Annotated in this window: 56 protein-coding genes (1 of these 56 only partly in view); 17 read left to right on the top strand and 39 right to left on the bottom strand. The window is 65.6% G+C overall.

The window, feature by feature from the left end; all coding sequences use genetic code 11:
- Positions 1–2,269: the 3' portion of an aminomethyl-transferring glycine dehydrogenase gene (gene gcvP / locus FKV23_RS05760; RefSeq protein WP_141622993.1), read on the top strand. The gene continues 698 nt to the left of window position 1, outside the view; the window shows 2,269 of its 2,967 coding nt (coding positions 699–2,967); its start codon lies beyond the left edge, outside the window; it ends in the stop codon at positions 2,267–2,269.
- 83 nt (positions 2,270–2,352) lie between these two features.
- On the opposite strand, the gene FKV23_RS05755 is transcribed toward gcvP, so the two are convergent.
- The 3 genes from FKV23_RS05755 to FKV23_RS05745 are packed head-to-tail and all read right to left on the bottom strand — an operon-like array spanning position 2,353 to position 5,604.
- Positions 2,353–3,324, bottom strand: coding sequence for an ABC transporter ATP-binding protein (locus FKV23_RS05755; protein WP_141622992.1), 972 nt, complete (start codon positions 3,322–3,324; stop codon positions 2,353–2,355).
- Between the two features lies 1 nt (position 3,325).
- Positions 3,326–4,405, bottom strand: coding sequence for a FecCD family ABC transporter permease (locus FKV23_RS05750; RefSeq protein ID WP_141622991.1), 1,080 nt, complete (start codon positions 4,403–4,405; stop codon positions 3,326–3,328).
- Positions 4,402–5,604, bottom strand: coding sequence for an ABC transporter substrate-binding protein (locus FKV23_RS05745; protein WP_167284999.1), 1,203 nt, complete (start codon positions 5,602–5,604; stop codon positions 4,402–4,404). The genes FKV23_RS05750 and FKV23_RS05745 overlap by 4 nt, the downstream gene beginning before the upstream one ends.
- Positions 5,605–5,706: 102 nt before the next feature.
- Here FKV23_RS05745 and FKV23_RS05740 point away from each other — a divergent pair, with 102 nt between their 5' ends.
- The gene (locus FKV23_RS05740) at positions 5,707–7,776 is read left to right on the top strand and encodes a TonB-dependent siderophore receptor (RefSeq protein ID WP_167284997.1); all 2,070 of its coding nucleotides are present in this window, start codon (positions 5,707–5,709) and stop codon (positions 7,774–7,776) included.
- 87 nt (positions 7,777–7,863) lie between these two features.
- Here the strand turns inward: FKV23_RS05740 and FKV23_RS05735 are convergent, their stop codons facing one another.
- Complete coding sequence (locus FKV23_RS05735; RefSeq protein WP_141622988.1) at positions 7,864–8,895, bottom strand: saccharopine dehydrogenase family protein; 1,032 nt, start codon at positions 8,893–8,895, stop codon at positions 7,864–7,866.
- Positions 8,896–8,991: 96 nt separating this feature from the next.
- Between FKV23_RS05735 and FKV23_RS05730 the strand changes: the two genes are divergently transcribed.
- From FKV23_RS05730 to FKV23_RS05715, 4 genes are read left to right on the top strand one after another with little or no spacing between them, the layout of a single operon-like run.
- A complete protein-coding gene (locus FKV23_RS05730; protein WP_141622987.1) occupies positions 8,992–9,603 on the top strand; it encodes a TetR/AcrR family transcriptional regulator in 612 nt (203 codons plus the stop codon).
- A complete protein-coding gene (locus FKV23_RS05725) occupies positions 9,497–10,558 on the top strand; it encodes a phage Gp37/Gp68 family protein (protein ID WP_341867574.1) in 1,062 nt (353 codons plus the stop codon). Before FKV23_RS05730 ends, FKV23_RS05725 begins: the two co-directional genes overlap by 107 nt.
- A gap of 25 nt (positions 10,559–10,583) precedes the next feature.
- Positions 10,584–11,849, top strand: a complete 1,266-nt coding sequence (locus tag FKV23_RS05720; RefSeq protein ID WP_167284994.1) for a three-Cys-motif partner protein TcmP — start codon at positions 10,584–10,586, stop codon at positions 11,847–11,849.
- A gap of 9 nt (positions 11,850–11,858) precedes the next feature.
- Positions 11,859–12,950 (top strand): three-Cys-motif partner protein TcmP, encoded by a 1,092-nt coding sequence (locus FKV23_RS05715; protein ID WP_141622984.1) that lies wholly within the window; start codon positions 11,859–11,861, stop codon positions 12,948–12,950.
- Between the two features lie 282 nt (positions 12,951–13,232).
- On the opposite strand, the gene FKV23_RS05710 is transcribed toward FKV23_RS05715, so the two are convergent.
- The 3 genes from FKV23_RS05710 to FKV23_RS05700 form a co-directional block, all read right to left on the bottom strand.
- Positions 13,233–14,039, bottom strand: a complete 807-nt coding sequence (locus tag FKV23_RS05710; RefSeq protein WP_141622983.1) for a sensor histidine kinase — start codon at positions 14,037–14,039, stop codon at positions 13,233–13,235.
- The gene (locus tag FKV23_RS05705) at positions 14,036–14,692 is read right to left on the bottom strand and encodes a DNA-binding transcriptional response regulator (RefSeq protein ID WP_141622982.1); all 657 of its coding nucleotides are present in this window, start codon (positions 14,690–14,692) and stop codon (positions 14,036–14,038) included. Before FKV23_RS05705 ends, FKV23_RS05710 begins: the two co-directional genes overlap by 4 nt.
- Positions 14,693–14,885: 193 nt before the next feature.
- On the bottom strand, positions 14,886–15,794 hold the full coding sequence (locus FKV23_RS05700; RefSeq protein WP_279633044.1) for a LysR family transcriptional regulator: 909 nt from the start codon (positions 15,792–15,794) through the stop codon (positions 14,886–14,888).
- A 115-nt stretch (positions 15,795–15,909) separates the two neighbouring features.
- Between FKV23_RS05700 and FKV23_RS05695 the strand changes: the two genes are divergently transcribed.
- Entirely contained in the window at positions 15,910–16,851 is a 942-nt protein-coding gene (locus tag FKV23_RS05695) for an MBL fold metallo-hydrolase (RefSeq protein WP_141622980.1), read from the top strand.
- A gap of 56 nt (positions 16,852–16,907) precedes the next feature.
- Here the strand turns inward: FKV23_RS05695 and FKV23_RS05690 are convergent, their stop codons facing one another.
- The 12 genes from FKV23_RS05690 to FKV23_RS05635 form a co-directional block, all read right to left on the bottom strand.
- Positions 16,908–17,141, bottom strand: a complete 234-nt coding sequence (locus FKV23_RS05690) for a hypothetical protein (RefSeq protein ID WP_141622979.1) — start codon at positions 17,139–17,141, stop codon at positions 16,908–16,910.
- A 24-nt stretch (positions 17,142–17,165) separates the two neighbouring features.
- Positions 17,166–17,624 carry an azurin gene (azu, locus tag FKV23_RS05685; protein ID WP_141622978.1) on the bottom strand — a complete coding sequence of 153 codons (459 nt, stop codon included), beginning with the start codon at positions 17,622–17,624 and terminating at the stop codon, positions 17,166–17,168.
- Positions 17,625–17,691: 67 nt separating this feature from the next.
- Entirely contained in the window at positions 17,692–18,279 is a 588-nt protein-coding gene (locus FKV23_RS05680) for an SCO family protein (protein ID WP_244244111.1), read from the bottom strand.
- The gene (locus FKV23_RS05675; RefSeq protein WP_141622977.1) at positions 18,276–19,037 is read right to left on the bottom strand and encodes a formylglycine-generating enzyme family protein; all 762 of its coding nucleotides are present in this window, start codon (positions 19,035–19,037) and stop codon (positions 18,276–18,278) included. Before FKV23_RS05675 ends, FKV23_RS05680 begins: the two co-directional genes overlap by 4 nt.
- A 23-nt stretch (positions 19,038–19,060) precedes the next feature.
- Entirely contained in the window at positions 19,061–20,146 is a 1,086-nt protein-coding gene (gene nirK / locus FKV23_RS05670; protein WP_141622976.1) for a copper-containing nitrite reductase, read from the bottom strand.
- A gap of 110 nt (positions 20,147–20,256) precedes the next feature.
- Entirely contained in the window at positions 20,257–20,655 is a 399-nt protein-coding gene (locus FKV23_RS05665; protein WP_141622975.1) for a SirB2 family protein, read from the bottom strand.
- A gap of 35 nt (positions 20,656–20,690) precedes the next feature.
- Entirely contained in the window at positions 20,691–21,920 is a 1,230-nt protein-coding gene (locus FKV23_RS05660) for an NnrS family protein (RefSeq protein WP_141622974.1), read from the bottom strand.
- Positions 21,921–22,057: 137 nt separating this feature from the next.
- The gene (locus tag FKV23_RS05655) at positions 22,058–24,331 is read right to left on the bottom strand and encodes a nitric-oxide reductase large subunit (protein ID WP_141622973.1); all 2,274 of its coding nucleotides are present in this window, start codon (positions 24,329–24,331) and stop codon (positions 22,058–22,060) included.
- Between the two features lie 95 nt (positions 24,332–24,426).
- Positions 24,427–25,182: a helix-turn-helix domain-containing protein gene (locus FKV23_RS05650; protein ID WP_141622972.1), complete on the bottom strand. Its 756-nt coding sequence runs from the start codon at positions 25,180–25,182 to the stop codon at positions 24,427–24,429.
- An 18-nt stretch (positions 25,183–25,200) separates the two neighbouring features.
- The gene (gene hemN / locus FKV23_RS05645) at positions 25,201–26,601 is read right to left on the bottom strand and encodes an oxygen-independent coproporphyrinogen III oxidase (protein ID WP_141622971.1); all 1,401 of its coding nucleotides are present in this window, start codon (positions 26,599–26,601) and stop codon (positions 25,201–25,203) included.
- 333 nt (positions 26,602–26,934) lie between these two features.
- Complete coding sequence (locus tag FKV23_RS05640) at positions 26,935–28,200, bottom strand: phospholipase D-like domain-containing protein (protein ID WP_167285390.1); 1,266 nt, start codon at positions 28,198–28,200, stop codon at positions 26,935–26,937.
- Between the two features lie 45 nt (positions 28,201–28,245).
- Positions 28,246–28,506 (bottom strand): hypothetical protein, encoded by a 261-nt coding sequence (locus tag FKV23_RS05635; RefSeq protein ID WP_141622969.1) that lies wholly within the window; start codon positions 28,504–28,506, stop codon positions 28,246–28,248.
- A gap of 491 nt (positions 28,507–28,997) precedes the next feature.
- On the opposite strand from FKV23_RS05635, the gene chaB reads away from it, so the two are divergent.
- Both chaB and FKV23_RS05625 read left to right on the top strand, forming a co-directional pair.
- Positions 28,998–29,225, top strand: coding sequence for a putative cation transport regulator ChaB (gene chaB, locus FKV23_RS05630; protein ID WP_141622968.1), 228 nt, complete (start codon positions 28,998–29,000; stop codon positions 29,223–29,225).
- 49 nt (positions 29,226–29,274) lie between these two features.
- Positions 29,275–29,691 (top strand): CBS domain-containing protein, encoded by a 417-nt coding sequence (locus FKV23_RS05625; protein WP_141622967.1) that lies wholly within the window; start codon positions 29,275–29,277, stop codon positions 29,689–29,691.
- A gap of 60 nt (positions 29,692–29,751) precedes the next feature.
- Here the strand turns inward: FKV23_RS05625 and FKV23_RS05620 are convergent, their stop codons facing one another.
- Complete coding sequence (locus FKV23_RS05620; protein WP_141625071.1) at positions 29,752–30,825, bottom strand: SDR family oxidoreductase; 1,074 nt, start codon at positions 30,823–30,825, stop codon at positions 29,752–29,754.
- Positions 30,826–30,874: 49 nt separating this feature from the next.
- A complete protein-coding gene (locus FKV23_RS05615; RefSeq protein ID WP_141622966.1) occupies positions 30,875–32,569 on the bottom strand; it encodes an ABC1 kinase family protein in 1,695 nt (564 codons plus the stop codon).
- Positions 32,570–32,859: 290 nt separating this feature from the next.
- Here FKV23_RS05615 and FKV23_RS05610 point away from each other — a divergent pair, with 290 nt between their 5' ends.
- Positions 32,860–33,318, top strand: a complete 459-nt coding sequence (locus tag FKV23_RS05610; protein WP_141622965.1) for a hemerythrin domain-containing protein — start codon at positions 32,860–32,862, stop codon at positions 33,316–33,318.
- Positions 33,319–33,364: 46 nt separating this feature from the next.
- On the opposite strand, the gene FKV23_RS05605 is transcribed toward FKV23_RS05610, so the two are convergent.
- The gene (locus FKV23_RS05605; protein WP_141622964.1) at positions 33,365–34,795 is read right to left on the bottom strand and encodes an MFS transporter; all 1,431 of its coding nucleotides are present in this window, start codon (positions 34,793–34,795) and stop codon (positions 33,365–33,367) included.
- A gap of 179 nt (positions 34,796–34,974) precedes the next feature.
- On the opposite strand from FKV23_RS05605, the gene FKV23_RS17140 reads away from it, so the two are divergent.
- Both FKV23_RS17140 and FKV23_RS17135 read left to right on the top strand, forming a co-directional pair.
- A complete protein-coding gene (locus FKV23_RS17140; RefSeq protein WP_167284990.1) occupies positions 34,975–36,261 on the top strand; it encodes a tetratricopeptide repeat protein in 1,287 nt (428 codons plus the stop codon).
- On the top strand, positions 36,243–36,674 hold the full coding sequence (locus FKV23_RS17135; RefSeq protein WP_167284987.1) for a tetratricopeptide repeat protein: 432 nt from the start codon (positions 36,243–36,245) through the stop codon (positions 36,672–36,674). The genes FKV23_RS17140 and FKV23_RS17135 overlap by 19 nt, the downstream gene beginning before the upstream one ends.
- Positions 36,675–36,719: 45 nt before the next feature.
- On the opposite strand, the gene FKV23_RS05595 is transcribed toward FKV23_RS17135, so the two are convergent.
- Positions 36,720–37,013 (bottom strand): hypothetical protein, encoded by a 294-nt coding sequence (locus FKV23_RS05595; RefSeq protein WP_141622963.1) that lies wholly within the window; start codon positions 37,011–37,013, stop codon positions 36,720–36,722.
- 369 nt (positions 37,014–37,382) lie between these two features.
- Here FKV23_RS05595 and FKV23_RS05590 point away from each other — a divergent pair, with 369 nt between their 5' ends.
- Positions 37,383–37,832: a fasciclin domain-containing protein gene (locus FKV23_RS05590; RefSeq protein WP_141622962.1), complete on the top strand. Its 450-nt coding sequence runs from the start codon at positions 37,383–37,385 to the stop codon at positions 37,830–37,832.
- A 164-nt stretch (positions 37,833–37,996) separates the two neighbouring features.
- Here the strand turns inward: FKV23_RS05590 and FKV23_RS05585 are convergent, their stop codons facing one another.
- From FKV23_RS05585 to miaA, 7 genes are all read right to left on the bottom strand, one after another.
- Positions 37,997–39,289, bottom strand: coding sequence for an adenylosuccinate synthase (locus FKV23_RS05585; protein WP_141622961.1), 1,293 nt, complete (start codon positions 39,287–39,289; stop codon positions 37,997–37,999).
- Between the two features lie 174 nt (positions 39,290–39,463).
- Positions 39,464–39,658 carry a DUF2065 domain-containing protein gene (locus FKV23_RS05580; protein ID WP_141622960.1) on the bottom strand — a complete coding sequence of 65 codons (195 nt, stop codon included), beginning with the start codon at positions 39,656–39,658 and terminating at the stop codon, positions 39,464–39,466.
- 1 nt (position 39,659) lies between these two features.
- Entirely contained in the window at positions 39,660–40,523 is an 864-nt protein-coding gene (gene hflC, locus FKV23_RS05575; RefSeq protein ID WP_141622959.1) for a protease modulator HflC, read from the bottom strand.
- Positions 40,520–41,644 carry an FtsH protease activity modulator HflK gene (hflK, locus tag FKV23_RS05570; protein WP_141622958.1) on the bottom strand — a complete coding sequence of 375 codons (1,125 nt, stop codon included), beginning with the start codon at positions 41,642–41,644 and terminating at the stop codon, positions 40,520–40,522. The genes hflC and hflK overlap by 4 nt, the downstream gene beginning before the upstream one ends.
- Before the next feature lie 115 nt (positions 41,645–41,759).
- Entirely contained in the window at positions 41,760–43,112 is a 1,353-nt protein-coding gene (gene hflX, locus FKV23_RS05565) for a ribosome rescue GTPase HflX (protein WP_141622957.1), read from the bottom strand.
- Between the two features lie 104 nt (positions 43,113–43,216).
- Entirely contained in the window at positions 43,217–43,492 is a 276-nt protein-coding gene (gene hfq / locus FKV23_RS05560; RefSeq protein ID WP_141622956.1) for an RNA chaperone Hfq, read from the bottom strand.
- 173 nt (positions 43,493–43,665) lie between these two features.
- Entirely contained in the window at positions 43,666–44,649 is a 984-nt protein-coding gene (gene miaA / locus FKV23_RS05555) for a tRNA (adenosine(37)-N6)-dimethylallyltransferase MiaA (RefSeq protein WP_141622955.1), read from the bottom strand.
- 93 nt (positions 44,650–44,742) lie between these two features.
- Between miaA and FKV23_RS05550 the strand changes: the two genes are divergently transcribed.
- Positions 44,743–44,979 (top strand): hypothetical protein, encoded by a 237-nt coding sequence (locus tag FKV23_RS05550; RefSeq protein WP_141622954.1) that lies wholly within the window; start codon positions 44,743–44,745, stop codon positions 44,977–44,979.
- 10 nt (positions 44,980–44,989) lie between these two features.
- Here the strand turns inward: FKV23_RS05550 and putP are convergent, their stop codons facing one another.
- The 4 genes from putP to rlmE all read right to left on the bottom strand — a co-directional run bounded on the left by putP (position 44,990) and on the right by rlmE (position 50,916).
- Positions 44,990–46,609, bottom strand: a complete 1,620-nt coding sequence (gene putP / locus FKV23_RS05545) for a sodium/proline symporter PutP (RefSeq protein WP_141622953.1) — start codon at positions 46,607–46,609, stop codon at positions 44,990–44,992.
- Positions 46,610–46,697: 88 nt separating this feature from the next.
- Complete coding sequence (gene folP, locus FKV23_RS05540) at positions 46,698–47,594, bottom strand: dihydropteroate synthase (RefSeq protein WP_141622952.1); 897 nt, start codon at positions 47,592–47,594, stop codon at positions 46,698–46,700.
- A 656-nt stretch (positions 47,595–48,250) separates the two neighbouring features.
- Positions 48,251–50,155, bottom strand: a complete 1,905-nt coding sequence (gene ftsH, locus FKV23_RS05535; protein ID WP_141622951.1) for an ATP-dependent zinc metalloprotease FtsH — start codon at positions 50,153–50,155, stop codon at positions 48,251–48,253.
- A gap of 113 nt (positions 50,156–50,268) precedes the next feature.
- On the bottom strand, positions 50,269–50,916 hold the full coding sequence (gene rlmE, locus FKV23_RS05530) for a 23S rRNA (uridine(2552)-2'-O)-methyltransferase RlmE (protein ID WP_141622950.1): 648 nt from the start codon (positions 50,914–50,916) through the stop codon (positions 50,269–50,271).
- A gap of 202 nt (positions 50,917–51,118) precedes the next feature.
- On the opposite strand from rlmE, the gene yhbY reads away from it, so the two are divergent.
- Together yhbY and FKV23_RS05520 are read left to right on the top strand one after the other, a co-directional pair.
- Positions 51,119–51,412, top strand: coding sequence for a ribosome assembly RNA-binding protein YhbY (yhbY, locus tag FKV23_RS05525; protein ID WP_244244157.1), 294 nt, complete (start codon positions 51,119–51,121; stop codon positions 51,410–51,412).
- A gap of 16 nt (positions 51,413–51,428) precedes the next feature.
- Complete coding sequence (locus tag FKV23_RS05520) at positions 51,429–51,800, top strand: Mth938-like domain-containing protein (protein WP_141622948.1); 372 nt, start codon at positions 51,429–51,431, stop codon at positions 51,798–51,800.
- A 58-nt stretch (positions 51,801–51,858) separates the two neighbouring features.
- On the opposite strand, the gene FKV23_RS05515 is transcribed toward FKV23_RS05520, so the two are convergent.
- The 4 genes from FKV23_RS05515 to surE all read right to left on the bottom strand — a co-directional run bounded on the left by FKV23_RS05515 (position 51,859) and on the right by surE (position 54,850).
- On the bottom strand, positions 51,859–52,653 hold the full coding sequence (locus tag FKV23_RS05515) for a peptidoglycan DD-metalloendopeptidase family protein (RefSeq protein ID WP_141625069.1): 795 nt from the start codon (positions 52,651–52,653) through the stop codon (positions 51,859–51,861).
- An 89-nt stretch (positions 52,654–52,742) separates the two neighbouring features.
- Positions 52,743–53,327: a YqaA family protein gene (locus FKV23_RS05510; RefSeq protein WP_141622947.1), complete on the bottom strand. Its 585-nt coding sequence runs from the start codon at positions 53,325–53,327 to the stop codon at positions 52,743–52,745.
- Positions 53,328–53,384: 57 nt separating this feature from the next.
- Positions 53,385–54,062: a protein-L-isoaspartate(D-aspartate) O-methyltransferase gene (locus FKV23_RS05505; protein WP_141622946.1), complete on the bottom strand. Its 678-nt coding sequence runs from the start codon at positions 54,060–54,062 to the stop codon at positions 53,385–53,387.
- Entirely contained in the window at positions 54,059–54,850 is a 792-nt protein-coding gene (surE, locus tag FKV23_RS05500; RefSeq protein ID WP_141622945.1) for a 5'/3'-nucleotidase SurE, read from the bottom strand. Before surE ends, FKV23_RS05505 begins: the two co-directional genes overlap by 4 nt.
- Before the next feature lie 175 nt (positions 54,851–55,025).
- Between surE and FKV23_RS05495 the strand changes: the two genes are divergently transcribed.
- Positions 55,026–55,595 (top strand): Smr/MutS family protein, encoded by a 570-nt coding sequence (locus tag FKV23_RS05495; RefSeq protein ID WP_141622944.1) that lies wholly within the window; start codon positions 55,026–55,028, stop codon positions 55,593–55,595.
- Positions 55,596–55,637: 42 nt separating this feature from the next.
- Here FKV23_RS05495 and FKV23_RS05490 read toward each other — a convergent pair whose 3' ends face one another.
- Positions 55,638–55,859 carry a hypothetical protein gene (locus tag FKV23_RS05490; RefSeq protein ID WP_141622943.1) on the bottom strand — a complete coding sequence of 74 codons (222 nt, stop codon included), beginning with the start codon at positions 55,857–55,859 and terminating at the stop codon, positions 55,638–55,640.
- Positions 55,860–55,970: the final 111 nt, after the last annotated feature.

The raw sequence follows: 55,970 nt of genomic DNA, 5'->3' as shown, positions 1-55,970 counted from the left end.
CGTGCTGGTCCAGTACCCGGCCTCCAGCGGCTGGATCGCGGACTGGTCGAAGGACGCCGAAGCGATCCACGCCCACAACGCATTGTTCGTCGTCGCCACCGACCTGCTCGCGCTGACCCTGCTCAAGCCGCCGGGCGAGATGGGCGCCGACATCGTGGTCGGCAACACCCAGCGCTTCGGCGTGCCGTTCGGATTCGGCGGTCCGCATGCCGCGTTCATGGCCTGCCGCGACGCCTACAAGCGCTCGATGCCGGGCCGCCTGATCGGCGTGTCGGTCGATGCCGAGGGCAAGCCGGCCTATCGCCTGACCCTGCAGACCCGCGAGCAGCACATCCGCCGCGAGAAGGCCACCTCCAACATCTGCACCGCGCAGGTGCTGCTGGCGGTGATGGCATCGATGTATGCGGTCTACCACGGCCCCGAGGGCCTGGCCCGCATCGCCGGGCGCGTCGCGCGCTACACCGCCATCCTCGCCGCCGGCCTGCGCGAGCTGGGCCATCAGGTGGTGCACGCGACCGCGTTCGATACCCTGTGCATCGAGCCCGGCGATCAGCTCGACCGCATCCTGGCCCGCGCCAAGGAACTGCAGGCCAACCTGCGCGTGCGTGGCAACGGTTCGCTCTGCATCTCGCTGGACGAAACCACCACCCGCGCCGACCTCGAACTGCTGTGGAAGATCTTTGCGAGTGACGGCAGTGCCCTGCCCTCGATCGAAACGCTGGACGCCTCGGCGCCGTCGCTGATCCCCGCGGCCCTGCGCCGCGAGTCGACGTTCCTGACCCACCCGGTGTTCAACACCCACCACAGCGAACACGAGCTGCTGCGCTACATGCGCGCGCTCGCCGACAAGGACCTGGCGATGGACCGCACGATGATCCCGCTGGGCTCGTGCACGATGAAGCTCAACGCCACCGCCGAGATGATCCCGGTGACCTGGCCCGAGTTCGCCAACATCCACCCGCTGGCCCCGACCGAACAGGTGCAGGGCTACCAGGAACTGATCGACGGGCTGGAGCAGATGCTGGTCGAGATCACCGGCTACGACGCGGTGAGCTTCCAGCCGAACTCCGGCGCACAGGGCGAGTTCGCCGGCCTGCTCGCGATCCGTGCCTGGCACCGTTCGCGCGGCGAAGACCAGCGCGACATCTGCCTGATTCCCGAATCCGCGCACGGCACCAACCCGGCATCCGCGCAGATGTGCGGCATGACCGTGGTCGTCACCAAGTGCGATGCCAACGGCAACGTCGATGTCGACGACATCCGCGCCAAGGCCGAGAAATACAGCGATCGCCTGGCCGCGTTGATGATCACCTACCCGTCCACGCACGGCGTGTTCGAGGAAGACATCGTCGAGATCTGCGAGATCGTCCACAAGCACGGCGGCCAGGTGTACACCGATGGCGCCAACCTCAACGCGCTCGTCGGTGTGGCCAAGCCGGGCCAGTGGGGCTCGGACGTTTCCCACCTCAACCTGCACAAGACCTTCTGCATCCCGCACGGCGGCGGCGGCCCCGGCGTCGGTCCATGCGCGGTGAAGTCGCACCTGGCACCGTTCCTCCCCTCCGCCTTTCCCCCTCTCACGCCTGCGGGAGAGGGCCGGGGTAAGGGCAACGCCGTCGGCATGGTCTCCGCCGCCAGCCACGGCAGCGCCAGCATCCTGCCGATCAGCTGGATGTACATCGCGCTGATGGGCAGCGCCGGCCTGCGCAAGGCGACCCAGGTCGCCCTGCTCAACGCCAACTACATCGCCAAGCGCCTCGCGCCGCACTACAAGACGCTCTACACCGGCCGCAACGGCCTGGTCGCGCACGAGTGCATCCTCGACCTGCGCCCGCTCAAGGACGCCACCGGCGTGTCCGCCGAGGACGTGGCCAAGCGCCTGATCGACTTCGGCTTCCATGCCCCGACCCTGAGCTTCCCGGTCGCCGGCACGCTGATGGTCGAGCCGACCGAGAGCGAATCGCAGCACGAGCTGGACCGCTTCATCGACGCGATGATCCAGATCCGCGACGAGATCCGCGCGATCGAGGACGGCCGCCTGGACCGCGACGACAACCCGCTCAAGCACGCGCCGCACACCGCGACCATGGTCGCCGGCAGCGAGTGGACCCACGCCTACCCGCGCGAACTGGCCGCCTTCCCGCTGCCGGTGCTCAAGCAGCAGAAGTACTGGCCGCCGGTCGCACGCGTCGACAACGTGCACGGCGACAAGAACGTGTTCTGCAGCTGCATCCCGGTGGATGCGTTCAAGGAAGAAGTGGAAGCCTGACGCCCTGCCCGTACCGGGTCCCATCAGAAGCCCCGCTCATGCGGGGCTTCCGTTCTATCGGGCTGCGGCTTTCGTTCCGGGTCTCAATGCGTCGCCAGCAGGTCGAGGGCTTTCGCGATGGTCCCGGCCTCCCGCGCGCCATCGATCCGCCATCGTCCTGACGACACCGGGGTGATGCGGTGCGCCGCTTCGGCAGGCTGAGTGGACAAACCGTAGCCACGACGACGCAGCGCACGCGCCAACCAGAGGGTCGCCACGTCGTCGCCTTCCAGATAGACCGACCGGTGGGCGGCCATTGAACTCTCGAAGCGTCCGGAATCCAGCGAGAACATCAGGTTCTCCTGGTCGAAGGCCGTGCCGATGGCGCCGGACAAGGCCACGTCTTCCGGCGTGCCATCGATGAAGCGGCCCTCGCCCGGCAGCAGCCACAGCCGGTCGGCGGTCTGCAGTGACAGCTCCAGGTCGTGGCTGGACAGGATGATCGCGACACCCTGTTCGGCGGCAATGCGGCGCAGGGTGTCGATGATGGTGACCCGGCTCGGCAGGTCGAGGAAGGCGGTGATCTCGTCGAGCAGCATCACGTCCGGTTGCTGCGCCAGCGCGCGCGCGATCATCACCCGCTGCCGTTCGCCATCGCTGAGGCTGTCGACGGTGCGCGCGGCCAGATGCGCACCACCGACCTGCTCCAGCGCCGTGGCCGCGATGCGACGATCCTTCTCCGTCAGCACGCCGGCCCAACCGGTGTAGGGCTGACGGCCCATCTCGACCAGATCCGTCACGCCCAGCGCCCCGACCTGCGGGCGCTCGGTGAGCACCACAGCGATGCGACGCGCACGCTCCACGCCGCGCAGGCTGCGCACCGGGCTGTCGTGCAGCGTGACCTCGCCGGCGATCGGCGCGAGAAAGCCGCCGAGCGTGCGCAACAGGGTCGACTTGCCCTGCCCGTTGCGGCCGAGCAGGCAGACGAACTCGCCCGCCTCGACGCGGACCCTCGGCGGCAGCGTCGCCAGCAGCTTGCGGCCGTAGCCGATCTGCAATTCATCCAGGATCAACATGTCAGCCTCCCGCCGCGCGCAGGCTGCGCGACTTGAGCAGCAGCACGATCACCACCGGCGCACCGAGGATGGCGAGGATCGCGTTCAGATGCAGGAAGTGCTGGCTCCATGGCAGGTGCACGACGAAGTCCGCGGCCAGCGCCAGCAAAGCACCCAGCAGCAAGGTCGCCGGGATCAGCGCGCCGATCCGGGCCGAGCCGATCAGCCCGCGCGCCAGGTGTGGGGTGATCAGGCCGACGAACGCCACCGGTCCGCAGAACGCGGTGACCGGTGCGGCCAGCAGGATGGTCGCGGCCAGCACCAGCCGGCGCAGCCGCGGCACGTTCACGCCCAGGCTTTCGGCATAGGTTTCGCCGAGCAGCAGCGCGGTCAGCGGCTTGGCCAGCCACACCGCCAGCGCCAGTCCGACCAGCAGCAACGGCAGCAGGGTCGCAAAGTCCGGCCACACCATCGAAGCGAAGGTGGCGTCGTTCCACGACGAGAACATGCGCGACTGGGTGCGGTTGGTGAAATGCAGCAGCACGCTGATCAGACCCTGCGCCAGGAAACCGAGCATCAAGCCCAGCACCAGCAAGGTCACGGTGTGCACGCGCCGTGCCATCGCCGCCATCGCCAGCGCGACCGCCAGCGTGCCGAGTATCGATCCGGCGACGATGCCCAGTCCGGCCAGGCCGGTGATCAGCTCCAGCGCCGCCGGGCCGACCACGGCGCCGGCAACCACCACCAGCGCGGCGCCGAACTGTCCGCCCGCCATCAGGCCCAGCGACCATGCATCGGCCAGCGGATTGCGGAACAGCGTCTGCATCAGCAGCCCGGCCAGGCCCAACGCGCCGCCGCCGAGCACCGCCGCGAGCACGCGCGGCAAGCGCAACTCGACGACGATGCGCGACTCGGTCGAACCGCTGCCGAAATCCGCCAGCCCGCGCAGCACCTCGCCCGGCGACAGCACCACCTGGCCGATGGACAGGCTGGTCACCAGCGCAGCGAACAGCGCGAGCAACAGCCCCGCTACGGCCACTATCGGGAATGCCGCGCGCTTGTCCGACAGCGGTGCGGCGACCAGGGTCTCGGCGCGGCTCATTGGTACTGCCCCTGCGGCAGCGGCTTGAGGAACCGGAATGGCTCGTCGACCAGGTCCGGATGCAGCGCCTTGACGAAATCCGACAGCACCCAGTCGGGCCGCACCAGCGCGGTCTGGTACCAGTCGTAGGCGTTCGCGTTCGCCGCGACGCGACCGGTGTTGCCATACAGGCGCCCCTCGCGCCAGGCGCGGAAGCCGCGTTCGATCGCCGGGTTGCGCGGCGGCACCGCATGGATGTCGCCGATCAGCCATACATCGGCTTCGTCGCCCAACGGCAGGATCGCCTCGGTCGAGACAGTCTCGGCGGAATCGCGATCGGGATCCTCCGGCCGCGCCATCAGGTTGATGCCGCCGGCATCGCTGATGTAGCTGGCCTCGGCGCCACGCACGGTGGCGATCCAGCGATCGGCGCCGTTCGGATAGGCCCACAGCACCCTGGGCTTCGGCCGGTCGGCGACCTGCGCCTTCAACTCGGCAACGCGCGCCTCGACTTCAGCGAAGATCCGTTCGGCGCGCTCCTCCGTGCCAGTGAGGATGCCGTACAGGCGGATCCACTCGGCACGGGCCAGGTAGTCCTGCTCTTCTTCCGCCAGCGTCGGCAGCACCGCGATGCCGAGTCCCTGCGCACGCAGCATCACCGGCGTGTGTGCCGGATCGCTCAGGCGCATCAGGAACACATCGGGTCTGGTCGCCAACAGCACGTCCAGATTTGGCGGCGCGTGCCAGTTGTAGCCGACCTGGCCGATCTCGCCGGCCCTGGCCTTGCGACGGATGTCGTCGTCGAACGATCCCAGCCCACCTACCGCCACCAGCCGGTCCTTGATGCCCAGTTGCACCAGGAAGGCCTCGTCGGAGCCGGCATTGCTGGCGATCCGCTGCACCGGCGTGCGGATCACGGTCGCGCCGCGCAGGTCTCCGCGCAGCTCCGGTGTGGGGCCCTCGGCGGGTGCCAGCACCACCGTCATCGAACGCTCCTGCGCAGCGTCCTGCCCGGTGGCCGACGCCGCCTTGAATCTCGCCACCACAAAGCCTTCGTGGCGCTCCAGCGTCATGTTGCGCGCGTGCCGCAATGAAATCGGATCGCCGGCATCGACGACTGCGGCGTCCTCTCCCACCGCAGTTGGATCGGAGCGATCGCAGCCTGCGATCACGAATCCTGTTGCCAGCGCGGCGACGAGAAGAAACAGACGGTGGTTCATCGGGAAATTCCAGAAACAGGGAGGAACCGGCCAGCACATCAGCCAACCAGTCGATCCAAAATGTTATATCGTTTCATTTTTGTATTCGACCCCCGACACGCCATGTCCACCCGCCTGCCCATGCTGCTCCCCCTCGCCCTGCTCATCATGCCCGCAGCTGCCGAGGAAGCACCTGCCGCCTTCGCCACAGCCACCGAACTCGACACGATCACCGTCTACGGCCGCCAGTTGGGCCGGATCCCGGGCGAGACCGCCACCAAGTCCGGCGCGCCGGTGCTGGAGACGCCGTTCACCGTGAACATCGTCCCGCGTGAGCTGCTGGACCTGCGCAACGTGTCCAACATCGGCCAGGCAGTGGAAACCATCAGTGGCGTGGAGCGCACCATCGGCTTCTCCGGCAACCAGCGCTTCCGCATCCGCGGTTTCCAGGCGATCAGCACGCTGCGCGATGGCTTCCGGCAAGGCGTGTCGCAACCGGAAATCGACCTGCAGGGCGTGGAGAGCATCGAGGTGCTGAAGGGACCCGCCTCGGCCCTCTACGGCCGTTTCGAGCCCGGCGGCGTGATCAACTTCGTGTCCAAGCGGCCGGAGGAAGCGTTCGCCGCGCAGGCCTCGCTCACCGGCGGTTCCGACGACTACACGCGTCTGGGCGTGGACCTGACCGGCCCGCTGAACGCGGGCGGCTCCCTGCTCGGCCGGATCAACCTCGCGCACGAGGATGCTGACAGCTACCGCGACGGCATCGACAACAGGCAGACCTTCGTCTCGCCGGTGCTGGAATGGCGACCCGATGCCGACACCAGCCTGATCGCACGGCTGGAATACCTGCACCGCGACGCGGCGTTCGACCGTGGCCTCGGCAACCATCCTTTGTTCCTGCAGGTGCCGATCAGCCGCAACTACGGCGAGGATTTCATGCGCATCCGCAAGGAGCAGTGGACCGGCGGCGTGGAGTTCAATCGCATGCTCGACGCCGACTGGCGCCTGCGCGTGGGTGCGTTCTGGTCCGACGTGCACGTGCCGGAGGAGCAGTTCTTCAACTACGGCTTTCCCGCTCTCGACGGCACCACGGTCAACCGCAATTTCGTCAGCTACCGCGAGCGACAGAAGGACGCCTCGCTGCAGGCCGAACTCTACGGCCGGTTCGCTACCGGTCCGCTGCAACATCGCGTGCTGATCGGCGCCGAACGCAACGTCGACCGGCTGGCCTACCTGGACGGCAGGATCTCGTTCGGCAATCCCATCGCTCTCCACGATCCGGTGCAAACCGGCCGGCCGGACAACTACATCGACACCGGCGACAGCCGCTACGAGTTCGAAACCAATGCGCTCTACCTGCAGGACGAGATCAGCTGGAACCGCTGGCGCCTGCTGCTGGGCGCGCGCCAGGAATGGACCGACACGCTGTCGTTCTACACCGGCGGCGTCGACCCCGCGGTCACCCGTCGCGACTCGCCGTTCTCGCCGCGCGCGGGGTTGACGTTCATGGCCACGCCGGACCTGTCGTTCTACGCCAGCTGGGCGCGCTCGTTCCGCAACGAGGCCGATGTCGGCCTGCTCGAAAGCGGCATCACCCCCAAGCCCACCCGCGGCGACCAGGTCGAAGTGGGCGTCAAGTCGATCCTGCTCGACGGGCGCATGGAAGCCACCCTGGCGTGGTACGACCTGCGCAAGCGCGACGCGGTGGTCGCTGACCCCGTGGACTGGAACCTCGTCATCCAGACCGGCGAACTGCGCTCGCGCGGCGTGGAAGCGGAAGTCTCCGCGCGCCTGCGCGATGCCTGGACCCTGGTCGCGTCCTACGCCTACAACGAAGCCAACATCCTCAAGGACACCAACACCACCATCGTCGGCAACCGCCTCGCCGGCGTGCCGCGCCACCAGGCCAGCCTGTGGACCTCATGGACCTTCGACGGTGCATTGAACGGGCTGACCGTCGGCGGCGGCATATTCCACGGCAGCGAACAGGCGACGACGACCGCGAACACCCTCTTCCTGCCCGCGTACACGCGGCTGGACCTCAACGCACGCTATGCCTTCGGCGACGGCATGGAGTTGCTGCTCAACCTCGACAATGTCACCGACGAGCGCTACTACATCACCGGCGGCTTCTCGCAGATCTACCCGCAGGCGCCGCGGTCGTGGCGGCTGACGTTCTCCAAACGCTGGTAGTCGGCTGGTCGGGATCCGCTCGTACCGGGCCCGTCTCGACGAAGCAAATGGAAAACCCTGCGCGCCTGTGCCCAGGCATGGGCTGGATCAGACGGAATCGAACGCCACCGTCAGATGAGTCCGCGCAAGGGCATGCAGGAAATCGCGGGCATCGAAGGCCTCGCCCAGCGTGAACGCGCCACTGCGCTTGAATGACGGATCGAGAATGCGTGCCGCCGCTTCCGCCACGATCGGTGCCGATACCGCATAGATGTCCTGCCCGCGGGCGCTCGCGCGTCGTGTCCCGGCGGCGTCCACGGCCACGACTTCCATCTCGAACCGCTGGGCCGAGCGGCCCTGTGCATCTACCGCAGTCGGTGCCGGCGTCCCTGCATCGCGGACGTCGCCAAGCGCGGCCGCATTGAGATAGCTGCGGAGACGGCGCACCGGCAGGTGCCGCGAGATGGTGACGACTTCGCTGAAGGGCAGCTCGGCCATCGGCAGCGTCTCGCCCGAGGCCGCGAACGACCAGTCGCGGCTCTCCCCCGGCTGCGCCATCGGCACGAGCCGCCCGTCCTCGACAACCACCCGCGGCACGCGGTTGCGCTCGCCGGTCCTGCGCGTGCCGTCGGTCGGCCACCAGCGATCGAGTGCGACGGCGGTGGTGAGCTCCTCCAGCGCCGCCTCGCCCGCGACCGCGCTGGCGAGCAGATCGGCAAGCCCGCCGTAGAAACCGGCCGCGGGGATCACGACAACACCCGCCTCGCGCGCCGGACGGTCATGGGCCTCGAACGTCGCCTGGGCGCTGGCCTGCTCGGCAGTGACATCCAGGTAGGAACACCCGGCCCGCAGCGCCGCTTCCACGACCGGCGTGGCGGTGTCGAGGAACGGTCCGGCGCAGTTGATGACCACCGCGCACCCGGCGAAGGCGCGCTCCAGCGCCGACGGATCGTCCAGCGCGGCGGCGCGGGCAGGCACATCGGCAGGAAGCCTGGTGGGGTCGCGCCCGACCGCGATGACCGGGATGCCACGGCGGCGCAGCTCGGCGACGACGAACTTGCCTGTGTGCCCGTTCGCGCCATAGACGGCGACAGCGGGGGCGGCGGGAACCGCGACGGGGACTGCGTTCTGCTGGTTCATGCGTACTCCGTTATTGACGATACAGACCTGTCTGTTTTGCGCAAGGTACAGACAGGTCTGTATCATGTCAACCGAACCCGAACCGCCTCCCTGCCCATGGCCACCGCCTCCGCGTCCCAACCCCGCCGCAGCGCCAGATCCCAGGACCTGCGCGAACACATCCTTGCGACCGCCTCGGACCTGTTCTACCGCCGCGGCGTGCGTGCGGTCGGCGTCGACCTGGTCATCCAGGAAGCCGGCGTCGCCAAGACCAGCCTGTATCGCCACTTCCCGACCAAGGACAATCTGATCGTGGCCTTCCTCGAGCGCGAAGACCTCGAGTTCTGGTCGCTGTGGGATGAGGTCGCCGAACAACACGCCGACGACCCGATCGGCGAACTGGAAGCACACATGCGCTGGATCGGCGAGCGGCTGTCGCGCTCCAACTACCGCGGTTGCCCACAGATCAACGTCGCCGCCGAGTTCGCCGAGCCTGACCACCCGGCGCGCGAGGTCGCCCGCAACCACATGCAGGCACTCCGCACGCGCCTGACCCGCCTCGCGCGCCAACTGGACGTACCGCGCCCGGACGAACTGGGCGCCCAGCTGGCCCTGCTGGTCAATGGCGCCTTCGTCAGCTCAGGCCTGCTCGCACCCGAGGAAGCGACCGACGTCCTGCTGGCCTCGGCCCGGGCCCTGTGCCGGGCCGCGGATGAAGCATCGCCCTGAGACCGCACGCGAAAACGTTGGCGGACTCTTCTTTGCGAGGTCGACCATCTATTGCGTCGATAGATTGAATTCACAGCCAAAAGCAGTCATCCGAAAGTGCACTCTGACCCGGGTTTTGCCGGGTTTTCCAAATGTATGGCACCCTACATTGGACAATGCAGGTCCGGATCCGACCTACAGCCGCACACTGGATGGGGAGGTGCACGTGGCAACGCAATCAAAGATCGAGTGGACCGACCGAACTTGGAATCCGACGGTCGGATGCACGAAGATTAGCCAAGGCTGCAAGAATTGTTATGCCCTCGTGATGGCTGAACGTCTCAAGGCCATGGGTGTTGAGGCGTATCGAATGGGCTTTCGCCTGCGCCTTCTGGAGGAGCGGTTGAATGAACCGCTCGAACGCAAGAAACCGACGATCTATTTCGTCAACTCAATGAGCGATTTGTTCCACGAAAAGATTCCGGAAGCCTACCTAGACCGGGTCTTCGAAGTTATCGCCGCGACGCCGCAGCACCAGTACCAGATTCTAACGAAGCGCGCTGAGCGCATGGCCAAGTACTTCGAGAGCCGCAACGCACCGTCCAACGCCTGGCTCGGCGTATCGGTGGAGAACCGCAAGCAAGGAGTGCCACGCATTGATTCCCTGCGCCGGGTGCCGGCGAGCATTCGCTTCCTGTCGTGTGAGCCGCTGCTCGAAGACCTCGGCGAGATCGATCTGACAGACATACACTGGGTGATCGTCGGTGGCGAGTCGGGCGCCAAGGCGCGTCCTATGGATGCCTCCTGGGCGAACTCGATCCGCGAGCAGTGTGAGAATCAGGGCGCAGCGTTCTTCTTTAAGCAGTGGGGCGGTTGGGGAGCCGACGGCAAGAAGCGCTCCAAGTCAGCTAATGGCCGCTTACTGGAAGGCAGGACGTGGGATCAGATGCCGGCGGGGTTTAATCTTACTGCCTAGGCATCGTCCAGACAGGGGGCGTTTCATGGCGCGAGGCTATAATTGGAAGTTCGATATTCCGCCTGAGATCGACGAACACAGCATCGCCAAGCATCGTGTCCTGCGGCGGTACGTCGAGAACTACATTCAGATCCTCTGCCTCAATCCCCGACGTGAATGCCTGCGGCTCGTCGTTGTCGATGGATTTTGCGGGGGTGGACTTTACCAAACATCCAGCGGTGAACCGCATCTCGGGTCGCCCTTGATCCTGCGACAGGCGTTGCAGGCCGGCCGGGCATTCGTGCAAACCCGTCGCGTCGAAATGGGAATGCATCGTCCCTTTGACCTCGAGGCGACGCTGCACCTAAACGATAATGATGCCGACGCCATCAAGAGCCTGCGAGCCCAGCTTGCGACGTGCCCAAAGAATGAATGGGCGCCGACGACACACGTCACGCAGCTCGACTTCAATATGGCAGCCGCGCAGCTGATAACCGCATACAAGCACAGCCGTCGATCACCCCGCATCATTTTCGTTCTCGATCAGTACGGCTTCACGCAGACGACCCTGCCGGTCATGAAGTCGATATTCACGACGTTCCCTAAAGCCGAGATTGTGCTGACATTCGCGGTGGATGCACTGACGAACTTCGCCTCACCGGAAACCCGCGAGCTTTACCGCAGAATTCTTGCGAAAACTGGGTTCGATGAGGTGGTCAGCGCCGAGCGGCTAACCGAGCTCAAGGCTGAGGATCATGGCGCCAAGCACGTGATCCAGACCTTATTACTGCGTGAAGTATTTCCGCAGACAGGCGCCGCTTACGCCACACCGTTCTTCGTAATCCCACGGCAAAGCCGACGCGGATACTGGCTCGTGCATCTGGCCAACAACACACGAGCTAACGACGAGATGAAGCGCCTGCACTGGCAGGAACACAATCATTTCATGCACTTTGGTGCCGAAGGAGTAGGCATTCTCGCTTTCGACCCCGTGCGGCTGGACGAAACGCCTCAGTACACATTCGACTTTGGCGACATTGCGCAGCAGCGGACCTCCTCCGCGCTGCACCACGACCTGCCCAAGCTGGTTCACGACCAGTTTTCCGCGGGCACAAACGTCGGCACCTTACTGGAAAGGATTGCCAACGAAACACCGGCTACCCGGGACATGGTGCAGCAGGTCTTGTTCGAGCTCGGCCGGACCGGTGAAATTGAGATGCGTACCCAGCACGGTCGACAGCGCAAGCACGTGGATCGCCTCCAGTTGCTAGACGAGATCCATCCGCGCCGTCAGTTTTTCCTGTTTCGTTAGGAACTTGCCGTGTTACGACCTTCCAAGACTATCTGGTCACTCGAGCCTCATACCCTCGCCAAACACTTGATCCTCCGGCGCTATCTTCACGCCTGGTTACCCATCATCTCATCGCGCAATCAGAAGGTTCTCTTCCTTGACGGTTTTGCCGGACCAGGCATCTATGCCGGCGGGGAGGAAGGCTCGCCGGTCATCGCGATGAAGGCGCTGATTGAGCATGCGCATCGACACGTGATCAAGGCCAAGGTCATGTTCCTGTTCATCGAGGCCAACAAGAAGCGTTCGGAGACGCTAGCGAGCGTTATTGAACCGTTGAAGGCTCAGCTACCTGAGGGCTCATCCGCCAGCGTCGTCCATGGCGAGTACGCGCCGCTCCTGAGCCAGACGCTCGAAGACTTGGCGACGGCTGGCAAGCAGCTCGCGCCGTCGCTCGTCTTCATTGACCCATTCGGCGTAAAGGGGCTGACCATGGACCTGGTACGCCGGGTGCTGGCTACTCGAAGCTGCGAAGTACTGTTGAACTTCATGGTGGGCTACGCCCATCGATTCATCGCCGCGCCAGAGTTCGAGAAGCCACTGGATGCTATTTTTGGTACGCCACGTTGGCAGGAGGGCCGTGACTTGGCGGGCCACGCGCGCGTCGATTTCCTCCGTCGACTCTATATCGAGGAGCTTTCGCGCACTGATGTCTGCGGGCGCGCCGAGTACGCTCGTGCTTTCTCCATGCTTGATGAATCGCAGCGTCCAATCTACGACCTCGTCTTCGCCACGAATCACCCGCAGGGCATCGACAAGATGAAAGACGCACTATGGAAAGTGGACGGTAGTGGGGGTGAACGATTCTCCGACGCGACCGACCCTGGTCAGGCAACACTTCTCGACGATAGCGTCGAGCACGATCAGGGCTTGCTGGCCTTGCTGCGCGATGCCTTTGCTGGGCAGACTGTCACGTGGCCACAGACCGAGGAGTTCATACGGAGGTCGCCGTATCGAATCCTCAAGCGCCCACTTCTCAAGGCGGCAAAAGATCCCGCGAGCGGCATCCGGATCCAGTCGGACACACGAGGACTGACAGCCCTGTCGCGCATCACCTTCATTTAGAGGCCCCATGGCGAGGGGTAGTAGTGAATATGACGCGACTGTCAGATCTACGTCGATGTGCTTTGTCGCGATCTGCCCTCGCGTGCCAGCCTGCGCCGATCGGCCACATCCCGGACGGACACACCGGGCAAGTGGCTGAGACGAACGGCAGCCTTGAAGGCGTCGCTGTATCGATACGTCGTTCTAAGACCAAGCTTTGGCATCGTGACACTCCTGAAGTTAGATCAGGGTGTCCACTAAACCGCAGGAGTTACCGTGCCGGCTTGAATGAACTGTTAGCGATCACTGCTTGAATGCGATGGTTACGACAAAGGAGGAGTAGCCAACGTCATTGAAGCTGTAAAGACTGGACTGAGAAGATGAAAGAGCGAGGCGACCATTTGCAAGTCGTATGAGCGTATCAGCGAGATAGAGGCCGATGCCTTCCCCAGGGATGTTGCTTTTCAACGCATGGCTACCACGCTGTCCTCTCTTAGTGAGAGTAGGCAGTTCGTGCGTCGGGACCATGGGGCCTACTGATGATATGACCACCTGAACCCTTGTGCCCGGGCTCGGATTGTCCGTAACTTTTACTTGCACGTCTTGGTTGTTAGGGGAGTACTTGATCGCATTATCAATCAGGACAAATGGCACCATTTCAAATGCTGGAACAACTTCAATTTCGTTCCTTGATGGACCTTGAATTACGACATTCACGCCTTTTCTCTTGGCGGCGCGAAACAAAATTCTTCTAGCCTTGTCGAATTTCTTGTAGATCCCTGCACTGTACCTTGGTTGACGTGAAATGGAATCAGGGTTGATCTCAAAGTCAGCGAAGGTAAGCCTTGAGGAAACTAGTCCAGACGAATAGAACGCATCTTCAGCGTCACGCGAGGCTTGGCTGTAATTTTTGCTTGCAATGCTTTTAGAGACCTCCTCGCAAGCAGAAGCAATCTCTGAGTTGAGACGGCGAGTTTCATGCATGATTCCGTCTAGAATTGAGTACAAGCGTGATCGCTCACCCTCCGACCTTTGCAAGACAGCAAGCGCTTCATCTCGCTCACTCTTTAACTTCTCAAAGCGTCGATTCTGCTTGTCATAGTTAGTCATGAGGCAAGCGATTCTATAATCTGAATGAGGGCATACTTTGCGAACGCTGCAACGATCTCTTTAGCCTCTTCCGGGACTCCGGTTGTTGTTAGTTTTGAGGCGTCCTTGGCTTCAATCGCCTTGATGAACCTTTGCTCAAGCGAGAAGACCTCATGAATTTCGACGCCGCGATCAAGAAGCGTTCGTCTGAGGCGGATCCATCTCTCTCTTGGATTCGTTACTTTTTCAAGACCTCGCTCAAGAATGGACACCCACTGCTCAGTTGGCGCGTCCTTTGCAATTGACGCATCTACACCTCTAAGAGATTCATTGTAGGTGATATCAAACTGTGCTCCAGAGTATGTAACTAGGAATTTATCTGGATAGGATTTCTTAATCTCTGAGATAAGGTGTGCGCCTTCCAGATCAGAGCTCAGGGCTTGGCCGACCCCTCGGATATCGCATACTACAATCGGATAAGCAGCGACCTGATCAACAGATTTGATATCGCCAAGTTCAACTACATTGAACTTGTGGTTTCGCAATGCCTCTGCTTTTGGAAAGGCTTGATCGTCAATAACGGCGATTTGCGTGTTTCTCTTGAGATGAGCAGCATCTTGTAGAGCGACACGAAGCGCTGACAGTTTTTTAGGGGTTCCAAGCTGGATGTACATTCGGATTCCTATTGTGAGCGCAAACGACCTATTGGCGTGACCTTGGGGACCGCTTATACAAATTGTCCGAAGCGCCATTTTTGGGGCGCTATTCCCTTGATACGACTCGATCTTATGGCGACTTGATCCGGCTAACAACCAGATCTATAAGCCGGACCGAAAGCGGCGCCACCCCAGCGCCAGTCGGCGTCTGCTATGAGTCGTTAACCTCCTCACCCCACCCCCGATCCCACTCCGGCACGTCCCCAAACCGCTCGGCAAGAAAGTCGATGAACGCACGCACCACCCTGGGCATCTGCCGGCGCGAGAGGTAGACGGCGTGGATGCCCATTTCCTCCGGGCGGTACCCGGGCAACAGGGCGACCAGTTCGCCGGAGCGCAGCATCGGGGCGACGAGGTAGGTCGGCAGGAAGGCGATGCCGGCGCCGGCCTTCGCCGATTGCGCGAGCAGGGTGGCGTCGTTGGCGCTGATGGTGCCTTCGACCACGACCGACACGCTGCGGCCGTCGCGGTCGAACGTCCACGCGCCCTTGCCGACATAGTGGTGGGTCAGGCAGTTGTGACCGGCGAGGTCTTGCGGCTGCCGCGGCGTGCCGTGCGCGGCCAGATAGTCGGGCGAGGCGCATACCGCCGAGCGGCAGGTGGTGATCCGGCGCGCGATCAGCCCGGGCTCCAGTGCGCGGGCGATGCGGATGGCGATGTCGATGCGTTCCTCGGCCAGGTTGGCGGCGCGGTCGGCCAGCACCACGTCCACCGCGGTGCCCGGGTGGCGGCGCACGAAGTCCGCCACCGCCGTCGCCATGTGGCTGACCCCGAACGAGGTGCTGCAGGCGACGCGGACCCGGCCGTGCGGCGCGCCGTCGGCGTCGCCCAGGGCGGCCTGCATCTCCTCGCCGACGGCGAGCATGCGCCGGCAACGCTCGAGCGCGATCTCGCCAGCCGGGGTCAGGCCGATCCGGCGCGTGGTCCGGTGCAGCACGCGGGCGCCGAGCCAGGTTTCCAGTGCGGCCAGGTGGCGCGACACCATCGCGCGCGACATGCCCAGCGCCTCGGCGGCGGCGGTCAGGCTGCCGCGCTCGGCGACTTCGACGAAGACGGTCATGGCGGTCAGACGATCCATTTGCTCGATTTATGCAATAAATAATTGCCTTATACGCAGTTTTTTGAACCGTTTCAGGCAACTATCTTGATCGGGACCCCCTTCCAAGGAATCCGCCATGCGCCGCTCACTGCTCGTCGCCGCCGTCGCCTCCACGCTGACGCTGGGCCTGTCCGCCTGCGACCGGCCGGCCACCACGCCGGACACGGCCGCCACCGCGACTGCTACCGCCACCGAAGCCGAGCCCGCTGCTGCGCCGCTCGCGACCGAGGTCTACAACCCGGGTGAGGCCGGCATCTTCCAGGTCAGCTCGGTGCTGGTGTCCGGCCAGCGCGATGCGGTACTGATCGACGCCCAGTTCTCCACCGTGGATGCGGCGAAACTGGTCGAGATGATCCAGGCCTCGGGCAAGCGCCTGACCACGATCTACATCAGCCACGGCGACCCGGATTTCTATTTCGGCCTGGAAACGCTGCAGGCCGCGTTCCCGGATGCGCGGATCGTCGCCACGCCGCAGACCGTCGCCTACATCGAGAAAAGCCGCGCGGGCAAGCTCGCCTACTGGTCGGGTCCGCTCGGCGCGGGTGCGCCGACACGCACGGTGGTGCCGGAGCCGCTGCAGGGCGATCGCATCGATCTGGAAGGCGAGCCACTGGAGATCGTCGGCCTGGATGGCCCGACCCCGGACCGGACCTTCGTCTGGATCCCGTCGCTCCGCACCGTCGCCGGCGGGATTCCGGTGATGGCCGGCGAGCACGTGTGGATGGCCGACACCCAGACTCCGCAGTCGCACGCCGACTGGCTGGCCACGCTCGATCGCATCGTCAAACTCGACCCGCATACGGTGATCCCGGGGCACTACGCGCCTGACGCGCCGCACACGCTGGAAGCGGTGCGCTTCACCGCCGACTACATCCGCGCCTACGACGAGGAAGCGGCGAAGGCCAAGGACTCGAAGGAGCTGATCGCGGCGATGCAGCGGCGCTACCCCGGCCTGCCTGGCGAGGCCTCGCTGGAGTTGAGCGCGAAGGTCAGCAAGGGCGAGATGCAGTGGCCGTGAGTCCGGGCATGCAGGCGATGCATCGGTAGCCATCGCCTGTTGCCGGGCAGCACCGCTCAACCACTGCAACTGCCGCAGCACACGGAAGGCAATTGGCTCACCTGATCCAAGGCCACTTCATGCCCGGCCGCGCCCAGGGCGGCGACCAGCGACGGCAGGTCGAACGCTCCAGCCACCCTGAGTCGGCCGTCATGCAGGTCGACAACCGCGGCCGGATCCACGCTGCGCAACACCTCGCCTATCCGATCCAGGTCCGGGTCGGGGCGAAAAACCGGAATCGTGAATTCCATGACTTTCCTCCAGACCAGGGATGACTACTTGGTGACGATCAGCTTGCCCTTCATGAGCATCGCGTGGCCCGGGAAGCTGCAGAAGAAGGTGTAGTCGCCGCCGGCCGTCAGTGTCTTGCCGGGGAAGGTGATCTTGGTCTTCTCGCCGCCGCCGATCAGCGTGGTCGCCGCGATCACCCGCGGATCGTCCTTGTTGACGTAGTGGTTGGCGACGCCGGCCCTGATGCCGTCGCGATTGACGCCATCGACGTCGCTGGTCGCGGTAACGACGACGTTGTGGCCCATCGCGGCGGCCGGCAGCTTGCCGGTGTGGTCGAGCTCGATGGTGATGCTCGGGCACGCGGCCGAAACCGTGGCCTCCTTGAGGTCGAACCGCATTGCGTCGTCGCCCTTGAGCGAGACCGTGCAATTGCCGGCTGCCTGGGCATGGCCGGCGGCAGCGAGCAGACCGAGAAGCAGGATCGATGTGGACAGGATTTTCATGATGACTCCTTGATGGGTTTGGTACGGATGGGGCACATGGATGGAATCTGGCGGATGAACGCGGGGATCAGCGCGCGCTGGCCAGGTGCTCGCGCACGGCGGCGACGAACCCTTGATCCGGCTGCAGGCCGGTGACTTCGCTGCGTGCGAGGATGCGACCGTCGCTGTCCAGCAGGATCAGCGCACTGGTGTGGTTGAACGAGCCCTCGGGCTGGGCGCGGTAGCGGATACCCAACACGGCAGCGAGTGTGCGGACCTCGTCCTGCTCCGGACTCAGGAGATGCCAACGTTCGAGATCCAGCCGATGCATGTCCGCGATCTCCATCAACACCGGCGGCGTGTCGCGGGCCGGATCGATGCTGATCATGGCGAGGTCGAGCGATGCGTACTCGCGCGGCGACAGCTGCCCCTGCAGGGCCTTGCCGCTGGCGATGATGAGCGGGCACATCACGTGGCAGTTGGCGTAGAACATCGACACCACCATCGGGCGCCCGCGCAGCTCCTGCCATGGCCGCGACTGCCCCGCCTGATCGGTCATCCGTGCCTGGACCTGGTAGACCGAGTCGCCGGGCAACGTGGCGTCCGCTGCCGCGAGCGGCAATGAGAAGGCGGACAGCGCCGCGACCAGCATGAGAAGAAACGGCAGTCGTTTCATGGTGAGCTCCGTACACATCGGAAACCGAGATTGGCCAGCGTGCTGCGTGACTCCATTCCCGCCAGCAACGCGACCCGCTTGAGCAGCGCGTAGTCGTCGCGGTTGGCAAACGACAATCCGGTGGCGCCGCAGAACTTCAAGCGGTCGCCGTTCTCCGAACCGCGCATGTCGGCATCGCCAAGCAGGGTCGAGAAATCACCGACCCATTCCCACACCGCGCCATGCAAGCCCGATATGCCGTAAGCGTTGGGTGCCGCATCCGCACGCGCGTCCACCGCGCGTGGCGTGCCGTCATCGAGCAGGCGTTTGCGCCAGGTCGCGTCGTCGCGAGCGTCGCTTCGCGCCGGGTCGGCGGCAGCCACGTATTCCCATTCCAGCCAGTCGGGCAGGCGCGCGCCGATCGACCGGCAGTACGCGTCGGCGGCGAACCAGCTGACCTGGGTTACCGGCGCGTCGGCATCGAATCCGCCACCCGCGACGCCCGCGTCCTGCCATCGGGCGAGGTATCCGCCATCGGCCAGCAGTGATGGCACGCCGTCGCGTTGCCATTGCGGGTTCGCACGCACGAACACTTCGAACTCTCCGACGGTGACCGGCCGCTGCGACATCGCAAAGCCGGCCACCGGTTGCACACGGTCGTCGCCCTCGTACTTCACCGCCGAGACGAATCCGCCTGCGGGTACTTCGATGAAGTCCAGCGGTGTTGCCGGCAACGGCGCCGCCAGCAACACGAGTAGCGCAAGGGAGGTGGCGACCATGGGACTGTCCTCCTTTCGGTGGATCAGTGCCCGCCCTGCGGGTGACCACTCTCAGCAGGCGCGGGATACTCTTCGCTCAACTGCTGACCGGTGTAGATCGACGGATCTTCTTCACCGTCCACCGTGAGGACGCCGAGCGTGCCCTTGTGGAACGTGCGGAAGATGCTGTGATCGACGAGCAGCAGGTTGCCTGGCACGTCGGCCTTGAACTCGACGATGGCCGAACCGCCGGCGGGCACCAGGGTGGTCTGCACGTTCTCCTGGTACTTCGTGCCGCCCTCGAAGTACACCTTGTCGAAGATCTCGCCGATGACGTGGAAGCTCGACACCAGGTTCGGCCCGCCGTTGCCGACGAACAGGCGCACGGTTTCGCCGGCGCTGGCTGTCAGCGCGTTGTCGCCGGTCAGCGCACCGTCCGAGCCGTTGAACACCACGTAGGTCGGATGCTCGTCGATCGCCTTCTCCAGGCTGAAGGGCTGCAGGCCGGGGTCGCCATACTTGCCTTCGGTATAGAAGTCGCCCTGCATGACGTAGTACTCCCTGTCCACCTTGGGCAGGCCCTCCGGCGGTTCGACCAGGATCAGGCCATACATGCCGTTGGCGATGTGCATGCCAACCGGCGGCATGGCGCAGTGGTAGACGTACAACCCAGGGTTCATCGCCTTGAAGGTGAATCGCGTCTGGTGCCCGGGCAGCGTGAACGTCGCTTCCGCGCCGCCGCCGGTGCCGGTCACCGCGTGCAGGTCGATGTTGTGCGGCATGTGTGAGTCGTGTGCGTTCTTGAGCGTGAACTCGACGGTGTCGCCTTGGCGCACGCGGATGAAGCTGCCCGGCACGCTGCCACCGAAAGTCCAGAAGTCGTAGGTGACGCCGTCGGCGAGCTGCATTTCCTTCTCGACGACTTCCAGTTCGACGATCACCCTGGCCGGTTCCTTGCGATCGATGGCAGGCGGAACGTGCGGGGGCGCCGTCAGCTCGGCGCGTACGGTGTGCGCCGGAGCGGCGATGGCCGCCTCGCCGGACGCCGCCACCGCGATGGCGACGGGGGCCGCCAGGCCGAGTGCGAGCGCAAGCGCGTGACCAAGCAAATTTCCGGTCTTGATGATCATGGTCTGCTTACCTTGTGAAAGGCCTTTGGCCGTTAGGTGAACGTTAGGCCCGCCATCACGACTGCGCATTGATACAGGTCAAGCCGGGTCGAACACCCGAACGGCCCTCATCACGACCACAGGTACAGCGCACCCAGCGGATGGTGCGCACGCGCGATGAAGTAAATCTGCGCGTACACCAGCAGTGCCAGCACGAACGCGGCGGCGCGCATCGCCCGCGTGCGTCCACGGCGCAACGCGAACACGCCCAGCACGATGTAGACCACGACCAGCGCGACCTTGACCAGCAGCCAGCCATTGGCGAACAGCGCCCCGGGCAGGATGGTCAGCAGCATCATCGCGGCCGTCAGCAGGACCGTGTCGATGCCGTAGCTGAGATAGCGAACGGGCGCGGCCATCGGCCAGCGCATGCCGGCAAGCAAAGCCGATCCGCGCGCGAGGAAGATGGCGCCGCTGAGAACGATTGTCGCGACGTGCACCAGCTTGATCTGGAGATAGAACTCGATCATGACGACTTCATCCGTCCGCTTTCATCCTGCCGGCCTCACCCGGGCTTGCCGTCCGCGCGCGGCGAGAGATAGATCCACCCGAGCCGTGTTACCCAGGGCAGGAAGGCGGCGAGCCAGCCGATCGTGGCGGCCGCGTGCCATGCGTACGCATCCGGAACCAGCTCGGCCGCGACGCGCGCGACTGCGACGACCTGCACGGCGATGAAGCCGAACCAGGCCACGCCGGGCATCACCAGCGGCCGACCGGAATGGCCCTGGGTGACCCGCGTGACCATCGCGATCAGCAGGCTGCCGAAGAAGCCGATGAACAGTGCGTGCGCGGGCGCGCGGCCGAGTTCGAACACGCCGGTCCACGCATAGATGAGGCTCTGCGCCGAGTACAGTGCGAATGTGACCGGCAGCCATGCGGTGCCGATGAACAGCACCGCCAGCAGGCCTGGCATGCGCGCACGCGGCCACCAGCGCCACAATGCGAACGCGGTAGCGATGAACAGCGGCACGTCGGCCAGCCACAGCCACGCGTATGCGTGCGACAACTCGAGCAGCAGGTGGACGGACAGCAATCCCCAGACAAGCCCGAGCCACGGCATCGGTCGCCATGGCCGATAGCCGGGGACGGCGTTACCGGCGAAGAACGGGAACATCCGGTGCGCGACGGTCATGTAGACCGGAAGCAGCAGGCCGACGGTACCCAGCTTGATGCTCAGCATCACCAGCATCGGCGACGCCCCGAGCACGTACGCGAGGAACGACAGCAGTCCGATCCAGCCCAGCACCAGCGCGGCGAAACAGGAGATCGCATGCCAGGTCGTCCCCGTCTCCTGCAGCAGCAGGCGGCCAAGGATGGCCAATCCCGTGGTCCAGCCCGCCACCGCCATCAACAGGCCGACGAGAAGTGCGACTTCGGACCCGCTCGCTCCCGCAAGTATCGCCAGTTGCCCGCCCATCAAACCCGCGCCCACCGGAACGTAGTGCCAGCGCTCGAGCGCCGGCAATCCCATCCAGCGCGGGAACACCGTCAACAGGAAGCCGAAGATGAAGCTCGGCAGCACCAGGTACTGCATTACGAAGGCATGCAGCCAGCCCGCCGGCACCGGTGGTTGCGGCATCGGGAAAAGATCGGGCCAGCGGGCTGCCAGCAGCCATGCCGCCCACCACAGCATCGCGAGCAGGATGTTGCCGGCGCCGATGAAGAACATCAGCCGGTGCGGCGCCTGCACCAGCTGGCGTGGGGAAACCCGCGATGTCGAAATGGCCTGAAGCATGGCGCCAGTTTTGCCGCCCCCTGCCCCCTCCGCCTTGATCCATGTCAGGCTGGGGGCAAAAACGGCTGCGGAATCGTTCGCGGGGAAGCCGCCCGGGAAATTCTCCCGGGCGGTCCGAGGCCAAACTGACGTGGCGGTCAGCTGCTGGCCGGAAGCGCCTGCCTCACCGGCACCTTGCGCGGCGCCACCCACAGCCGGAACACGAACCAGGCCAGAGCCACCGCACCGACGCTGAACAACGTATCGGCCGGAACTCGCATCCACACCAGCAGGTCGACGATCGGCTGCTGCATGAACTCGGCCGAGCGGGCGTACCAGTAGCCATGGTTGACCGCGGCGTTGAGCTGGAGGATGCCCAGCGGCAGCAGGGTGAAGGCGGACATGCCGGCCAGGCCGATGTTGAGCGACCAGAATGCGGTGCCCAGCAACTTGTCGCTCCACTTCAGGTCCGGCTTGAGGCCACGCAGGCAGAACAGCATCAGGCCGATGCCGAGCATGCCGTACACACCGAACAGCGCGGTATGGCCGTGGTTGGCCGTGAGGTTCAGGCCCTGCATGTAGTACAGCGCCAGCGGCGGGTTGATCAGGAAGCCGAACAGACCCGCGCCCACCAGGTTCCAGAACGAGACCGCCAGGAAGAACATGATCGGCCACTTGTACCTGGCCATCCACGGCGTGGCCTTGCCCAGCTTGTAGTTGTGGAAGGCCTCGAAACCGACGTAGGCCAATGGCACCACTTCCAGCGCCGAGAAGCTCGCGCCCAGGGCGATCACCGCCGTCGGCGTGCCGGTGAAGTACAGGTGGTGCAGCGTGCCGAGCACACCACCGGCCATGAACACGATCGTCGCGAACAGCACGGCGATGGTCGCGCTGCGGGTCTGCAACAGGCCCAGGCGGGTGAACAGGAAGGCGATCACCGCCACGGCGAACACCTCGAAGAAGCCTTCCACCCACAGGTGCACCACCCACCAGCGCCAGTACTCGACCATCGACAGGTGGGTGTGCTCGCCCCACATCAGGCCGGCGGCATAGAACAGCCCGATGGCAACCACCGACAGGAAAAGCAGGCTGACGATGGAGCGCGACTCGCCACCGTGGCGGATCGCCGGCCACAACGCGCGGCCGACCAGGGTCAGCCACAGCAACAGGCCGATGAACAGGAACCACTGCCAGAAGCGGCCCAGATCAACGTATTCCCAACCCTGGTGGCCGAACCAGAAGTTGTTGACCAGGCCAAGCTTCTGCATCACCGCGAACCACTGCCCGGTGAACGACCCGACCACGATGATCACCAGGCAGGCCAACAGGAAGTTGACCCCCAAGCGCTGGAACTTTGGCTCGTGCCCAGAGATCGCCGGGGCGATGTACAGGCCCATGCCCAGCCAGGCGGTGGCGATCCACAGCACTGCAAGCTGCGTGTGCCAGGTGCGTGTGAGCGCATACGGCAGCACGTCGGCCAGGGCGAAGCCGTAGGCTTCCTGACCTTCCACCTGATAGTGCGCGGTGATCGCGCCGAGCAGGATCTGTACCAGGAACAGCGCGATCACCACCCAGAAGTACTTGGCGGTGGCGCGCATCGACGGGGTGACCTTGATCGCGGCAAGCGGGTCGGACCTGGGCAGCGACGGCACCATCTCCTCGCCGTGGCTGGCCGCATAGTGCCAGCCAAGCAGACCGATGCCGGCAAGCAGGAACAGCACGCTGAACACTGTCCACATGAACAGATTCGATGGTGGGGTGTTGCCAACCAGTTCGTCATGCGGCCAGTTGGCGGTGTAGGTGATGTCGCTGTCCGGACGCTGGGTCACCGAAGACCATGCCGCCCACCAGTAGAAGGCGGTCATCTGCCGGCGATGCTCGGCATCGGGCACGGTGTCGTTGCGCATGGCATAGGCCTCGCGCAGGTCGGCCGTGGCCGGATCATCGCTGAACACGCTCTGGTAGTGCGCCGCAACCGCCTGGATTGCCGCCGCGCGGTCGGCGTCGATAAGGATCGTGCCGGTGGCCGCGTCGTGCGTGTTCGGGCGCAGAACGTCCTGCACGCGTTGGCTGTAGGCGGCCCGGGTAGCGGCATCGAGTTTCTTGTAGCTGTCGACACCATGCTCGCGTTGTGCCCACAGGTCGAGGATCGCCTCGGCCTCGCGGTGCAGCCAGTCCGCGCCCCAGTCCGGGGCGACGTAGCCGCCGTGGCCCCAGATCGAGCCCAGCTGCTGGCCGCCGATGGACTGCCAGACCTGGCGCCCGGTCTCGATGTCCTGGCGGGTGTAGACCACGGTGCCGTCAGTGGTGACCACCTGCTCCGGCAACGGTGGTGCCTGGCGATGGATTTCGCTGCCGACCCAGAGCAGGACGGCGAACGAGGCGATGAGCAGGATCGCCAGGCCTGCCCATAGCTTGCGGGTGGAATTCATGGTGCGGCTCACTCCTGAGGGGAACGGCCGCATCTTGTTGGCGTCGCGCCAATGCCTCCATGACACAGGTCAAGCGGAGAACATGTATCCGGCGATCAGTGCCGCAGCACAGCCAGGGCCATCGCTTCCAGGCGCGGCATGTCGAGGATCTCGACGTCACGCTGCTTGATCGAGACCAGCTTGCTCTGCTCGAAACGGCGCAGCACGCGGCTGACGGTCTCCGGCGCCTGGCGCAGGTAGTTGGCGATGTCGGTACGCGACATGGTGAGCTGGAACCGCCGTGGCGAGAATCCGCGCTCCGCCAGGCGCCGGGAGAAGCTGACCAGGAACGCGGCCATGCGTTCGTCCGCGGAGTGGTTGCCGGCGAACAACGACGCCACGCCGATGTCCCGGCTCATCAGTCGGAACAGTTGCTGCTGCAGGTTGGGCAACCGGGTGGCGAGCATCGCGATGCGCGGGAACGAGAAACGGCACAGCATCACGGTGTCCAGCGCCACCGCATTGCAGGGATAGCGGTCGCCGTGGATCGCATTGAGGCCGATCACCTCGCCCGGCAGGTGGAAGCCCAGGACCTGTTCACGCCCTTCCGGATCCACCGTACAGGTCTTGACCGTGCCCGCGCGCACCGCGGCGATGGCCTCGAACGGATCCCCTTCGCGGAACACGTGGTCGCCGGCATGCAGCGGTCCGACGTGCTCGACCAGCACGTGCAGGTCCATCAACGCGCTCTTGTCCATGCCCTCGGCAAGGCAGGCCTGCGAGAAGGCGCAGGTCGAGCAGAACCTCAGTTCATCGCCATCGTCCGCGAGGACCTTGGGATTGGGGCGGGGAAAAACGACACCTGAATTCATGCGGGGACCAGGTCTGGTTCACACGGTTCGCGAGAACTGTACCGGGACCGCGTCGGCCTGTGGGGAGAGATATCGATCGAAGCACGCCGCCAGCACCCGCAGCAGGAGCCGGCCGCGCGTGGTGGCCCGGATGGTGCTTTCGGACAGTTCCACCAGCCCATCCTGCTGCAAAGGCCGCAGTTGCTCCAGCGCAGCGGCGAAATACTCGCGGAAATTCACGACATGCCGCCGTTCCAGCCTTGGAATGTCGATTTCGCCATGGCACATGAGCTCCTGGATCACATCGGCACGGACCAGGTCGTCGGTGTCCAGGTGCATGCCACGCCAGACCGGGAGCCGGCCCTCGTCGATGGCACGTTCCCAACCGGGCAGGTCGCGCGGATTCTGGCTGAAGCTGGCGCCGATGTGGCTGATTGCGCTCACTCCCAGGCCGATCAGGTCGCTGTCGGCGCAGGTCGTATAGCCCATGAAGTTGCGATGCAGGTCTCCGCTTGCCTGGGCCCGCGCGAGGTCGTCTCCGGGCAGTGCGAAGTGGTCCATGCCGATGTACACGTAACCGGCTTCACCCAGACGCTCGATCGCCCGCTGCAACAACGCCAGCTTGGCCTGCGGCGATGGCAGGTCCTCGGCGCGGATCCGCTGCTGCGGCCTGAACAGCTGCGGCAGATGCGCGTAACTGTAGATCGCCAATCGATCGGGGCGCGCCTTCAGCGTGATGTCCAGGGTCCGGTCGAAGCCATCCAGCGTCTGCCGCGGCAGGCCGTAGATCAGGTCGACATTGACCGAGCGCAGGCCATGCTCGCGGCAGGCATCGATGATCGCCAGCGTCTGCTCCACGCCCTGGACGCGGTTCACCGCCTCCTGCACCAGCGGATCGAAGTCCTGCACGCCCAGGCTGGCACGGTTGAACCCGGCCTCTGCCAGCACGCGGATGTCATCGGGTTCGACGAAACGGGGATCCAGCTCGATCGAGCATTCACGCTTGTGCTCCGGCGCAAACGAGAAGTGGCGGCGGACGACATCCACCACTTCGGCGATCTGCCCGGCACTCAGGAAATTGGGCGTGCCACCGCCGAAGTGCAATTGGACGACGTCACGGTCGCGGTCGAACAGCTTCGACATCATCCCGATCTCGCGGTACAGGCGGATTAGGTAGGCCTCGCCGCGTGCCTTGTCGCGGGTGATGACCCGGTTGCAGCCGCAGTAGAAGCATGGACTGGCGCAGAAGGGGATGTGAGCGTAGATCGACAGCGGCCGCGGGATCGGATCGCCGTTGGTGAGGGCCGCCACCTCGCGCAGCTGCGCCTCGCCGAAGTCCGGCCGGAACTGCGGCGCCGTGGGATAGGACGTGTAGCGCGGCCCCGGCCGGTCGTAGCGGCGCAGGAGCTCCGGATCGAAAAGGACAGACGACGTAACCATGGACGCAGGGTAGTGATTCGATCGCCCGGCCACCTTGATTTCGGTCAAGCGGAGCGGGCTTGTCTGGTCCTGGTCGGCACGCCGGAGGCGAAGACCTGGCCCCGGCGCCGCTGGGCGCAGCGTTGCACCCACAAGGGCTGTCCTGCACGTGCTCGCCATCATCCTGCTGGCAGACTGACCTCCCGCGCCCAGGCCTGCCATGTCCCGCGCCCCTGCCCTGTTCGTGTCCCATGGCTCCCTGTCGATGGATGCCTTCGGCTGGGAGTTGCCGCATCACGATGACCATGGCAGCAAAGGTGGACACCCATAGCATTGCCGAAGCCGCCGCCGGCCCTAGAGCTGCGACCTCAGTGGCAACACCACCGTTTCCATCGCCTTCTGTCGCCACGGCCGGTTGGCCCAGTCCTCGAAGGTGTAGGGCGTGGATTCGCGCAGATCGGCTTCGAAGATCCGCGTCATGCGTCTGGCGAACTCGGCATCGTAGACGTTGAGACTGGCCTCGTCGTTCAGCCGGAACGAGCGCAGGTCGAAATTGGTCGACCCGATCGACACCATTTCACCGTCCACGATCAGCATCTTGATGTGGAACATGGCGGGCTGGTACTCATGAACCTCCGCGCCCGCGATGAGCAGCTCTCCCCAGTGCGCCCTGGAGGCGACACGCACGACTTCCGAGTCGACGTGTTTGCCGGGCACGATCAGGCGGATCTTCACGCCGCGCGCGCAGGCGGCCAGCAGCGCCTGGATGGCCAGTTCGTCGGGCACGAAGTAGGCGGCTGCCAGATCGATGCTGTGCTCGGCGGCGGCAATCGACATCAGGTACATGAGGTGCATGCTCTCGCTGCCGCCGGCAGGCGATGCGATGAACACATGCGCCGACATGTTGCCCACGGGTGAAAGCGGCGGGAAGTAGCCCTCGCCGTTGAGGACCAGGCCGGTGGTCTTGATCCAGTTATCGTTGAACGCGGCCTGCATCTGCGCCACCGCCGGCCCTTCAATCCGGAAATGCATATCCCGCCAGTGCTCGTCGCTTTCGGCATTGCCCTGCCACGGATCGGCGATGCCCACGCCCCCGGTGAAGCCGACCCGGCCGTCGATCACCAGCAGCTTGCGGTGCGTGCGGTTGTTGAGCCGGCCCAGGTTGTACCAGCGCAGCGGACGGTACCGCACGATCCACACGCCTGCGGTTTCCATCTGCTCGAGCAGGGTGGCGTCCATCCTGGCACTGCCGACCCAGTCGATCATCACCCGTACCTCGACCCCGGCCTTGGCCCGCTCCGCCAACGCATCGGCGAAATGTGTCCCGACATCGCCCGACCAGTAGACGTAGGTTTCGAAGGTGATGGTTTCCTTCGCCGAGGCGATCGCCTCGAGCATCGCCGGGAAGATCTCCACTCCGTTGTTCAATGCCTCCACGTGGTTGCCGGGCAGGATCGACGGTCCGAGCAGCACCGACATCTCCCTCGCGAACTGCGTATCCGAGACCGTGTAGTGGTGGGCGATCTTGCGTTCGAGCGCCTTCTCCGGCGTGGCGAAGTTCATCCAGACGACGACAGCGGCCACGGTCAACACCGCGGTGAGCACCACGGTCCAGGTCAGTCTCTTCTTCGAGAGGATCATGGCGATAGGATCAAGACGATAGGATCATGGCGAGGTCGCGCCAGGGAGCCCTCCCGGCTTCGCTTGCATCGCGGCCAGCCGCCCGCGCACGTAGGCGACGGCATCCTCGGGCGTATCGTCGATGCGTGCCGCATTGGCTAGCAACGCTGAAGCGATCGCCGCGAACGCCGCTTCGAACCTTCGTGGCTCGGCAAACTCGACGTGCAACTGGGGCAGATGAGCCTCCACCGCATCGCAGCGCTCGACGAGGCCCTTGAAGTCCGCGGCCACCGGAGGCAGGTCCATCAGCGTCGCCCTCCCTTCGGCTTGGTGTCGTCCCTCGTCCCGTCCGGGTCAGCCTCCCGTTGGACACCACCACGACAGTCCGGCCAGTCATCCTCATCGGAGCGGGAATTGCGATCGCCTGAGCTGTGCGGATACTCGCGCCGGGAATGCCCAGACTTGTCCATCGGCTGACCGCCGCGATGTTCTTTGGCGGTGGACGTGGAAGGCCTCTTCGCTGCCATGGGTTTCTCCTCCATGGGCGGAGTGTGGGTTCGACCCCGATAGCAACGCGTGAATTGGGCCCGCTGGGCGTGTCCACACTGATGGACTTGGATGAAACGCCGACCCGGTTTTCACAAATGCCTCTTCCTTCTGAACAACGCCGCCTGAACAGTGCCGTGCGCGGTTTGCTTAACGCGGGCCAGCGGGAACTTTTCCTTCTCACGAGCTTGCCGCCGCATTAATGCCTGCAGGAACAAGGTAGGACGTACTTGTCTCGCGGAGATCACTCCATGCCATACAGATCGATCAGCGAGCTGCCCGACTCGGTTCGCGACCACACCCCCAAGCATGCCCAGGAAATCTACAAGGAGGCATACAACAGCGCATGGGAGCAGTACAAGGACGCCTCCGAGCGACGCGGCGACGCCACGCGTGAGGAGACCGCCCACCGCGTCGCCTGGTCTGCAGTCAAGGAGAAATACGAGAAAGGCGATGACGGCGACTGGCACCCGAAATGACCGGCGGTCGTCTGCCCCGAATCCGAGCACCCCAATCCAGGAGAACACCATGAAAATTGCCGAGATCATGACCACCAATGTCGCACTGACCGCACCGGACGAGAAGCTGCAACGAGCCGCCGACATCATGCTGAGCAAGGACGTTGGCTGCCTCCCGGTCGGCGAGAATGGAAAGCTCGTCGGCATGCTGACCGATCGCGACATCACCGTGCGCGGCATAGCCCGCGGACTCGGCGCGGACGCCAGCGTGCGCGACGTGATGAACACCGATATCCGCTATTGCTTCCAGGACCAGGACGTCGATGAAGTCGCCCGCAACATGGCCGAACTCCAGGTCCGCCGCCTGCCGGTGATCAGCCGGGACAAGGATCTGGTCGGCATCGTGTCGCTTGCCGACTTCGCCCACAGCGGCGACAACCGTTCTTCCGAGACCCTGGTGAAGGGCGTTGCCGTTCCGCACCACTGATGCCGCGCCGGCAAGCCGAAAACAAGCGTGTCGGCCGTGCTGACGGCCGGCACGTATCAATCATCCACGTGGTCCGCCCATCACCGGCAGTATCACGCCGCTGACATAGGACGACATCACCGGCGATGCCAGGAAAACATATGCCGGTGACACCTCCTCCGGCTGCGCGGGGCGCCCCATGTCGCTGTCTTTGCCAAAGGCGGCGACCTCCTTCGCGGTACGGTCGGCAGGATTGAGCGGTGTCCAGACCGGCCCCGGAGCGACAGCGTTGACCCGGATGCCACGATCGAGCAGCTGCGCGGCCAGGCTCTTTGTAAAGGCATGGATCGCACCCTTGGTCGCAGAGTAGTCGAGCAAGCCTCCGCTGCCGAACAGGGCCGTTTCCGACCCGCTGTTGATGATGCTGCCCCCCTTGCCGAGATGCGGAATCGCCGCCCGCGCCATATGGAAGTAGCCCGCGATGTTGGTCCCCAGCGTCTCCTCCAGCTGGGCGTCGGAGAGATCTTCGATCCTGTCGACGTGTTGCTGGAAGGCGGCGTTGTTGACCAGCACATCGAGCCCGCCAAGTTGCTTCACCGCGCGATCGACCGCCCGTTTGCAGAACCGGCTGTCCTTGACATCCCCGGCATGCAGATAGCAACGACGTCCTTCGCCCTCTACCGCCTTGGCGGTTGCCTTGGCGTCGGCGGTCTCGCTCAGATAGAACACCGCCACGTCGGCACCTTCGCGCGCGAACAGCACCGCCACCGCACGCCCGATGCCCGAATCGCCTCCGGTCACGATCGCCTTCATTCCTTCCAGCTTGCCGCTTCCTCGATAGTCCGGCGCGTCGTAGCGTGGTGCCACTCGCAGGTCGCGCTCCATGCCCGGCTTGTCGAGATTCTGGGCCGGCATGGGTGGTGTCGGCTGCTTTCGGGTGCCGGCCTGGACAGCCTTGTCCGACTTCGATTCTTGTCTGGAGGCCTTCTCGTTGGCTACCTCTGCCTTCTCCTGCAGGCTGCGGTGACGGCGTGCCACCGCCTTTGCCGTGCGCGCGCTCGCGCTGGCATCAGGCGGCTCCGCCTTCGGCGGCGATGAAGATCGGACAGCCTTCCCCGTGCGTTCGCTTTTCTTTGGTGTCTTCTTGGTTGCCATGGAATTCTCCGTGTGAGTGTGATGTTTCCCCACTCCCCTGTCGCATTCCTCATTGGGGCGGCCGTTCTTCGCGTCGCGGTGCACGGCGGTCGCCGATCAATGCGCTTCCTATGATTCCCAGGCCCAGCGCTGCCGCCACCAGGAACAGCACAAGGGCGATCGCCGGATATCCCCACAGCCTGATGCCGCCGTCCGCGTCCATCAGCATCGACGAGGCCAGGATCAGCGAAGCCACGACCACGCCGGCGCAGATGCGATTGGCGATCTTCTGCAGGCTTTCCATCAGATGCGATTCTTCCAACCCCGTCATCCGCACCTGCAGGCGGTTGTCCGCCAGGAGCGACAGGATGTCGCTCAGCCTGCGCGGCCCTTCGCGCAGCAACGACTGGATCTCCATCATCTCCGCGGCAATGTTGGGCGACGAGAACGATTTTCGCAGTCGTGCCCTCATCACGTGTTCCAGGTGGTCCTCGACCAGGGCCTGGGTATTCAGTTCCGGCGACAGCAACTGACAGACAGCGTCGAGATTGAGCAGGGTCTTGCCCAGCAGGCCAAGCTCGGGCGGCGTGCGCAGGCCGGTCGAGGCGGAAATGCGAACAAGGTCGAGTACCACGCGCCCCTCCGACATCGAGCCGGCATGCGCAGCGTATCGGCTGACCAGCTGCGCGACCTCGCGCAGGAAGCGCGACTGGTCGAACTCCGGAAGTCTCGTGCTCAGGCCGATCAGCTCGTCGGCCACCTGTTCGCCACGACCGTCGACTGCCGCGAACAGCAGCTTCATGAGACGGTCCCGCTGTCGCGGCGGCACGTTCGCGACCATTCCCAGATCGAAGATCGCCAACCGTCCATCCGCGGTGATGCGCAGGTTTCCGGGGTGGGGGTCGGCATGGATCTCGCCGTGCACGAACACCTGGTCGAGATAGGCACGCACCAGGGCCTTGGCCAGCGGCGCCATGGATTGCTCGGTACGACGCATGCCGGACACATGCCCCACGTTGGTGCCCTGGACCAGTTCCATCGTCAGGATTCTTGAACGCGTGTAATCCCATACCGGGCGAGGAACGGTCAGCTCACGGTAGCGATGCAGGTGCCCGCGGAAGCGTTCGAGGTTCTCCGCCTCCGCGACATAGTCCAGCTCGGCGAGCACCGCCCTGCGGAACTCGGTCAACCATTCGACGAACCTGACGCTGCCACCCAGATCAGTGAACCGGTCGACGGCCAGGGCGAGGTTGGCCAGCAGGTCGAGATCCGCGCGCAGCCTTTGGGCGATCCTGGGCTTCTGAACCTTCACCGCGACCTTGGTACCGTCCCGCAGGGTGGCGCGATGGACCTGGGCCAGCGATGCACAACCCAGCGGTGTTTCCTCGAAGGACTTGAAGGCCTTGCCGATGCGTACGCCCAGTTCGGACTCGACCGTTTCGCGGATATGGTGGAACGGAACCGGAGCCACGTCCTCCTGCATGCGTTCCAGTGCGCTGGCGTAGGCCGGAGGCACCATGTCCGGCCTGGTGGACAGCATCTGCCCCAGCTTGATGAAAGTCGGACCGAGTGCCTCGAGATCCTCGACGAATTTCTCGGGAGGTCCCTCCCCGACGTCCTTGCCGACCGCGTGCGTATCCAGTGCAAGTCCGTGGAACAGTCCAAGGCGCCGGTAACGGAACATGAACCTGATGATGCGTGTCCTGTTCGACATGGCGTTGCCGGACGCATCCGCGTCAAGGGGGGCGTCGTGCTGCTTGTCCATTGGCGCTGCTCCACGTCTTGATCCCGGACACATCATCGCTACCGCGCCGTAAGAGACCGATGAATTCGAAGGTCGGCATTGACGCACGCCATGGCTTGTGTGCCCCGACATGGTCGCGTAGCCGGCCGTCCTGGCAGCCGTTCTACTCACGTTGGGTTACGTGCACGAATGGTGGAGAGCACGGTATCGCAGGAACGCGGCATATCATCGCCACGCATTGGCAATGCGAGTATGCACCCTGTTTACACGCGCCTCGATAGGGTGCCCATGGATTCGCATGGAACCCGACGATGAGCGAGACACTCTACGAAGCACTTCGAGAGAGCCACGAGATCCAGCGCTCACTGCTCCGCAAGCTTCTGCGTTCGAAGCCAGGCACCCAGGCACGCATCAGCCTTTTCCGGGAGTTGCGTATCGAACTTGAAGCGCACGAGGCCGCGGAGGAACGCTACCTCTATGTACCCATGCTGATGGACGACATGGGACTGGATTCCAGTCGCCACGCCCTGCACGAGCACCATGAGATCGACGAGCTTGTTGCGGATGTGCAGGCGCTCGACAGCGCCGGCGAGGCCTGGCTGGACAAGGCCAGGGAGTTGTCCCATCAGGTCCACCACCACCTGCGCGAGGAAGAAAAGAAGTTCTTCCAGGTCTCCGGCAAGGTACTCAGCGCCACGCAGAAAACCCGACTGGCGAGGAGCTATCGCCTCGACTACGAACGGATGCACCGGAAACTTTCCGCATACTAGGAACAGCCGCTCCGCCTGTACCGTTCGCAGGTTCCCAGTTCCCCGCTCAGGTTCCCGGCCGGCCCGTCGGCTTCGGTTCGGTGACCTCCTCGCCCGGCCGAGCGCGTCCCGACATCTCGGCACCGGCATCCGGCGACAGTCGCAGCATCATCAACACCGAGCTGGCCGAGATCAGGCCCACGGTCAGGAACGCGAAACCGAAGTTGATCGCCGCGTCCATCGGCTGTCCGCTGGCCACGCTCGCCACGCTCAATGCGGAGCCTCCTATGGTGATGCCCATCGCCAGCGATACCTGCTGGGCCATCGCCGCCAGGCTGCTGGCCTGGCTCATGCGCGCATCGTCGACATCGGCATAGACGATGGCGTTGAGGCTGGTGAACTGCAACGAGCGGAAACACCCGCTGGCCAGCAGCACGCCGACGATCAGCGGGTATGGAGTATCGGCGCGGAACAGGCCGAACCCGCACAGGAACAGCGACGCCAGCAGCGCGTTGGCCACCAGCACCGGTCGGAAGCCGAAGCGATGGATGATCCGCGCCGCCAGCGTCTTCATGAACATCGCGCCCGCAGCCGAGGTGAAGGTCAGCAGCCCGGACTGCAGCGGGTTGAGTCCGAAGCTCATCTGCAGCATCAACGGCAGCAGGAACGGCGTGGCGCCGATGCCGATGCGGAACAGCGAACCGCCGAGCACGCCGATTCGGAATGTCGACAGTCGAAACAGATCGAGCCGCAGCAACGGATGCGGATGCCGCCGCGCATGCAGTCCGTACAGGGCCAGTGCCACCAGGCCCAGCAACACGCAGCCCACCGCGACAGGCGTGCTGACCAGGTGCCGGCCCATGGTCGCGAATCCGAAGATCGCCAGTGCCAGCCCGGAACTGGTCAGGATGAATCCGCGCCAGTCCAGCGGCCCCACCTTGGATCGCAACAGCGGCACGTGCCGCCACGCCAGCCAGATCCCGAGCAGGCCCATCGGGATGTTGATCAGGAAGATGAAGCGCCAGTGGCTGTAGGTGGTGATGAAGCCGCCCAGCACCGGCCCCAGCATCGGCCCCAACAAGGCGGGAATGGTCAGCCAGCTCAGCGCGCGCACCAGTTCGGGCTTGGGCACGCTGCGCAACAGCACCAGACGCCCGACCGGCACCATCATCGCCCCGCCCATGCCCTGCAGGAATCGCGCCGCGACCAGCTCGCCGAGCGACCCGGATACCGCGCAGGCCAGCGAGCCGAGCAGGAACACCGCGATCGCGGCCATGAACGTCGGCCGCGCGCCGAACCGGTCCGCCACCCAGCCGCTGACCGGGATGAACACCGCCAGCGCCAGCATGTAGGTGGTCAACGCCAGCTTCAGCGACACCGCTTCCACCCCCAGGTCAGCCGCCATCTGCGGAAGCGAGGTTGCGATCGCGGTCGAGTCCATGTTCTCGATGAAAAGCGCAGTCGCGACGATCAGGGGCAGCAGGCGTTCGGGTCTCAAGGCTGGTCCATGACACGGGCAGGTGAGCACCTGCATTGTCGCCCGTTCACGCGCAACGGACCGGAAAGGCGGATGGATCCGTTCATCGCCGCCGGAAACCCTCGACAGGCGGTGACCTGCCGCGCATTGAAATGGCGTATTACCGCGGGTACACCCGCAGAAGATCCGGAGGACCGATCGTGAAGACGCGCCACCCCGTCCCCGTCCTTGCCCTGTCCACCTTGCTGATCCCGGTCCTGCTGCTGTCGGGCTGCGACAGGACGGCCGCGCCCGCGGGCGCCGCGGTATCCCCGCCGGAAGCGGCACTGATGACCACTCTGCTCGACGGCCTCGGGAACTACAGTTTCCCGGTCGAAAGCAGCCATCCCGAGGTCCAGCGCTGGTTCGACCAGGGTCTGAACCTGGCCTATGGCTTCAACCACGACGCCGCCGAGCGCGCTTTCGTTCGCGCCACCGAGCTCGATCCGGCTTGTGCGATGTGCTGGTGGGGCGCGGCCTGGGTGCTCGGCCCGCACGTCAACGCCGGCATGGATCCGGACAACAACGCCAAGGCCTGGGAGCGACTGCAGAAAGCCGTCGCCCTGGCGCCACAGGCCGATGAACGCTCGCGGGCCTTCATCGAGGCATTGAGCGCGCGCTACGCCGCCGATCCGCCCGAGGACCGCACCCCGCTCGACGAGGCCTGGGCCGAAGCCACGCGCGCATTGGCCGCCGCACGCCCCGACGATCTCGACGCCGCCGCGATCCACGCCGAGGCACTGATGGACCTGCAGCCATGGGCGTACTACGACGAGCAGCTCCGTCCCACCGGTCACACCAGCGAAATCGTCGACACGCTGGAATCGGTGATCGAGCGCAACCCCGATCACCCCGGCGCGCTGCACCTGTACATCCATGCAGTCGAAGCCTCCGCCGCGCCCGAACGTGGCGCTGCCGCCGCCGACCGCCTGCGCGACCTGGTGCCCGGCTCCGGCCACCTTGTGCACATGCCCGCGCACATCTACGCCCGGGTCGGCCGCTGGCACGACGCGGTCATCGCCAACCAGCGCGCGATCGAAGCCGACGATGCCTATCTCGCCGTCTGCGGTACCAACGCCAGCGGCGTCTACCCGCTCGGTTACGTGCCCCACAACCATCACTTCCTGTGGTTCGCCGCGAGCATGGAAGGTGCCAGCGCCATCGCCCGCGAGGCCGCGGATTCCACCGCCGAACGCATCACCCAATCCGGGTTGATGCGCGAACCCGGCTTCGAGGGCATGCAGCACTACTGGCTGACGCCGCTGTTCGACCACGTACGCTTCGGCCGCTGGGAGGCGATCCGCGCATTCGAGAACCCGGCCCCGACCTGCCCTATGTCACCGCGATCTGGCACTACGCGCAGGGCACGGCCGCCGCACGCGAAGGCCGCGACGACGATGCGCGTGCGCACCTGGCGAGCCTGCAGCCGTTGGCCGCCGACCCGGTGATGGAGCAGATGATGGTCTGGGAGCGCTATCCGCTCGCCCATGCCGCGCGCATCGCCGAACGTTCGCTGGCCGCAGAAATCGCCCTTGCCGCGAAAGATCACGATGCCGCGATCATCGCGCTGCGCGAAGCGGTGGTGATCGAGGATGCGATTCCCTACGACGAGCCGCCCGGCTGGCATGCCCCGACCCGCCACGCACTCGGTGCCGCCCTGCTCGATGCAGGCCGGGCCGGCGAAGCCGAGGCCGTCTATCGCGAGGAGCTGCGACGCAATCCCGGCAACGGCTGGTCGCTGTACGGCCTGGCCCGCAGCCTGGAAGCCGAGGGACGCAACGACGAGGCGCAACGCGTCGACGGCGACTTCGGACTGGCCTGGGCCAACGCCGATGTGAAGCTGCCGGCTTCGCGGTTCTGAGTTCCCGGGAAGACACCGGATGCGCTAGAGAGGTACTGGATGCATCTAGCCGCGCGATTGGGTGATGTTGCTGCGATACGCACGCCATGAAGCCGGGGTCGAGCCACGCAACCAGAGCCATGCGGCATGCTTGCGGACCGCTGGTCTGGGGACCGCAAGCACGCCAGGGCAATGCCGATCCGGGCGGATGGACGGGGGCGGGATCGGCCAGCCTTCGTTCTCGGCGCGTTCGATCGCCGAGCTCGGGATCGCCGGATTCAGGATCGCCGGGTTCAAACCGGCATGGGCAGGGACAGGACTGCTCTCACGAATGATGCGATGGCCCTTGATGGTCTTCATATGGTCGTCCTGCAGTGGCGGACAAGACCCTGGGGCGCAGGACGCGCCGCAGCCCTTGTGGGCCAGATCACCATAGCAGCATTCGCGCGATCAGCCGGGATGATCGGACCGACGGTCCCGCGACGAGGGCAGCATGCACAACGCCGGCTGAAGACGATTGGGCACGCACCCGCAGATCACACTCGACTAACACCTGGACGCGCACTGTGACCTGGCACTACGACGCAATGTCGTAACGGCCACTCAGGCGCTGCAACACCCCTCCCCAACCCGCATTGAGCCTCGTCCTCCTGGCATTGCCGGGAGACACGGCTTCGGCCGCTCTTGATCCGGCACGCCAGCGGATCAGACCTCAAGGTAACCATTTCCATGAACACTTCATCCCAGTCGTCCCCCTCCAGCACCACGAACCTCCTCGACACCGCAGCAGCCAACGGGTCGTTCAAGACCTTCGGCAAGGCCATCGAGCAGGCCGGCATGAAGGACACGCTCAACGGCGCCGGTCCTTACACGTTGTTCGTGCCGACCGATGCCGCCTTCGACAAGTTGCCATCAGGCAAGCTCGACAGCCTGATGAAGCCGGAGAACAAGGCCGAACTCGCCTCGTTGCTCAACTACCACGTCGTCAACGGACGCAAGAGCGTCGCCGACATCGGCAAGTGGGAATCGGCCCGCACGGTCAATGGCCAGGCAGCGCCGGTCAAGGTGCACGGTGACAAGCTGAGCATCGACGGTGCGGAGATCACCCTCGCCGATATCGCGTCGAGCAACGGCGTGATCCATGGCATCGACAAGGTCAACATCCCGTCCACCCGATAACTGCCGCGTGTGATCACCGGTATCCCACGGCGGGGCATGGAGCCCCGCCGTTTTTCAAAGGCGGTGGCGCAGGCGCAAGGACGTCCCGACACGGCCCGGGCAAGCGGCCCGGCGCCTGGTCCAGGGCTCGCTGCCCCGTCGGCGGAGTGGCCGCCGGACGGAACTCAGGCGAACGGATCCTGCAGGACCATGGTGTGGTCGCGGTCGGGGCCGGTGGAGACGATCGCCAGCGGGCAGCCGGCCAATTCCTCCAGCGCGCGCAGGTAGGCGCGGGCGGCGGGCGGCAGCTTGTCCCACTCGGTGATGCCGTGGGTGTTCTCGTCCCAACCCGGGAACTCCAGGTACACCGGGGTGCACTCGTCCCAGCCGGCGGCGTCGAGCGGGGCGTACTCGGTGCGCTTGCCGCGGTACTCGTAGGCGATGCAGATCTTCAAGGTCTCCATGCCGTCGAGCACGTCGAGCTTGGTGATGCACAGGCCGGTGATGCCGTTGATCGCGACCGCGCGCTTGAGCGCGACGATGTCGATCCAGCCGCAGCGACGCGGGCGCCCTGTGGTGGCGCCATACTCCTGGCCGCGGTCGCGGATGCCCTGGCCGATCTCGTCGTGCAACTCGGTCGGGAACGGCCCACCGCCGACGCGGGTCGCGTAGGCCTTGCAGATGCCAAGCACGTAGTCGATCGCATCGGCACCGACGCCGGCGCCGGCCAGCGCGCCGCCGACGGTGGTGTTGGACGAGGTGACGTATGGATAGGTGCCGTGGTCGATGTCGAGCAGCGAGCCCTGCGCGCCCTCGAACAGCACCCGCTTGCCCTGCTTGCGCAGCTCATGAAGGATCCCGGCGACGTCGGTCTTCATCGGCTCCACGTACTCGCCGAACTCCAGCGCCTCATCCAGCGTCTTCTGGAAATCGACCGCCTCCACGCCGAGGTACTTCGTCAGCACGAAGTTGTGGTAATCGAGCGCGCTGCGCAGTTTCTCGGCCAGTTGGTCGGGGTAATGCAGGTCGGCGACGCGAATGCCGCGACGGGCCACCTTGTCTTCGTAAGCCGGACCGATGCCGCGGCCGGTGGTGCCGATCGCCTTGCCGCCGGCGGCCTTCTCGCGCGCCTGGTCGAGGGCGATGTGGTACGGCATGATCAGCGGCGTCGCGGGGCTGATCTTCAGCCGCGAACGCACGTCGATGCCGGTGGCCTCGAGCTCGTCGATCTCCTTGCGCAACGCCGCCGGGCTCAGCACCACGCCGTTGCCGATCAGGCATTGCACGCCTTCGCGCAGGATGCCCGACGGAATCAGGTGGAGGACGGTCTTCTTGCCACCGATCACCAGGGTATGGCCGGCATTGTGTCCACCCTGGAAGCGGACGACGGCACCGATCTCCTCGGTCAGCAGATCGACGATCTTGCCCTTGCCTTCATCGCCCCACTGGGCGCCGAGAACGACGACTGACTGACCCATCTCGAAGACTCCTGACTCCGTTGTATTGAATGGCCGACTGCCGGCCGGGCTGTCGCGGGGAAGCCCGCAGACAGCAAGAAAGCCGGCGGGGCACAGGCCCCGTCCGGCTTTTGTGCATTATCCGGGTTTCGGGTCGTCGCTACCAGCCCTGTCGCGCCGAACCGGACCTGGTGTTCAGCCGCCCTGCCGCACCCACCACAGCGCCAGCAGGCCGGCGCCGATGCAGATGGCGCCGATCACCCGCAACTGGCGGTCAGGCATGGACAGCATCTGCTCGACGGCCTGCTTCCAGCCGCGCGGGGCGGCGAACAGGAACAGGCCCTCCAGCACGGCGACCAGACAGACCGCCGCGAGCAGATCCGAGCCCACGTCAGCGGTCTTTTTCGAGGTAACGCAGGAACTCGTCGTCCTGGTCGAGCACCATCAGCGCCTGGCCGTCAGCGAACGCGACGCGGTAGGCCTCCAGACTCCGCTGGAAGGCGTAGAACGTCGGATCCTTGTTGGCCGCCCCGGCGTAGGTCTGCGCGGCCTCGGCGTCGCCCTGGCCGCGCAGGCGCTGGGCATCGCGCTCGGCATCGGCGAGGGTCACGGTCTGCTCGCGATCGGCCTCGGCGCGGATTTCCCGGGCCTGCTCCTCGCCCTGCGCCCGCAGCGCACTGGCGACCTGGCGGCGCTGGGCGCTCATGCGCGCGTAGACGTTGGTGATGACCTCGCTGTCGGTGGGCAGGTCGATCTGCTTGATGCGCAGGTCGACGATGCGGATGCCCAGCGTGGCCGCACCCTCGTTGATCTTGTCCAACTGCGCCTCGATGAGCTCGGCGCGGTCGCCGGACACCACCTGCACCAGGGTACGGGCGTTGATCTCGTTGCGCAGCGAGTCCTTGACGATCGGCACCAGGCGCGCGACCGCGATGCTCTCGTCGCCGCCGGTGGCACGGAAAAATGCGGTAGCGTCGTTGATCAGGCCGATCGAGAAGAAGTCGACGGCCACGTCCTTGCGTTCGGAGGTCAGGTAGCGCTCGGGAGAGGTGTCAAGCACCTGCAGGCGGCGGTCGAACACCACCGCATTCTCGATCAGCGGCACCTTGAAATGCAGGCCGGGACCGATGTCGGCACGGGCGACACGGCCGAGGTTGAGGACGATGGCGGTCTCACCCTCCTTCACCACGAAGACCGAACCGAGCAGGGTGAACAGCGCCGCGACAATCACGGCGATCCAAATGGGAGCTCTCATCGGCGCGCCTCCTCACGGCCCGCCGGGCGCGATGCGCGACCGCTGCGGGACGAACTGGCCGGTTCAGGGGTGACCACGGACGGTGCCAGCACCTCCGGGCGCAACGGCGGTGTAGCGGAAGTGCCGCGCCCGACCTCGCCCATCTGCGTGTAGATCAGCTGGCGCGAGTCGCCGCCGACGATCTTGCGATTCTCGGCCATCACTCTCTGCACGGTCTCCAGCCACAGGCGCTTGCGGGTGACCTCGGGCGCCTTCTTGTACTCGTCGACCAGCAGCGAGAAGCGTTCGGCATCACCCTGGGCGCGGGCGATGACGGCCTCCTTGTAGCCCTCGGCCTCGGTCCGCACGCGGGCGGCCTCGCCTCGCGCCTCGGGCACCACCTTGGCGGCATAGGCGCGGGCCTCGCTGATCAGGCGCTCGCGTTCCTGCTGGGCGCTGTTGACGTCGTCGAACGCCGGCTTGACCTGCTCCGGCGGACGCGCGTTGGGCAGGTTGAGTTCAGTCACGACCAGTCCGGTGCGGTAGGTGTCGAGCGAGGCCTGCAGCTGCTCGCGCGAGGTCACCGCCAGCGCGCCACGGGCACCGAGCACGGTGTCGAGGGTGGAGCGGCCGACCTGCTCGCGCATGGTGCTGAGCGCGGCCTGGCGCAGGACCTCGTCGGCGTTGCGGGTACCGAACAGGAACACCTGTGGATCGCCGCCGACCTGGTATTGCACGTTGATCTCGACATGGACGATGTTCTCGTCGCTGGTCAGCACCGGCACGTTGTCGTTCATGGTGCGGATGCGGGTCGCATCGACCTTGATCACGCGTTCAAACGGCCACGGCAACTTGAGGTGCGGGCCGGGCTGCATCACGCGCGCAAACTGGCCGAAGCGCAACACCACCCCGCGCTGGGTTTCGGCGATCAGCACGAAGCTGTTGAAGGCAAGGAACAGCGCCGCCGCAATCAGCAGCCAGCGGCCGATGTTGCCGCCACCGCCACTGCCGCCGAAGATGCCACGGAGCTGGTCGACAATGACGTCGAGCCCATTGCCACCGGGTCGTTGCCGCCGTGGCGGCCGGCTCCCGCCGGAATTGCCGCCGCCGGAGTTGTTGTTGCCAGGGGTATTCCAGGCCATGCCTGCTCCAGTTCGAAAGTCATTGTCGCGGTGGAACCGTCAGGGCCGGAGCACAGGTTCCTTGCCATGCGACGCCGGCCGATTCTAGCAGGCCGGCGCCATTGTTCGTCGCCCGTCAGGTGAATCCCGGCCCGGGCCGCTCATCCGTCGCTTCGGCCTCCACCAGCGGCCGAAGCCATTCGCCGTGAGGCTGGGCGAACAGGCGGCGGGCGTCGTTGGCGGCAAGGTCGACCTCAAGTTGCCAGCCATGTTCGTCGGCATGCTCGGAGCGGACCGCGCCGAGGTCGTGCAAACGTGCCCGCAGGCGTGCGGCCTGCGGCGGGATCCGGATCTCGCCAGCGACGTGGCGCAGTTCAAGCGCCTCGGACAGCGCCTGCCTCAGCAGGCCGAGGCCGTGCCCGTCGCGCGCCGACAACCAGACCCGCGGGCGGCCTTCGACCGGGCGGTCCAGCCGCGGTTCGAACGGGCGCGCCGCACCACCATCCTCATCGGCCGGCTCGGCCAGACGATCGATCTTGTTGAACACCAGCACCTGCGGCAGGTCGCCGGCGCCGATCTCGGTCAGCACCGCGTCGACCTGGGCGATCCGGTCGTGGCGGGCCGGGTCGGCGGCATCGACGACATGCAGCAGCAGGTCGGCCTCGCGCGCTTCCGACAGGGTCGATCGGAATGCCGCGACAAGCTCGTGCGGCAGGTCGCGAACGAAGCCGACGGTGTCGGCCAGCACCACGCTCCCACCCGAAAGTTCGATCCGGCGCACGGTCGGGTCGAGGGTCGCGAACAACTGGTCGGCGGCGTAGGCCTCCGCGCCGGTCAGCACGTTGAACAGGGTCGACTTGCCGGCGTTGGTGTAGCCGACCAGGGCCACGCGCGGCAGTTCGCTGCGCACGCGCGCGCGGCGCATCTGGGTACGCTGCACTTCGACCTTGTCGAGGCGCTTCTGCAGCATGTCGACGCGCTTCTGCAGCAGCCGGCGGTCGGTTTCGAGCTGGGTCTCGCCGGGACCGCGCAGGCCGATCGAGCCACCGCGCTGTCGCTCAAGGTGGGTCCAGCCGCGCACCAGCCGGGTAGCGAGGTGACGCAACTGGGCCAGCTCGACCTGCAGCTTGCCCTCGTGGCTCTGCGCACGCAGGGCGAAGATGTCGAGGATCAAACCGGTACGGTCGACCACGCGCCTCTGCAGGGCACGCTCGAGATTGCGCTCCTGTACCGGGGTCAGGGCATGGTTGACCAGGATCAGGTCGGCGCCGCTGGCCTCGGCTGCAGCCTTGACCTCCTCCAGCTTGCCGCTGCCGATCAGGATGGCGGGATTGGGACGGTCGATGCGTGCGGTCAGCAGAGCGGCGACACTGGCACCGGCGGAGCGAGCCAGGTCGGCGAATTCTTCCAACAGGTCCCCGTCCGGCGGGCCGCCGGCGTGCGGCTGGATCAACAGGGCGTTCTCGCCCTTTCGGGATCGCTCAAACACGCGCGGTCACGCCTCGGCAGGCAGGTATGTGTTTCCTCATCCCTCGAAGGTCGGGGCCCGGAGCGCTGTTTTCAAGCGTCCGGGCACCTGGATCGAACAACGGCCTACTCGCTCTCGTCGCTGCCGTCGGTTTCACCCTGCCCGGTCTGGACATAGCCGCCACCTGGACCGACCCGCACATTACGAGCCGGAACGACGGTGGAAATGGCGTGCTTGTAGACCATCTGGCTGACGGTATTGCGCAGCAGTACGACAAACTGGTCGAACGACTCGATGGTGCCCTGCAACTTGATACCGTTGACGAGGTAGACCGATACCGGCACACGCTCGCGCCGAAGCGCATTCAGGAATGGATCCTGCAAAGATTGTCCTTTGGACATCAAAATTTCCCCATGCTGTTCTAGTTATAAGCCTGCTGTTCAAGGGCATGCTGCGCGGCAAGGCATGACCCGGTCGCCTGGCATGCTCCCCATGGCAGCGACCGGCCGATGGTAGCGCAAGTGGCGCACAGGTCCATGTACAGGCGTCAGGGTTTGGCGACACCCGGGAAAGTTTAACCCCGTCCCGGGCAACCTGGCTGCCAGCGGGTCCCGGTCAGAAACAGTTCCAGCGCCGATTCCAGCGCCGGGCGCTGTGATTGCGGGTCGAACCAGCGCGCATCCAGCTGCCCGCGCAGCCAGGTGAGCTGCCGCTTGGCCAATTGGCGGGTGGCGAAGACGCCATGGTCGCGGAAGGAGGCCGCATCGCCCCGCCCATCCAGATACTCCCAGGCCTGGCGGTAACCGACTGCGCGGATGGCCGGCAGGTCCAGCGGCGCCGGGTGGGCCTGCAACTCCGGCAGCGCCCGCAGGCCGCGGATCTCGTCCAGGAATCCGGCTTCGAGCATCGCATCGAAGCGCCTGGCGATGCGCTCGTGCAGCACCGCTCGATCGGATGGGGCCAGCACCAGCTTCAGCACCCGGAACGGCAGGCGCGCGCGCGGCTCACGCCGCCAGTCGCTGATGGTACGACCGCTCAACCGCCAGACCTCAAGTGCGCGTTGGATGCGCTGGGGGTCGGTGGCATGGATGCGCGCGGCGGCCTCCGGGTCGACTGCGGCCAGCTCGGCGTGCATCGCGGGCCAGCCCCGCTCCCGGGCCTCGGCTTCGATCACGGAACGGACGTCAGGGTCGGCCTCGGGCATCGGCGACAGGCCTTCGAGCAGGGCCTGGAAGTACAGCCCGGTTCCTCCAGCCAGGATCGGCAGGCGTCCGCGCGCGACGATTGCATCCAGCGCCTGCCGTGCGTCGGCGGCAAACTCGGCCGCCGAGTACGGCTGCCAGGGCTCGCGCACGTCGATCAGGTGGTGCGGCACCCGCGCGCGTTCCCCAACGTCCGGCTTGGCCGAACCGATGTCGAGACCGCGATAGACCAGCGCCGAGTCGACGCTGACGATCTCGCCGCCGAGCCGTTCGGCCCAGTCGAGCGCGAGCGCGGTCTTGCCCGAGGCGGTGGGGCCCATCAGTGCGATCGCAATGGGGCGTGTATCAGCGGACATGTGCAGCGGGCATGGGGATGGAGGTCGGGTGTATCGACTGACGCTCAGACTGGCGCAGCCCTTACACGGACCAACGCATTACGGCAACCGGCGATGGCGCTTTCCACACAGCCTGTGGAAAACCGTTGGGACAACCTTGTTGAGAAACAGCCAAGGCGCCGATGCCACAAGGCCCTTCTCATGTTTGGCGTTTTTTTGACCAGCCTGTTGCAGCTGTCCACAGCAGCTGTGGACAAGCCTGCGGACAGTGGATTGAACAACCCTCTGATCGCCATGCGCAACAAGGGATGCCGGGAAGATGGCGAAGAAATGACCGCAGGAAATCCTTGACAACAAGCCTTCAATATCCATTCTCGCGCAGACTCAATCGCACCTGTTCGTGGGTGACCTGCACCTCGTGGGGCGGCGCCTTGCCCAACAGACTGACGATGACGATGGCAGCGACGGCGACGATGAAGCCAGGCACGATCTCGTACAACGCCAACGCCTGCCGGAGGGTTTCAGGCACGCTGGCATACAGCTGGTTGCCGGTCATGCCCCAGTCGATCACGGTATGGCCCGCCAGTGTCCACACGACCATTTCGTCCCCGGCGACCTGCCAGGCCTCAAGGATGTTGCTGCCGGTCTTCCACAGCACAACCACCGATGCGCCGGACAGCATCCCGGCCAATGCGCCATTGCGGGTCATCCGTTTCCAGATCAGCGACAGCACCACCACGGGGCCGAACGCGGCTCCGAAGCCGGCCCACGCGTAGCTGACCAGGCCAAGTACGCGACTGTCGGGATTGGTGGCGATCGCGATCGCGATCAGCGCGACCAGGAGCACCATCGTGCGGCCGACCCAGACCAGCTCGCGATGTCCGGCCTGCTTGCGGATGAAGCCGCGATAGAAGTCCTCGGTCAACGCGCTCGAACACACCAGCAACTGGCACGACAGCGTGCTCATCACCGCTGCGAGGATCGCCGACAGCAGCACGCCGGCCACCCACGGGTTGAACAGTTGCTCGGCGAGCACGATGAACACACGCTCTGAATTGGCATTGACCGGACCGGCAACCTCGGGATGGGTGCCGAACCACGCGATGCCGAAGAAACCGACCGACATCGCACCGAACAGACACAGGATCATCCAGGTCATGCCGATGCGACGCGCGTGCGGAATCGTGGCGACGCTGTCGGCGGCCATGAAACGCGCCAGGATGTGTGGCTGGCCGACATAGCCCAGCCCCCACGCCATGGCCGAGACGATCGCGATGACGCCACCAGCACCGACCCATTGCAGACGTGCGGGATCGACCTGCCGGATCACTTCCAGGCTGGGGTCGAGCCCGCCGTTGCCGACGATCACCATGACCGGCGTAAGGATCAGCGCGAAGATCATCAGTGTGGCCTGCACCGTGTCGGTCCAGCTCACCGCCAGGAAACCGCCGATCAGGGTGTAGAGGATGGTCGCCGCGGCCCCGTACCAGATTGCCTGCGCATACGGCACGTCGAACACGCTCTCGAACAGCCGCGCGCCGGCGACGATGCCCGATGAGCAGTACACGGCAAAGAACACCAGGATCACCAGCGCCGACAGCACCCGCAGGATGCGCTTGTCGTCGGCGAAACGGTGGGTGAAGTAGTCCGGCAAGGTCAGCGCGTTGCGGGTGCGCTCGGTGTAGACGCGCAGCGGTCCTGCAACGTAGCGCCAGTTCGCCCAGGCGCCGATGATCAGCCCGAACGCGATCCACGCCTTGGAGGCGCCACCGGCATAGAGCGCACCCGGGAGGCCCATCAGCAGCCAGCCACTCATGTCCGAGGCACCGGCCGACATCGCGGTCACGTAGCTGCCAAGCGAACGGCCGCCGAGGATGTAGTCGTCGAAGGTGCGGGTGGAGCGCCAGGCCACGAAACCGATCGCGACGGTCGCGAGCAGGTAGACGGCGAAGGTGACGATCAACGGCGTGCTGGCGGTCATGCTCTCTCCCCGGGGCACGGGCTGCCCTTCGAGCGGGCAAGCTTACCCTGCCCCCGCCGCGGCACCGTGTCGCGGCGCACAAGCGCCGTCAGTCGTCGTCGGGCCAGCGGATCGCCGGCTTCGACTCCCTGCGCGGAGCGGGAACAGCGGCAACGGCATTCCAGACCTTGAGCGCATCGACGGTCGCGGCGACATCGTGCGCCCTCACGATCGCGGCGCCACGCTGGGCGGCGAGCAGATGCGCGGCGACCGAGCCATGCACGCGGTCGCGGGGATCGTCGCGACCGGTCAGCTCGCCGATGCTGCGCTTGCGCGACAGGCCGGCCAGCAACGGCACGCCCAGTTCGGCGAAGCGCTGCAGCTGCGCGAGCAGGGTCAGGTTGTGCTGCAATGTCTTGCCGAAGCCGAAGCCGGGATCGACCACGATCCGTTTCTTGTCGATACCGGCCATCTCGGCGGTGAAGATGCGCTCGGCAAGGAAGCGATGCACCTCGGCGACCACATCGTCGTACTGCGGCGCCTCCTGCATCGAGCGTGGCTCGCCCTGCATGTGCATCAGCACCACGGGCACGCCGGCCGCGGCGGCGGCTTCCAGCGCGCCCTCGCGCCGCAATGCGTAGACGTCGTTGATCATGCCGGCACCGGCGGCGACCGCCGCACGCATGATCTCGGGCTTGGAGGTGTCGATCGAAATCGGTACCTCGACCCGCGAGGCCAACTGCTCGATCACCGGGATGACCCGGGCGAGTTCCTGCTCCAGCGGCACCTCGTCGGCGCCCGGGCGGGTCGACTCGCCACCGATGTCGAGGATGTCGGCCCCCTCCTCCACCAGCCTCAGCGCATGCGCGATCGCGTCTTCCGTGACGGCATGCTCGCCCCCGTCGGAGAACGAATCCGGGGTGACGTTGACGATGCCCATCACACGCGGGCGGTCAAGCGTCAGCGGACGGCCTTTGCAGTCGAGGGTGAGCGTGGTGTCGAACATCCTGTGGCCCGGGCAGCTGGAAACTGGTGCAAGCGTAGCAACAGAACCCCGGGCAAGCGCGGCGCACCCGGAATCACACACCCCGCGCGCCTGCTCCCTCACGAAACATGGCACGGGCCGATATGGAAGCGTTCCCCGGAATGCGGCTTCGGTTTCAGTTTTGGTTTTGACCTTGCCCCGGCTATATGTTCTTCGCCCGATCGATGGGAAAGCGCCGGGTCTGTTGGATGACCGCGGCGCCGGAGGCGAAGGCCCTTGGGTGTGAATGTCCCCCGGCGCCGGCCGAGCCGGCGCCTCCTCCTTGATTTCACACCCAAGAGCCTTCACCCCCGGCGTTCGGACAGGACCGGTGGTCGCAAAAAGCGGACTCCCGGGGAGGCCGGCTTCGCGCTCCAGCGTGGCCGCGCGATCCGAGGTGGCCTGCCGGCCTTGACGGCGAAATCAAGGAGGAGGCCGTCGCCATGGCGGCGGCCGGGGGACATTCGCCGTCAAGGCCGGCAGGCCACCTCGGGACAGCCAGGTAGCGGCGAGAACCGGTGTCGAACACAAGCGGCAGTGCCCACGCCTTCGCCGAAGACGAGCTCCTCCTCACCTGGGAGAAGAACCAAAAAAAACGATGGCGCCTTCCGGCGCCATCGTTTCGTCAATCACCTGCGTCAGGTCTGTGGTGCAGGCCCGATCACCGCATCCGGCGGCGTATTGCCGGCATCGTCCTTCGAAGTCCGGCCGGACTTGATCCAGTCCGCCGGCGGTCCCGGCACGCGGCCTTCCATGATCTCGTTGATCTGGTGCGCATCGATGGTCTCGTACTGCAGCAGCGCGTCGGCCATCACGTGCAGCTTGTCGATGTTTTCCTTGAGGATGCGCGTGGTCTCCGCGTATGCCTTGTCGAGGATGCTGCGCACGACCAGGTCGATCTTGCGCGCGGTCTCGTCGGAAACACTCTTGTGCTGGGTGACCGAACGGCCGAGGAACACCTCGTCCTCGTCCTCGCTGTAGGCGATCGGCCCCATCTCGTCGGACAGGCCCCACTTGGTGACCATGTTGCGGGCCATCTTGGTCGCGCGTTCGATGTCGTTGGACGCACCGGTGGTGACCTTGTCGGAACCGAAGATCAGCTCCTCGGCGACGCGCCCGCCATACAGCGAGCACAACTGCGACTGGATGGCGACGCGGTTGATGCTGTACTTGTCGCCCTCCGGCAGGTACATGGTCACGCCCAGCGCACGGCCGCGCGGGATGATGGTGACCTTGTAGACCGGGTCGTGCTCGGGCACTACCCGGCCGACGATGGCATGACCGGCCTCGTGGTAGGCGGTGAGCTTCTTCTCGTCCTCGCTCATCGCCATCGAGCGGCGCTCGGCGCCCATCAGGATCTTGTCGCGGGCCTTGTCGAAGAACTCCATCCGCACTTCACGGGCATTCTCGCGAGCGGCGAACAGCGCGGCCTCGTTGCACAGGTTGGCGAGATCGGCACCGGAGAAGCCCGGGGTGCCGCGCGCGATCGTCATCGGGATGACGTCGTCGGCCAGCGGCAGCTTGCGCATGTGCACGCGCAGGATCTGTTCGCGGCCCTTGACGTCGGGCAGGCCAACCACGACCTGGCGGTCGAAGCGGCCCGGACGCAGCAGGGCCGGGTCGAGCACGTCGGGGCGGTTGGTCGCGGCAATCACGATCACGCCCTCGCCGCCCTCGAAGCCGTCCATCTCGACCAGCAACTGGTTGAGGGTCTGCTCGCGCTCGTCGTGGCCGCCGCCGAGGCCGGCGCCACGGTGGCGGCCGACCGCGTCGATCTCATCGATGAAGATGATGCACGGCGCGTGCTTCTTGGCCTGCTCGAACATGTCGCGCACGCGGCTGGCACCGACGCCGACGAACATCTCGACGAAGTCGGAACCGGAAATGCTGAAGAACGGCACCTTGGCCTCGCCGGCAATGGCACGTGCGAGCAGGGTCTTGCCGGTGCCAGGCGGGCCGACCATCAGCACGCCACGCGGAATCTTGCCGCCGAGTTTCTGGAACTTGGTCGGGTCACGCAGGAACTCGACCAGCTCGCCGACCTCCTCCTTGGCCTCGTCGCAACCGGCGACATCGGCGAAGGTCACCTTGACCTCGTTCTCGCCCTGCATCTTGGCGCGCGACTTGCCGAAACTCATCGCACCCTTGCCGCCGCCCTGCTGCATCTGGCGCATGAAGTAGATCCAGATGCCGATGAACAGCAGCCACGGCAGGATGTTGATCAGGATGTAGACCAGATTCGGCCCGCTTTCGGGCGGTACCTGCTCGATCGCGACATTGTGGTCGAGCAGGTCGTTGACCAGATCCTTGTCGCCCGGACTGTGCGTGGTGAACTTGCTGCCGTCCTTGCGCTCGCCGCTGATCGTGGTGCGATCGGCGTCGATCTTGACCTTGGAGATACGGCCGTTCTGCACCTGGTGGACGAACTGGTCGTAGGCCAGCGTCTCGGCGCCCATGGTGCGCGGGCCGAACGCCTGGAACACCACCATCAGCACGACGGCGACGACTACCCAGAGCAGGAGATTCTTGGCCAAATCATTCATGAGTTATCTGTTGCCCACCCTTGCAGTCATGTCCGCGCCCGGGGGCTGCCGGCACGAATCGTTGATCCACGGAGCCGGTCATCCTGCACCTTCTCCCTCAAAACCCGGACACCTTACTTGATCGATGCCCGCTTGCCTTGTGCCAGCGCATAGACTTCCGGCGAGCGCTTGCGCGACGCCGCCGGCTTGCGAATCGCCACCTTGTCGTAGCGGCGGCGCAGCTCGCGCACGTAATCGTCGAAACCGACGCCCTGGAACAGCTTGATCAGGAAGGTGCCGCCCACCCGCAGATGGTGATCGGCAAAGTCCATCGCCAGCTCCGCCAGATACATCGCCCGCGGCATGTCGACCGCATCCACACCGCTCTTATTGGGGGCCATATCCGACAGCACAAGGTCCACGGGCTTGCCGTCGAGCGAGGCCTCCAGACGGGATAGGACCTCATTCTCCCTGAAGTCGCCATGAAGGAACTCGACCCCGGCCAGCGGCGGCATCTCCAGGATATCGAGGGCGATGACCCGGCCCGGCCGGTTGGGATCGAGCCGGTCCAGCTCCTGCCGCACCCACTGCGACCAGCCGCCGGGGGCGGCACCGAGGTCGACCACGGTCATCCCCGGCCTGAACAGGCGGTCGCGCCCGGCCAGTTCCTCCAGTTTGTAGGCCGCACGCGAACGCAGGCCTTCGGCCTGCGCCTTCTTCACGAAGGGGTCGGAAAAGTGCTCCTTGAGCCAGCGCTGGCTGCTCTTGCTGCGGGTGGCCATGGGCGTGGGGGGAGGCCCTGTCCTCGATCCGGGATACAGCCGCCATGATACCCTGTGCGCCCTTTCCCCACCGTGTGCGTTGCCATCCATGGCGCGACAAAAGCCTACTTCCGGAGCGCCCACCCCGGCCATTCATGACCGGGCGTTCGGCGCCGATGCCGATGCCGACAGGGCATTGGCTGAACGCGACCCCTCACCCCAGCTGACCTCCGCACAGACCCGGTTCCTGCGTGGCCAGGCCCATGGACTCAAGGCCATGTTGCAGGTCGGCGGCAAGGGAATCACCGACGCACTGGTGGCCGAGATCGAACTGGCGCTGGAGCACCATGAGCTGATCAAGATCAAGGTTGCTGCCGAGGACCGCGAGGCCCGTGACGGCATGATCGATGCGATTGTCGACCGTACCGGCGCCGCCCTGGTGCAGCGGATCGGACATACTGCGGTGCTGTACCGGCAAAGCCGGGACAAGCGGCAGATCGTGCTGCCGAGGGCGTGACCCCCGCTCCTGAACAATGCAGCTGAACCTCGAACGCCCCGACCACGAATTCTTCCTCCGCGGCGCCGACGGCAAGGCCGCCATGGTCAACGAGCGGCGACTGGAAGCCAGCTTCGTGCTGGCCCCGGACCGGCTGATCGAGGACTGGCCGGTGACGGACGTCCGTACGCTGCAACCAGGCGACCTCACCCCGCTGCTGGAACTGAAGCCCGAGGTCGTACTGCTCGGTACCGGCAGCACGCAGGTATTTCCGACTGCCGCGGTGATGGCGGCGTTCCTAGCACAGGGCATCGGGGTCGAAGTGATGACCAACGCCGCCGCCGCCCGCACCTTCAATGTGCTCGCAGGCGAGAGTCGGCGGGTGGTCGCCGGATTCGTGCTGGGCTGAGACCCGAGCCAGACTGCCCGGGCCGGGGATCCGCCCGATCCGGAGCCCGTACCGGTGGTTACCGCTTCGGCAGATACTGCAACGGATCGACCGGCTTGCCGTTGTAGCGAATCTCGAAATGCAGCATGTCGCGCGAGGCGCCGCTGCGGCCCATCTCGGCGATCTGCTGGCCGGACTTGACCACCGCCCCCTCGCTGACGAGGCGGTTGCGGTTGTGGCCATAGGCCGACAGCCACTGGTCGTTGTGCTTGATGATGATCAGTTCGCCGTAGCCGACCAGGCCGGAGCCGGAATAGACCACCACGCCATCGCCGGCGGCGCGGACCGCGGCACCGCCATTGCCGGCAATGCCGATGCCCTGCTTGGTCGGATCGCCGGCGACGTAGCGTGCGATCAGCTGGCCGTCGGCCGGCCAGCGCCACGACAGGCCGCTGCTGGCCGGGGCCGTCGACGATGCAGCGGGAGCCGTGCTGGCGGGACGGCTGGAGGACGGCGTCGAAGCAGGCGGGGTACGGCTCGGTGCGGTGGCGGTGGTCGCGCCCGATGACGGATACAGCCGCAGTCGCTGCCCGGGGTGGATGGTGTACGGCGGCGGGATGTTGTTCCAGGCCGCAAGGTCGGTCAGGGTGATGCCGTTGTTGGTCGCGATCCGGTAAAGGTTGTCGCCCCTCTGGACCACCGCAGTCGCACCGGGCTTGGGGGTCGACGTCCGGACCGGACCGGCACTGCTGCTGCCGCTGCTGGTGCGGGTCACGGTGCTGGAACAGGCCGCCAGGCCCAGGACCAGGGCGCCGGCCACGGCATATACGGCGACGCGCGGGAGGAGATGCGGGAATCGTTTGCGTGGGGTCATGCTCATGCGTCGGATCCAGACTTGCGTATTTCGAATCTCCCGTCGCATGCCGCCATCAGGGCAGCAGACGTCCGGGAATGGACACGGCATCAGCCGCGCAGTTCCAGCCAGGCCAGCGCGCCGATCACCAGCACAGCCACGGCCCAGCCCACGATCTCGATGTAGCGCCGCAGCAAGGGCTCGATCTTCTTGCCGCCAAACGCCACCAGACCCGCGACCAGGAAGAAGCGTGCGCCTCGCCCGATCGTCGAGCCCAGCAGGAAAGGTACCAGTCCGATGCCGGTCGCACCCGACGCGATCGTGAACACCTTGTACGGGATCGGGGTGAAGGCGGCCACGAACACGATCCAGAAACCGTAACGTTCGAACAGCGCCTGCACCTTGTGGAACGTTTCGTCCCAACCCAGCTTGAGCATCCACGGCCAGATCGCATCCAGCGCGAAATGCCCGAGCAGGTAGCCGATCACGCCACCGAGCACGGAGGCGATGGTGCAGATCAGGGCCAGTCGCCACCAGCGACTGGGCGCGGCCAACGCCATCGGCGCCAGCATCACGTCCACCGGAATCGGAAAGAACACCGACTCGGCCGCGCTCATCGCGGCCAGGTAGCGCGGCGCGCGGTGATGCGCTGCCCAGATGAGGCAGCGATCGTAGATCGGGCCGAACAATCTCATGAAAGCAGGCTCACAGGCTGATCCCGCTGGCAGGGCACCTGCTGACGTACGGCAGCATCAGTCGATCATCCCCGACAGCAGCGGCACGAACACCACCGGCGCCAGCGCCTGCTGGCTGAGGCGGCCATCGACCTCCTTGCGCAGCATGACCAGCGATTGCGAGGCGGCGCCACCGACCGGCGCGACCAGGGTGCCGCCCGGGGCCAACTGCTCGCTCAACGCCTCGACCAGGGCCGGTGCGGCGGCGGTGACCAGGATCGCGTCGAACGGGCCGTTCTCCGGCCAGCCGATGCGGCCGTCGTCGTGCTTGCTGCGCACGTTCATGCCCAGCGATCGGAACCGCTTGCGGGCAACCCGCAGCAGCTCGCCGATACGCTCGACGGTGTGTACTTCCAGCCCCAGCGCGGCGAGGATCGCAGCCTGGTAACCGGAGCCGGTGCCGATCTCCAGCACCTTCTCCGGCGAGGCCGACAACACGGCCTCGGTCATCTTCGCCACCACCCACGGCTGCGAGATGGTCTGGCCGTGACCGATCGGCAACGCGGTGTCCTCGTAGGCGCGTGTCGCCAATGCTTCGTCGACGAACAGGTGCCGCGGCACGGTGCGGATCGCATTGAGCACGCGTTCGTCGCGGATGCCCTCCTCGCGCAGGCGCTCGACCAGGCGATCGCGCACTCGTTGAGAAGTCATGCCGGTGCCGAGCGCTTCCGGCTGCAGGCGCATGCGCAGGCTCATGGCCGGGCCTCCGCTGTCGGCGCCAGCGAACCGGACAGGCCATCGACCCAGCTCGCGACCTGTTCGAGAGCGCGATAGCGGGTCAGATCGACCAGGATCGGAGTGATCGCAATGTGGCCGGTGCGCAGGGCATGGAAGTCGGTGCCGGGACCGGCGTCCTGTTCGGGACCGGCGGCACCGATCCACCACCACTCGCGACCGCGCGGATCCTGTTGCCGGATGCAGTCCTCGGCGCGGTGGCGGTTGCCGAGGCGGGCGACCTCGAAGCCGCGCACTTCACCCCAGGGCACATCGGGTACGTTGACGTTGAGGATGGTGTCGGCCGGCAACGGGTCGACGCTGAGGCGGGCGATGATCTCGACCACGGCACGGGCGGCGGTGTCGAAATGCCGGCCGTGGTGGTCGACCGTGTTCAGCGAGACCGCGATCGCGGGCAGGCCGAGGAAACGCCCCTCCATCGCGGCCGCGACGGTGCCGGAATAGATCACGTCGTCGCCCATGTTGGCGGTGTTGTTGATGCCGGAGACGACGAGATCGGGTTCGACGTCGAGCATGCCGGTGATGGCGACATGCACGCAGTCGGTCGGGGTGCCGTGGACGCGCCAGGTGCGCTCGTCGAGCTGGACGACCCGCACCGGGGCATCCAGGGTCAGCGAATTGCTGGCGCCGGAGCGATCGCGGTCGGGGGCGACCACCAGGACTTCATGACCGGCGGCGCGCAGGCCGTCGGCAAGGAAACGGATGCCGGGGGCGTCGACACCGTCATCGTTGCTGACAAGAACTCGCATGGACTCCCTGGGGGACAAAGTGATGCCGGAAGCGGGACCCTACGGAGCACGATCCCGGACGTTCATGATAGCCGATTGCCGCCGCCCGTCCGGGCAGGTCGGATACACCGTCGTGTCGTCGACCATGCGGACGGGCGCTACTTGCGACAGCCGGCCTCCACGTTACGCTGGAGGCATGACGAAACCGCGCAAACCCGGGCAGACGACCATCGGTGCCCCCGGTGACGACGATGCCGCCTTGTTCCGGCAAGCGGTGGGCCCGGTCCGGCGGCTGGAGTCCACGCCCTTGCCACCCGCGACTCCCAGACCCAAACCCCGGGCGCGGATGAAAGAACAGGATGAGATCGACGCACGCGAGGCCTTCCGACGCGGCGGGGACACGCCCTGGCTCGAGGCCGGCGACCTGCTGTCGTATCGGCGCGACAGCCTGCCTGCGCGCAGCTGGCTACGGTTGCGACGCGGCGAGATATCGGCCCAGGAGGAGCTGGATCTGCACGGTACCGACGCGCGCACCGCCGAAGCCCTGCTGCGGGCTTTCCTGGCGGACGCACGACGGCACGGCATCGGCTGCGTCCGGGTGGTGCATGGGAAAGGGCTGCACGGCGACGGCACGCCGGTGCTCAAGAACCTGGTCGACCGTCTGCTCCGCCATCGCTCGGACGTGCTGGCCTTCCATTCGGCCCCCGCCGCCCAGGGCGGCACGGGGGCGGTAGTGGTGCTGTTAGCGCCACCGGGGCGGCGCTAGCCAATTGCATGCCTGCCGGAGCCCTGCCTGCAGGTGGCAGGGTCAATCACCGGACTGCAGTTTGCGTGCCTGCGGCGGGTTGATCCAGTGGACATCCACGCCGCGCTTGCGCGCGACCTGCTCGACATAGGCGACGTAGGTCTGGTCGTAGTCGCGGACAACCGACGCTTTTTGCGCTTCGGCGGACCGCTCCGGCATGCTGGCGCAGGCCGCGAGACCAATCACGGACAATGACAGGACAAGTGCTCGGAGTCTGGCGTTCATGACGATATCTCCGGTTTGTCGGAGCTCGCGTCTCATGTTGCGGCGCTCCGGGCCCGACCCACTGCCGGGCCTGCACTTCATGCATATACCCCTCTCACGCGCCGGACCAGT

The sequence above is a fragment of the Lysobacter alkalisoli genome (genome assembly GCF_006547045.1).
Taxonomy (GTDB): domain Bacteria; phylum Pseudomonadota; class Gammaproteobacteria; order Xanthomonadales; family Xanthomonadaceae; genus Marilutibacter; species Marilutibacter alkalisoli.
This window is presented reverse-complemented; position numbering and strand designations above follow the sequence as displayed.

What these genes read in the sequence shown, in the direction of transcription:
- putP (WP_141622953.1), bottom strand. Translation starts at nt 46,609, where the DNA reads ATGACCGCCAGCACGCCGTTGATCGTCACCTTCGCCGTCTACCTGCTC.
- FKV23_RS05505 (WP_141622946.1), bottom strand. Translation starts at nt 54,062, where the DNA reads ATGAGCCTGCGCATGCGCCTGCAGCCGGAAGCGCTCGGCACCGGCATG.
- azu (WP_141622978.1), bottom strand. Translation starts at nt 17,624, where the DNA reads ATGAAAATCCTGTCCACATCGATCCTGCTTCTCGGTCTGCTCGCTGCC.
- FKV23_RS05700 (WP_279633044.1), bottom strand. Translation starts at nt 15,794, where the DNA reads ATGACCGTCTTCGTCGAAGTCGCCGAGCGCGGCAGCCTGACCGCCGCC.
- FKV23_RS05625 (WP_141622967.1), top strand. Translation starts at nt 29,275, where the DNA reads ATGAAAATTGCCGAGATCATGACCACCAATGTCGCACTGACCGCACCG.
- FKV23_RS05550 (WP_141622954.1), top strand. Translation starts at nt 44,743, where the DNA reads ATGGCGCTTTCCACACAGCCTGTGGAAAACCGTTGGGACAACCTTGTT.
- miaA (WP_141622955.1), bottom strand. Translation starts at nt 44,649, where the DNA reads ATGTCCGCTGATACACGCCCCATTGCGATCGCACTGATGGGCCCCACC.
- hfq (WP_141622956.1), bottom strand. Translation starts at nt 43,492, where the DNA reads ATGTCCAAAGGACAATCTTTGCAGGATCCATTCCTGAATGCGCTTCGG.
- FKV23_RS05620 (WP_141625071.1), bottom strand. Translation starts at nt 30,825, where the DNA reads ATGGCAACCAAGAAGACACCAAAGAAAAGCGAACGCACGGGGAAGGCT.
- FKV23_RS05495 (WP_141622944.1), top strand. Translation starts at nt 55,026, where the DNA reads ATGACGAAACCGCGCAAACCCGGGCAGACGACCATCGGTGCCCCCGGT.
- chaB (WP_141622968.1), top strand. Translation starts at nt 28,998, where the DNA reads ATGCCATACAGATCGATCAGCGAGCTGCCCGACTCGGTTCGCGACCAC.
- FKV23_RS05705 (WP_141622982.1), bottom strand. Translation starts at nt 14,692, where the DNA reads ATGTACATCCAGCTTGGAACCCCTAAAAAACTGTCAGCGCTTCGTGTC.
- FKV23_RS05660 (WP_141622974.1), bottom strand. Translation starts at nt 21,920, where the DNA reads ATGCTTCAGGCCATTTCGACATCGCGGGTTTCCCCACGCCAGCTGGTG.
- ftsH (WP_141622951.1), bottom strand. Translation starts at nt 50,155, where the DNA reads ATGAATGATTTGGCCAAGAATCTCCTGCTCTGGGTAGTCGTCGCCGTC.
- FKV23_RS05725 (WP_341867574.1), top strand. Translation starts at nt 9,497, where the DNA reads ATGGCGCCTTCGTCAGCTCAGGCCTGCTCGCACCCGAGGAAGCGACCG.
- hflK (WP_141622958.1), bottom strand. Translation starts at nt 41,644, where the DNA reads ATGGCCTGGAATACCCCTGGCAACAACAACTCCGGCGGCGGCAATTCC.
- rlmE (WP_141622950.1), bottom strand. Translation starts at nt 50,916, where the DNA reads ATGGCCACCCGCAGCAAGAGCAGCCAGCGCTGGCTCAAGGAGCACTTT.
- FKV23_RS05515 (WP_141625069.1), bottom strand. Translation starts at nt 52,653, where the DNA reads ATGACCCCACGCAAACGATTCCCGCATCTCCTCCCGCGCGTCGCCGTA.
- FKV23_RS05520 (WP_141622948.1), top strand. Translation starts at nt 51,429, where the DNA reads ATGCAGCTGAACCTCGAACGCCCCGACCACGAATTCTTCCTCCGCGGC.
- FKV23_RS05610 (WP_141622965.1), top strand. Translation starts at nt 32,860, where the DNA reads ATGAGCGAGACACTCTACGAAGCACTTCGAGAGAGCCACGAGATCCAG.
- folP (WP_141622952.1), bottom strand. Translation starts at nt 47,594, where the DNA reads ATGTTCGACACCACGCTCACCCTCGACTGCAAAGGCCGTCCGCTGACG.
- FKV23_RS05665 (WP_141622975.1), bottom strand. Translation starts at nt 20,655, where the DNA reads ATGATCGAGTTCTATCTCCAGATCAAGCTGGTGCACGTCGCGACAATC.
- FKV23_RS05720 (WP_167284994.1), top strand. Translation starts at nt 10,584, where the DNA reads ATGGCGCGAGGCTATAATTGGAAGTTCGATATTCCGCCTGAGATCGAC.
- FKV23_RS05675 (WP_141622977.1), bottom strand. Translation starts at nt 19,037, where the DNA reads ATGGTCGCCACCTCCCTTGCGCTACTCGTGTTGCTGGCGGCGCCGTTG.
- FKV23_RS05695 (WP_141622980.1), top strand. Translation starts at nt 15,910, where the DNA reads ATGCGCCGCTCACTGCTCGTCGCCGCCGTCGCCTCCACGCTGACGCTG.
- surE (WP_141622945.1), bottom strand. Translation starts at nt 54,850, where the DNA reads ATGCGAGTTCTTGTCAGCAACGATGACGGTGTCGACGCCCCCGGCATC.
- FKV23_RS05615 (WP_141622966.1), bottom strand. Translation starts at nt 32,569, where the DNA reads ATGGACAAGCAGCACGACGCCCCCCTTGACGCGGATGCGTCCGGCAAC.
- hflC (WP_141622959.1), bottom strand. Translation starts at nt 40,523, where the DNA reads ATGAGAGCTCCCATTTGGATCGCCGTGATTGTCGCGGCGCTGTTCACC.
- FKV23_RS05690 (WP_141622979.1), bottom strand. Translation starts at nt 17,141, where the DNA reads ATGGAATTCACGATTCCGGTTTTTCGCCCCGACCCGGACCTGGATCGG.
- FKV23_RS05590 (WP_141622962.1), top strand. Translation starts at nt 37,383, where the DNA reads ATGAACACTTCATCCCAGTCGTCCCCCTCCAGCACCACGAACCTCCTC.
- FKV23_RS05585 (WP_141622961.1), bottom strand. Translation starts at nt 39,289, where the DNA reads ATGGGTCAGTCAGTCGTCGTTCTCGGCGCCCAGTGGGGCGATGAAGGC.
- FKV23_RS05490 (WP_141622943.1), bottom strand. Translation starts at nt 55,859, where the DNA reads ATGAACGCCAGACTCCGAGCACTTGTCCTGTCATTGTCCGTGATTGGT.
- FKV23_RS05735 (WP_141622988.1), bottom strand. Translation starts at nt 8,895, where the DNA reads ATGAACCAGCAGAACGCAGTCCCCGTCGCGGTTCCCGCCGCCCCCGCT.
- FKV23_RS05755 (WP_141622992.1), bottom strand. Translation starts at nt 3,324, where the DNA reads ATGTTGATCCTGGATGAATTGCAGATCGGCTACGGCCGCAAGCTGCTG.
- FKV23_RS05750 (WP_141622991.1), bottom strand. Translation starts at nt 4,405, where the DNA reads ATGAGCCGCGCCGAGACCCTGGTCGCCGCACCGCTGTCGGACAAGCGC.
- FKV23_RS05650 (WP_141622972.1), bottom strand. Translation starts at nt 25,182, where the DNA reads ATGAATTCAGGTGTCGTTTTTCCCCGCCCCAATCCCAAGGTCCTCGCG.
- FKV23_RS05655 (WP_141622973.1), bottom strand. Translation starts at nt 24,331, where the DNA reads ATGAATTCCACCCGCAAGCTATGGGCAGGCCTGGCGATCCTGCTCATC.
- FKV23_RS05730 (WP_141622987.1), top strand. Translation starts at nt 8,992, where the DNA reads ATGGCCACCGCCTCCGCGTCCCAACCCCGCCGCAGCGCCAGATCCCAG.
- FKV23_RS05635 (WP_141622969.1), bottom strand. Translation starts at nt 28,506, where the DNA reads ATGGACCTGCCTCCGGTGGCCGCGGACTTCAAGGGCCTCGTCGAGCGC.
- FKV23_RS05745 (WP_167284999.1), bottom strand. Translation starts at nt 5,604, where the DNA reads ATGAACCACCGTCTGTTTCTTCTCGTCGCCGCGCTGGCAACAGGATTC.
- FKV23_RS05595 (WP_141622963.1), bottom strand. Translation starts at nt 37,013, where the DNA reads ATGAAGACCATCAAGGGCCATCGCATCATTCGTGAGAGCAGTCCTGTC.
- FKV23_RS05740 (WP_167284997.1), top strand. Translation starts at nt 5,707, where the DNA reads ATGTCCACCCGCCTGCCCATGCTGCTCCCCCTCGCCCTGCTCATCATG.
- nirK (WP_141622976.1), bottom strand. Translation starts at nt 20,146, where the DNA reads ATGATCATCAAGACCGGAAATTTGCTTGGTCACGCGCTTGCGCTCGCA.
- FKV23_RS05510 (WP_141622947.1), bottom strand. Translation starts at nt 53,327, where the DNA reads ATGAGATTGTTCGGCCCGATCTACGATCGCTGCCTCATCTGGGCAGCG.
- hemN (WP_141622971.1), bottom strand. Translation starts at nt 26,601, where the DNA reads ATGGTTACGTCGTCTGTCCTTTTCGATCCGGAGCTCCTGCGCCGCTAC.
- FKV23_RS05710 (WP_141622983.1), bottom strand. Translation starts at nt 14,039, where the DNA reads ATGACTAACTATGACAAGCAGAATCGACGCTTTGAGAAGTTAAAGAGT.
- FKV23_RS05680 (WP_244244111.1), bottom strand. Translation starts at nt 18,279, where the DNA reads ATGAAACGACTGCCGTTTCTTCTCATGCTGGTCGCGGCGCTGTCCGCC.